Raw genomic sequence first — 45,847 nt, forward strand, 5'->3', positions numbered from 1 at the left:
ACCCTGTGCAAGAGCCGGCAGAAATGGACCGCCGCAACGGCGTGAGAGATACAGTTGCTAGTGATATAGCTTTCCCCCGATGCAATCGGCCCCGGGGACAATGGCCGGTTGCAGCTTCATCAGTGGGGAACTGACATGAGACTGACAATGCGAAGTGAGCTGGCGATGCGAACGTTAATGTTCTGCGCGGTCCAGCCTGAAAAAATTGTACGTAAACACGAAATTGCCAAAGCCTGCGGGGCCTCTGAAAACCACCTTGCACAGGTGATCCATGTCCTGGGTCAGCTGGGCTTTTTGCATACGATCCGTGGGCGCGCCGGGGGGCTTATGCTGGGGCGTCCCATGGAAGAGATTACGCTGGGTCAGGTGTTTCGTGCCCTTGAAGGCAATGTGCCCTTCACGGAATGCGCGGAGAACGGCGGGGGCGACTGCCCGCTGAAAGAGGTCTGCCGTTTGCAATGTGCGGTGAATAAAGCTCTGGGCGCGTTCTATGCGACTCTGGACGAGATCACCCTCGCAGATCTTGTGGCTGACAACCACGGGCTTGCCAGCCTGCTGCGGCTTGCGGCCTGAGACATCATTCGCCTGATCCGCAGGCCTGCTGACCTGCCTTCAGGCGGCCTGCGGCAATAATGACAGGCAGAAGGGAAATTCGGGGCCGGGCAACTGACAAATAGCTGTCAGGTACAGGACGCGGGGGGCTTCCTGTTACCGGCTTCTCGTCTTAATCCTTAAGGCAAGAAACGTCCCACCGCCGGAAGCGGTGCTGTCTGGAGAAAGAAAATGCTTAACAATATTGGTCTTCCCGGCCTTCTGCTGATCGCCGTTGTGGTTCTGGTTCTGTTTGGCCGTGGCAAGGTTTCCTCGCTGATGGGCGAAGTTGGCAAGGGCATCACCGCCTTCAAAAAAGGCGTGAAAGAAGAGACCGACACCATCCAGTCGGCGGCTGCTGACAACGCACGTGACGTGACCCCGCCGGTTGCTGAAAAAGACAAAATCTGAACGGACTGACCGGGAGGAGCACAGATGCTCGATATCGGCTGGTCCGAGTTACTCGTCATCGGCGTTGTCGCGCTGGTGGTTGTCGGGCCGAAAGATCTGCCCGTGATGTTCAAACAGCTTGGCCGCTTTACCGCCCGTGCCCGCCAGATGGCGCGTGAGTTTCAGCGCGCCATGGAAAGCGCGGCCGATGAGACCGGCGTCAAAGACGTGGCGAAGGATCTCAAAGAAGCGACCAGCGGCATGGATCGTCTGAAAGACGCTGCCGATAAGTTCGAAAAATGGGATCCGCGCAAGGCGATGACCAATCCCGGCAAAGCGGCCATGGGCGCGGTGATGGGCGCAGGGCTTTCGGGCTCCGCTGCGACGGCCTCTGCGACTGCGGCTCCCGCTTCGCCCGAGGCGGCGGCGACCACGGCCTCTGCTGCGCCCGCGGCTGCGGCTGCGCCTGTTTCTGGTGAGACGAAGTCCGACACATGAGCACTGATGACATCGACGACAGCGCGGCGCCGCTGATTGAACATCTGAGCGAGCTGCGCAACCGGCTGATCTGGTCTGTGGTGGCTTTCCTTGTCGGGATGATGATCTGTTTCACGGTGTGGAACCCGATCTTCAACTTCCTGACGCAGCCCATCTGTAATGCGCTCGCCGAGCGCGGGCAGAACTGTGGCCTCTTCCTCATCAAGGTGCAGGAAGGCTTCTTTGTGGCCGTGCGCATCGCGGTGCTGGGCGGCTTTGCGCTGTCTTTCCCCTTCATCGCCTTTCAGCTCTGGCGCTTTGTGGCCCCGGGGCTTTACCGGCAGGAGAAGGGCGCTCTGCTGCCGTTCCTGATCTCCTCTCCGATCATGTTCTTCCTGGGTGCGGCCTTTGCCTATTACATCGTGCTGCCGATCGCGTTCTCTTTCTTCCTGTCGTTCCAGCAGGGCGGATTTGAGCCGGGCACGGTGGACAGCGCAAGAAACGAGCTGGCCTCGATCGGCTTCCAGGGCTCGGTTGAGGAATATCTCTCGCTGACGATGAAATTCGTTGCGGCTTTCGGGATCTGCTTCCAGCTGCCGGTTCTGCTGACGCTGCTGGGTAAGGCGGGGATTGTTTCTTCTGCCGGTCTGGCTTCGGTGCGCAAATATGCCATCGTTGTCATTCTGATGGTGGCCGCTCTGGTGACGCCGCCGGATATGATGAGCCAGCTGATCCTGTTTGCGGCGATTTATCCTTTGTACGAGGTCTCGATTTTCCTGATCCGCCGGATCGAGAAAAAGCGTGAAGCAAAGCTGCGGGCCGAAGGTCTGTGGGTGGATGATGAAGACGACGAGAGCGAAGGGCCTGAGAACAAGTGACGACTGATCCGCTGATCCGCATCGCCGAGGCGCTGGAGCGCCTCGCCCCCGCCGCATCTGCCGCCCCCGATTTCGGGGCGGCAGATGCCTTTATCTGGCACAGCCATCCGGACCGGCTGGAGCCGGTTCCCCATGTCGCGCGGGTTGATATTGATCTGCTGGTCGGAGTGAACCGATCCCGCGACACTCTGCTGGAAAACACCCGCCGGTTTGCCAAAGGCTTCGGCGCCAATAACGCGTTGCTGTGGGGCGCGCGGGGTATGGGAAAATCGAGCCTTGTCAAAGCTGTGCATGCCAAAGTTCGTGCAGAAGGTGAAGCTTTGAAGCTGGTGGAAATCAGCCGCGAAGACCTGGCCACCATCGGCCGTCTGCTGAACTTCCTGCGCGCTGCTAAAGAGCATCTCTTTATCCTCTTTTGCGATGATCTTTCGTTCAGTCACGACGATCAGCACTACAAAGCCCTTAAAGCCGTGCTCGATGGCGGGATTGAGGGGCGGCCTGAGAATGTGGTGTTCTATGCCACCTCGAACCGCCGGCACCTGATGCCGCGGGATATGATTGAGAATGAACGGGCCTCGGCCATCAACCCAGGTGAGGCGGTTGAGGAGAAGGTCTCGCTCTCGGATCGCTTCGGGCTGTGGCTGGGGTTCCACCCCTGCGATCAGGACGATTATCTGGCGATGATCCGGGGCTATTGCGACAGCTACGGGCTTTCCGTCTCAGAAGAGCGGCTGCGCGCAGAGGCGATCGAATGGCAGGCCACCCGCGGGTCGCGCTCGGGTCGGGTTGCCTGGCAGTTCTTTTGCGATCTGGCCGGGCGCGAAGGGGTTAAAGTCGCCTGATCCGGCAGATTTACCTGAACAGATGAAAGGCCGGCCCGCGTTTGCGGCGCCGGCCTTTTTCATTTCGGGGCGGGTGTAAAGTACCTCTTAAGGAACCTCTCCGGCAGGGCTGAGGTTGACAGGCTGTGACCCATCGGTGGTGCCGGGCAGACCCGGGCTGCTTTACAGAGTGAGCGGAGAGTTACGCATGAATAATGTTATTTATATCATCGGCCTGGTTGTCGTGGTTCTGGCCATTTTGTCTTTTGTCGGCCTGCGCTGAGCCGCGCTGACGTCAAAGACCGCGTGCCGCCTCCAGCACTTCGGCGGCGTGGTCTTTGACCTTCACCTTACGCCAGACCTTCGCGATCTGACCCCGCGCGTCGATCAGAAAAGTCGACCGCTCGATCCCCATATAGGTTTTGCCGTAGTTCTGCTTTTCCACCCAGACGCCATAGGCCTCGCAGGTTGCGCCATCTTCGTCGGAAAGAAGCGCGACCTTAAGTCCGTGTCTGGCGCAGAAATTTTCGTGTTTTTTCACGCTGTCACGGGAGATCCCGAAGACCCTGCCCCCGGCTTCGGCGAATTCTGCAGCCAGCGCGCTGAAATCCAGCGCCTCAGTGGTGCAGCCCGGCGTGTTGTCCTTGGGATAGAAATAGAGCACGACTTTCGCCGGGCGCTGGTCTGAGAGTGTCACCATATCGCCGCCGTCGCGCGGCAGGGTGAAGTCGGGGGCAATCCGGCCGGTCTCGATCATCTGAGGGCTCCGTTTCCTGGCGGTTGTGGGTGACATTCTTTTGTCTTTTACCCCGGTCTGTGGAAAGTTAAACCCTGCGGCAGAGAGAGATTTTTCGGATCAGATGCAGGACGCACGCGCCCCAGACCAGCCAGAGCCCGCGCCCCGGGGGGGCGGATTCAGAAAACGGCTCGGTCGGGCCGTGTTTCGCGTCGGGCTGGCCCTTGCGCTGGTCCTGGGTCTGCTGAGTGGTGCAGCCTGGCTGCTGTCGGGGCGGCCGGTTGAAATTCCGCTCTGGGCGGTTACGGAGCTTCAGTCGAGGGTCAATACGGCGCTCAGCGGGCAGGCGCGGGTTTCGCTTGGCGGGGTTTCTTTGCGCATTGGGTCAGACCGCAGGCCGGAACTGCGGATCGAAGATCTGCGCATCGCCCCCGCAGAGGGGACCGGGCGCGCGGTGCTGCCGGATGTCTCTGTTCGCTTTGAGCCGGGATCGCTTCTGACCGGCCGGATCCGTCCCGCATCAATCCGGATCAGCGGGGCGCGGCTGGCCTTGCGGCGTCTGCCCGATGGCAGCTTTGATCTCGATGTCGGCGGAGGCGGTGTCAGCCCGCCGCAGAATTTTGCCGAGCTTCTGGACCGGATCGCTGACACATTCTCCCTGCCCATCGCCGAGGCTTTGAGCCGGGCTGAGGCGGATGCCGTGACCATTACCCTCGACGATCGCCGTGCAGGGCGCATCTATACCGTGGGCGACGGGCGCATCGCGCTGAGCCGTCGGGGAGAGCGCGTGGCCCTGGACGTTGGTATGGGGCTGGTGGGCGGTGGCGAGCGTCAGGCCCGCGCGCAGTTGACCTTCATCATGCAGGGCACGGGCGACGCCGAGATTTCCGTCCAGGTCGAAGACATGGCCGCCGCCGATCTGGCCGCTCAGGCGCCGGCGCTGGCGCCGCTGCGGGCGCTTGAGGCGCCGATTTCGGGCGAGATGCAGGCCGGTCTTGGCGCGGATGGTCGGGTGACTTTCCTGAGCGGCGCGCTTTCGCTGGGTGAGGGCGTTCTGAAACCCGTTGAGGGGGTTCAGCCCCTGCGTCTGGGCGGCGCTGAGTTTGAATTTGCACTTGATCCCGCCGCCTCGCGCCTGCGGATTTCGGCGCTTCGGGTGGACAGTCCGGCGCTGCGTATGAAGGCGGCGGGGCATGTCGATCTGCTCGACCTGAAAGACGGCATTCCGCAGGATTTCGTCACGCAGCTGGCGCTGTCGGATCTGGTCATCAACCCTCATGGCGTTTTTGAGCAGAATGTTCAGTTCTCGGAAGGGGCCGCGGATGTGCGGCTGCGGCTGGACCCTTTTTCGGTCGAGGTGGGGCAGTTCTCGCTTGTGGAAGAGGGACGCCACCTCTCGCTCGGGGGCAATGTGCGCGCCACGGAGGCCGGTTGGGAAGTCGCGGTGGATGTCACCCAGGACCGCATCCGCCATGATCAGCTGATCGCGCTCTGGCCGGTGCAGGTGGCCACTAAGACCCGGGACTGGCTGGTGGCAAATGTGCAGCAGGGGATGCTTTTTGATGCCCGCGCCGGGCTGCGGCTGCGGCCCGGACAGGAGCCCTGGTTCTCGCTGGGCTATGAATTCAGCGATGCGGATGTGCGATTCATGCCGACGCTTCCGCCGATCCGTCAGGGCCGCGGCTATGCGGTGATCGAGGGCGCGTCTTATATCACCGTGGTTGAAGATGGTCTGATAACCCCGCCAACCGGCGGGGAAATCCGCGTCAGCCGCTCGATGTTCAAGGTTGCGGATTTCCGTCAGCGTCCCGTCCGGGCCGAGATCCGGCTCAACACGGAAAGCAGCCTCACTGCGGCTCTCTCGCTGCTCGATCAGCCCCCCTTCGGCTTCCTCAGTCGCGCCAATATGCCGACCGATCTGGGTGAGGGGCGGGCTGAGGTCACCAGCACCATCCATGTGCCGCTGATGCGCCGGCCTGCGCGTGAGGACATTGAGTTTGATGTGCGCGGCACGCTGCGGGATCTGCGCTCGGACCGGTTGGTGAAGGGGCGGGTGCTCACCGCCGACAGTCTGAACCTCGTGGCCGTTCCGGGGCAGGTTCAGGTCAGCGGCGATCTGCGCCTTGGCGCTGCCCGGGCCAATGCCACATGGACGCTGCCCCTGGGTCAGCCCGGCGCGGGCAGCAGCGTCCGGGGTCGCGCGCGACTTGATGCAGATCTGGGCCGCGAGTTCCTGGCGGGTTTGGGGGAGGGGGTTCTCAGCGGCGCGGGGTCAGCAGATTTCGAAGTGACCCTGAAGCCGGGCCAGCCGCCTGCGCTGAAAGTCACCTCAGATCTGAGCGGCGCGGTGCTGCGCATCCCGCAGCTCAGCTGGAGCAAAGCGGCTTCCGCGCGCGGCAGGCTCGACCTTTCCGGGGAGCTCAGCCAGCCGATGCGTTTTGAGCGGCTGCATCTTTCAGCGCCGGGGCTGAGTGCCACGGGGAGCCTGCGGCTGGCCGAGGGCGGCACGCTCGATCGTCTGGCGTTGAGTGATCTGAAAGTCGGCGAATGGCTCGATGCCAGCGCAGAGCTGACAGGTCAGGGTCGCGGAGCGCCGCCGCAGATTCGCGTGACGGGGGGCAGTTTTGATCTGCGCCGTCTGCCTGAGCGGATGCAGGGCGGCGCGGGGGCTTCGGCAGGCGGGGCGCGGACACCGATCACCCTGGCGCTGGATGACGCGCGGGTTGCGGGGAATATACGGCTTTCGCAGGTTCGGGGTCGCATCTCAGTGGGAGCGGGGGGCGTTGATGGTAACCTGACGGGCCGGCTTGGGGGGCAGGTTCCCATCGGTCTGACGCTTGCGGCCGGTGCGGGGGGTACGTCGGTGCGTCTGCAGGCCGATGACGGCGGCGCTGCGCTGCGGGCGGCGGGGCTTTTTGACAAGGCGTATGGGGGCGAGCTGGATGTGGTTGTCGTCCCCGACGGGGCGCGGGGCCATTATCGCGGCCAGCTCAGCATGAAGGTGTTTGTCGTGCGCAATCTGCCGGCGCTGGCAGAGATGCTCAATGCCGTCAGCATCGTCGGACTGATCGACCAGCTTGCCACCAGTGGCATCGCCTTCGGAGAGGCCTCGGGCGGGTTTCGCATGACCCCTGAGGGGATCGAATTGAATGAGATGAGCGCGGTGGGCGCCTCCTTCGGGGTCTCGCTTGAGGGGGTTTATTATACCACCCAGGACCGCCTTAATCTGCGCGGGGTGATCTCGCCCTTTTACATGGTCAATGCTATTGGCTCTGTTCTGACGCGGCCGGGCGAAGGGCTGGTCGGCTTCACCTATCGGGTGGAAGGCCCGGCCCGTGCGCCGCAGGTCTCGGTCAATCCGCTGACGGCGCTGGTGCCGGGATTTCTGCGCGACATGCTGCGCCGCCCGGCGGCAAAGCTGCCGGGGTAGGACCGGGCGGCGGGCTTTGGGATGTAAAGATGAAACTTGACGATTTTGACTATCACCTGCCGGAAGACCTGATTGCGACCCGGCCCGCAAAGCCGCGCACCGCGGCGAAATTCCTTATCTGTGAAGGCGATGGGATGCGCGATCTGCATGTCTCGGACCTGCCTTCGGTTTTGCGTCCCGGTGACCGGCTGGTGCTGAACAACACCAAGGTCATTCCCGCCCGGCTCACGGGGCGGCGTCTGCGCGAGAGCGCTCAGGGACTGGTCGAGGCGAAGATCGAGATCACCCTGATGGAGCCGCAGCCCGACGGGGCCTGGCGCGCCATGGCCAAGCCGCTGCGCAAGCTGAAAGAGGGTGAGGTGATCCGCTTTGGCGAGCGCCTTTCGGCGAGCGTGCTGCAGAAATCGGACGAAGACGTCGTGTTGTCCTTTGACGCCGAAGGCGACGCGCTTGAGGCGGCTCTGGCCGAGGTGGGCACCATGCCGCTGCCGCCCTATATCGCCGCCAAACGCGCGCCGGATGCTCAGGACAATGACGACTACCAGACCGTCTTTGCCCGCGTCTCCGGCGCGGTGGCCGCGCCCACGGCAAGCCTGCATTTTACCCCGGAACTGATGGAAGAGCTGCGCGCCATGGGCGTGGGCTTTACCGAAGTCACCCTGCATGTCGGCGCGGGCACCTTCCTTCCGGTGAAGGTTGAGAACATCGAGACCCATAAAATGCACGCCGAATGGGGGCAGGTCACTGACAAAGCCGCGGCCGAAATCAATGCCACAAAGGCGGCGGGCGGGCGCATCATCGCGGTCGGCACCACCGCGCTGCGTCTGATCGAAAGCGCTGCCACCGATGAGGGGCTGCAGCCCTGGACCGGCGAGACGGATATTTTCATCCGCCCGGGCTTCAGATTCCGCGTGGCCGACGGGTTGATGACCAATTTCCACCTGCCCAAAAGCACGCTTCTGATGCTGGTCTCGGCGCTGATGACGAAAGAGCGCATAGACCGGATCTATGCGCATGCCGTAGAGCAGCGCTATCGATTCTTCTCTTACGGAGACAGCTCGCTTCTGCTTCCGGGCTGAAGCCTGCGCTCGGAAAGGCCGGGGGGCCATGCGTGCTGTTCTGGCGGTCATCTGGCCGCTTCTCCTCTCTGTGGGCTTTTTGCTTCTGGGCAATGGCATACAGGGGGGGCTTCTGGGTGTGCGTGGTGAGCTGGAGCATTTCTCCACCACCAGCATGGCGCTGGTCATGGCGGCCTATTTCGCCGGAATGCTGCTTGGTGCACAGCTTGCGCCCGGATTGATTGCCCGGGCGGGCAATGTTCGGGTGATCTCAGCCATGGGGTTTTTGCTGGTCATTGCCCTTCTGGGATACGGCCTGCTACCGCAGGTCTGGTTCTGGATCTTCTGCCGCGTCCTGACCGGGATCGCCATGGCGGGGATCTATGTGGCGACTGACAGCTGGCTGAACAAAATCTCCGGCGATGAGACACGCGGGCAGGTGCTCTCGCTATACATGGTGATGCAGATGCTGGGCATCATCGGGGCGCAGGCGCTGCTGAATGCGGCCGATCCCTCAGGCATGGTGCTCTTCATGCTGGCGGGGGTGCTGGTTGCGCTTGGTCTGATGCCCTTCCTGCTCAGCGGTGTGCAGGCACCGCCCTATCAGGCCGCCCGGCGTATGGGGCTGCGAGAGCTTTACAGCCTGTCGCCGCTTGGCTGCGCGGGTATGGTGCTGAGCGGCGGGGTGTACTCAGCCATGATGGGCATGGCCTCTGTCTGGGGCACGGAGACGGGGCTGAGCCTGCAGCAGATCTCAATCTTTATCGGAGCGATGTATCTGGGGGGATTGATCTTTCAATACCCGCTCGGCTGGCTCTCGGACCGGATGGAGCGGCGCCGGCTGGTGGTGGGGCTATCGCTTGCGGGCGGTGTCCTGATGCTGCTGACCGCGCTTCTTCCCATGAGTTTTGCGCTGCAAAGCGTCATGGCTCTGGCGCTTGGCGGGATTGTGAACCCGGTCTACGGGCTGCTGATCGCCCATACCAACGACGGGCTTGAGCCGGAGCGGATGCCCGGCGCCTCTTCGGCGCTGTTGTTTCTCAACGGATCAGGCGCTGTCTGCGGGCCGCTGATCACGGGGCAGATGATGGCGTGGTTCGGTCCGCCGGGATTCTTTCTCTTTATCTCCGCCCTCCTGCTGGCGCTTGCGCTTTATGGCATCTGGCGCAGCCTTGCGCGTCCGGGGGCAAAGCGCGTCTGACGGTTGCGGCAGGCCCGCTTAGCTGCCACCATGGGGGCCTTGTAACAAGGAGCCTGCGCATGACCCCCACCGAAGTGCTGGATTACTGGCTGGAAGAACTTGGCCCTGAGGGCTGGTATCTCGGCACGGCTGAGGTCGATGAGGATATCCGCACGCGCTTTGGCGATCTGTGGGAAGCGGCGGCAGAAGGCGGCATTGAGCATTGGATCTCCGGCCCCGCAGCGACCCTGGCCTATCTGGTCGTGACCGATCAGTTCCCGCGCAATCTCTGGCGTGGTGAAGGCAAGGCCTTCTCTACCGATGCCATGGCGCTGAATGCCGCGCGAATCGCGCTGGAAAAGGGTTGGGATCTGGACGCGCCGGAACCTGCGCGACAGTTCTTCTATCTGCCCTTCATGCATTCAGAGGATCTGGAAGATCAGCTTTTGTGCATTGATTTAATGGCTGAACGAATGCCGGAAACCGGCGCCTCAAACCACCTTCATGCCCGTGCGCATACCGAAGTTATTCGTCGTTATGGCCGTTTTCCTTACCGCAACGAGGCTCTGGGCCGTGAGACCACGGCTGAGGAAGCTGCCTTCCTGGCCAATGGTGGCTATATGTCGGTCGTGAAGGAACTTCAGCAGGACTGAGGACTTTACAGGTGGCGGAAAATTAGTTTAACGCTAAACTAGTTCTCAGAGGGGGCGGTACATGGCAGCTCAGAATTTTGATATGATCGTCGTCGGGGCGGGCCCCGGCGGTTATGTGGCTGCCATCCGCGGCGCCCAGCTTGGCCTGAATGTGGCGATTGTTGAGCGCGAACACCTGGGCGGGATCTGCCTGAACTGGGGCTGTATCCCGACCAAGGCGCTGCTGCGCTCGGCCGAAGTTTTTCACCTGATGCACCGTGCCAAAGAATTCGGGCTGAAGGCAGACAACATCGGCTACGATCTTGATGCCGTGGTCGCGCGCTCACGCGGGGTGGCAAAGCAGCTCTCGGGCGGCATCGGCCATCTGATGAAGAAAAACAAAGTGACCGTTTTCATGGGCGCGGCGAAGCTGACCGGCAAAGGCAGCCTGAGCGTCACAGGCGCGAAGGGCGAAGAGACCCTTTCTGCGCCGCATATCGTTCTGGCGACCGGCGCGCGGGCGCGGGAACTTCCGGGCCTTGAGGCCGATGGCGACCGGGTATGGACCTATAAACACGCTCTGCAGCCCGGGCGCATGCCCAAAGATCTGCTGGTCATCGGCTCGGGCGCGATCGGCATTGAATTTGCGAGCTTCTACAATACGCTGGGCGCAAAGACGACCGTGGTGGAAGTCATGGACCGTATTCTGCCGGTCGAAGATGCTGAGATTGCGGCCTTTGCGAAAAAATCCTTCGTGAAGCAGGGGATGACCATCCTCGAAAAAGCCACGGTTAAAAAACTTGACCGCGATGCGAGCGGCGTCACCGCGCATATTGAAATGAACGGCAAGGTCGAGACGCGCCGCTTTGACACCGTGATCTCGGCTGTCGGCATTGTGGGCAACGTCGAGGGACTTGGCCTCGAAGAGCAGGGCGTTGAGGTGGATCGCACCCATGTGGTGACTGATGAATTCTGCCGCACCAAAGTCCCGGGTCTCTATGCGATCGGCGACATCGCCGGTGCGCCCTGGCTTGCCCATAAGGCCAGCCATGAGGGTGTGATGGTGGCAGAGCTGATCGCCGGTCAAAAGCCCCATCCGATCAAGCCGAACAGCATCGCAGGCTGCACCTACTGCCACCCGCAGGTGGCCTCTGTCGGGCTGACCGAAGAAAAGGCGAAAGCAGCGGGCTATGAGTTGAAAGTGGGACGTTTCCCCTTCATCGGCAATGGCAAAGCCATCGCGCTTGGCGAGGCGGAAGGCATGGTGAAAACCATTTTCGACGCCAAAACCGGCGAGCTTCTGGGCGCGCATATGGTGGGTGCTGAGGTGACCGAGATGATTCAGGGCTATGTCGTTGGCCGCAGCCTGGAGACTACGGAAGCCGAGCTGATGGAGACGGTCTTCCCGCATCCGACGCTATCAGAAATGATGCATGAATCCGTGCTCGACGCCTATGGGCGCGCGCTGCATATCTGATCGGAAAGGGGCCTTCGGGCCCCTTTTTCAGGGGGAGAGGACTTCGCCGCCCAAGGCGCGCAGCTCTGCGGCGCTCTCGCGGGTCCGATCCGCCTCAAGCTGACAGGCCCCGGTCGTGCCGAAACGCGAGAGCGCGGGGCCGATGTAGTTTTGAAAATAGGCTTCAGTCGACAGTCCCATCAGTTTTGCAACCTCCTGGGCGCTGCCGGCAATCAGTGCCGCATCTCCGGGCAAAAGCCCCGCGATCTCGCAGTTGGTGGCGATGAGATTGGCCAGGGCCAGACGCTGAAGCCCCTCTTCCGTGGCGAGCGGGCGCAGGCATTCCACGGGCGGAGTGCGGATGTCGGTCAGGCTTTGGGCCAGGGCCGGAACGCTCAGGCTGCTGAGCGCGAGCGCCGTGAGAAGCAGGGGGCGGATCATCAGGAAGCTCCGTTTTGTGCAGGACCAGACCTGACACCACCGGGCGGGCAGGGCAAGGGCGCAATCGGCCTTCATCATCCCCGGGGTACCGCTCAGACGCTGCGTTGCAGCAAAACGGGTCTTGCCATTTATATCCGATCTGCCAATGTGCCGCGCAATATTGTTGCCCTCGGAGGATGGTATGGATCGGCAATCGCGGCCCTGGCGCTCAGTTCTTTATATTCCCGGCTCGAAAGAGCGCGCGCTGGAAAAGGCGACCGGGCTTGCAGCGGACGCCATCATCTTCGATCTGGAAGACGCTGTTGCGGTTGAGGAAAAGCCCCGCGCCCGCCAGCTTCTGGCACAGACGCTGAAGACCCGTGATTACGGCGGTCGTGCACGCATCGTGCGGATCAACGGTCTCGACACGGACTGGGGCCGTGACGATGTGCTGGCCTTTGCCGGGATTGAGATCGAGGCCATTCTGATCCCCAAGGTCAATTCTGCCGCCGATCTGGATGCAGTTGCGGCACTGATCCCGGGCGTCGATCTCTGGGCCATGATGGAGACGCCGCTTGGCATGCTGAACGCGGCTGAAATCGCGGCGCATCCGCGTCTGACCGGCATGGTCATGGGCACCAATGATCTGGCGAAAGATCTGGGCAGCCGTTTCCGCGCGGATCGTCTGCCGATGATGGCGGGGCTGGGTCTTTGTGTGCTGGCAGGCCGTGCCCATGGGGTGACGCTGATTGATGGGGTGTATAACGCCTTCAAAGACGCCGAAGGGCTGCTCTTTGAATGCGAACAGGGTCGTGACATGGGGTTTGACGGCAAGACGCTGATCCATCCCGATCAGCTGGCCATCGCCAATACCGCCTTCGCCCCCTCAGAGGCGGAGATCGCGCTGGCCGCCCGTCAGATTGAGGCTTTTGACGCGGCGCTGGCGGCGGGCCAGGGCGTGGCAGTCGTCGATGGTAAAATCGTGGAAAATCTGCATATCGTCACGGCAAAAGCCACGCTGGCCAAAGCCGCTGCCATTGCGGCGCTTGCCGGCGGTGAGGGGCTCTGACGATCAGAGCCCGGGCAGAGTAAGGGTGAGCGGATGACAATTCTGATCCTCGGCGTGATCTTATGGGCAGCGGTCTTTCTGGCCGGGCCAAAGTTTCCGGGCGGCAAGGGGGCAAAGCACGGCCTTGCTGCACTGGCGGTGGTGCTGATGGTGATTGGCTATCGTCAGGCAGAGGGCAGTTTCTACTGGGGCCGCTCGCCGATGCTCACCGGGATCAATAACCTCCTGGTGCTCATCGCGGTTTATCTGGGCGCGGCGCATGGCATGAAAACCGCCGCCGCGCGCGCTCTGCCGCATCCGCTGCTGGTCTCCGTGCTGCTCTGGGCGGTGGCGCATCTGCTGGTGAACGGCGATACGCCCTCCTTTGTGCTCTTTGGCGGTCTTGGCGCTTGGGCGCTGGTGCAGATGGCCCTCTCGCCGCGCGCCCCGGTGGCTGCGGCCAAGCCCGCTAAATTTGAGGCCTTTGCCCTGATCGGTGCGGTTCTGGTCTTCGGCCTCATCGCGATAATCCACAAAGCCCTTGGCTATCCTGTGTTTGGCTGAGGCCCTGAAGGAGTTTCCTATGAAAGTTTATCGTCTGCTGACGGAAGATGACACCTCGGCGTTTTGCCATAAGGTCTCGCTGGCCCTCTCGAAGGGCTGGGAGCTACATGGCTCGCCGGCCTATGCCTTTGATGCTGCACGCGGTGTGATGCGCTGCGCCCAGGCCGTGGTGAAGGACAGCGATCAGGACTACAGCCCCGACATGAAGCTCAGCGAGGCCTGATCTTTCGGGACGGGGCGGCTGTCGCCCCGTCTTTCCTGCCGTGATGCGAGGGGGGGGCATCACCGCAGGGAAGATCCCCGAAAGATCTGAGGGAGGCGAAGATGAAGACCAGCGCGGGCCGTTTTTTTGAAGATTACAAGCTGGGTGAGGTGATCACCCATGCCGTGCCGCGCACGGTCTCGGGCGGAGAGCGCGCGCTTTATCACGCGCTTTATCCGGCGCGGCATGCGCTTTACTCCTCAGATGAATTCGCCCGTGCCAGCGGCCTTCCGCAAAGCCCGCTTGAGGATATGGCGGCCTTTCACATCGTTTTTGGCAAGACTGTGCCCGATATCTCGCTCAATGCGGTCGCCAATCTGGGCTATGCCGAAGGTCGCTGGCTGAAGCCGGTCTATCCGGGGGATACCCTGCGCTCGGAATCCACGGTCATCGGGCTGAAAGAGAATTCCAACGGCACTTCCGGTGTGGTCTGGGTGCGCAGCCGTGGCTTTAATCAGCGTGGCGAGACGGTGCTTGATTATGTCCGCTGGGTTATGGTGCACAAAGGGGATCCGGCCGCCGCCGCCCCGGAGGCTGTGGTTCCGGACCTCAAGCCCTTCGTTGCCGCACAGGACCTGGTTGTGCCTGAGGGTCTCGATTTTTCGCGCTATGATTTTGCCCTTGCCGGAGAGCGGCACCGCGCCGCGGATTACGCCATTGGTGAAAAAATCGACCATGTGGATGGCGTCACGATCGAGGAAGCCGAGCACATGCTGGCGACCCGGCTGTGGCAGAACACGGCCAAGGTGCACTTTGACGCAACAAACCGCAGCGACGGCCGCCGCCTGATCTATGGCGGCCATGTGATTTCACTGGCGCGCGCGCTCTCGTTCAATGGTCTGGCGAATGCTCAAATGATGGTCGCTTTGAACGCGGGAAGCCACGCGAACCCCTGTTTTGCGGGGGATACCATCCGCGCATGGAGTGAAGTGATTGACAAAGCCGAAACTTCCGCCCCAGGTGTCGCCGCGGTGCGACTGCGCCTTGTCGCTGTAAAACAGGAAACGCAACCCCTGGTTTTGCGTGGCGATGATAAAAAATATTTGCCGGGAGTGCTGCTCGACCTCGATTATTGGGCGCTGATGCCCGCGTGAGGTTTTGTTTTTAAAGCGCCTGAAGAACAGGCGGCTGTCTATAGCTCTGCGCGAAAATGTCGCGGTTTTGTGACGCTGTTGTTGCAATTTCGCATCATTTCCGCAACGGCGATGTGACGCCGCCTTGTGGCTGGCGGGCGGAAGTGGTGAGAGCAGGGGGTAATAACACTCCTGCAATTGAGGGTAACGATGCGCAATCTCATCGCCGCTTCCGCACTGGCACTGGCTGCTGCTGCTCCGTCCATCGCTTCGGCTGAAGGCCTTTCGTATTCGGCTGGCGCAACCGTCGCTTCGAAATACGTCTCCTCGGGCTCCGCTTACACCAAAGGCGCTGCTTTCCAGCCCTGGATCGAAGCTGAATACAACGGCGCCTACCTTGGCGTCTGGGGTTCGAACCTCTCGGCTGACCTGAACGAAGGCAACACCTGGGAAACCGACGTGTTCGTCGGCTACCGTAACTCGTTCGCCGGCGTTTCCTACGACGTGTCGTACACCAAATTCTTCTTCAACAAAGACTCGTCGATCAACTCGGACGAAGTTGCTCTGGCTGTCTCCTACGACTTCAACGAGCAGTTCTCGCTCGGCGCAAAAGTCATGGTTGATCCGTCGGACTACCGCAACACCGGCAACGGCCGCCTGATCGCTGGCTATAACTACAATGACAAACTGTCGTTCGAAGCTGTTGCAGGCAAGAAATCGCTGAACGCTGGCGCGGCTTACGAGTACTACTCGGTTGGCGCTTCCTACGCGATCAACGACGAATACGCTGTCTCGCTGACCCAGATCAAAAAATCGGGCGTCAACGCACAGCGCACCGTTCTGGCTCTGGACTACGGTTTCTCGTTCAAGTGATTTACCGGGCTGAGGCCCTGTAATTCCTGAGAAAAACACAGGGAAGCCGCGATCGTCAGATCGCGGCTTCTTTGATTCTGTCACCTCCAGGCAAATGTTGTCACAGCTGTGATCACAAAACGATTTTTTTGCGCTATCACCGGCTCCTGCGGTGAATTGCTGCATCTGCGGTGGTGACACCCGCGCGAAAATGGGTATTGAGAAGGGCAAAGTCAGCGTCAATCCGACGCAAGCCGAAAAGGGAACCGAGCGATGGCTGAGCCAAAACGGGTGGAACGCCCCCTTTCCCCATTCATGATCGGGCCGTATTACCGCCCTCAGATGACCTCGATGTCGTCCATCATGATCCGTATCACGGGCCTTGCACTGGTCGGGGCCTTCGTGCTGATCGCGGCGCTGCTGCTGGGCGCTGCAATCTCCAAAGACGCCTTCGACTGCGTCAACTGGTTTGCGACCTCCTGGCTCGGCTGGGCGATCTGGATCGGCTCGGCCTGGGCGGTGTGGTATCACCTGCTCGGCGGCGTGCGTCACTTCATCTATGACGCCGGCAAAGGCCTCGACATCCCGACCGCCGAGAAAATGGGCTGGGCGATGTTCATCGGCGCCACCGTGCTGACCGTGATCACCATCATCGTCGCCGTCGCATAAGGAGCCGGAGCATGCGTTATCTGACCCCCCGCAAACGCGCCGAAGGTCTGGGCTCGGCCCGCCGCGGCACCGAGCATCACATCGCCATGACCGTCTCGGGCTGGGCGCTGCTGTTCATCGTCCCGGTCTTTGTCTTCGCATTTGCGCGCATCCTGGGCCACGGCTTTGAGCATTTCTCGGCCTTCTTTGCGAACCCCTTCATTGCGATCCTGACCGGCCTCTTCCTCTTCGTCGGCATGCGCCACTTCGCCAAAGGCGCGCAGTCGGCCATCGAGGATTACACCCACGGTTTCACCCGTGATGCTCTGGTCATGCTCGCCAATGCGGTTGCCTATCTGGTGATCGCTGCAGGGTTCTACGCCCTGATCAAACTCGCGCTCTGAGGTAGTTACTATGGCAGCTTACGCATACGAAACGCACGACTACGATGTCGTGGTGGTCGGCGCCGGTGGCGCGGGCCTGCGTGCCACCCTGGGCATGGCTGAACAGGGTCTGCGCACCGCCTGCATCACCAAAGTTTTCCCGACCCGTTCGCATACTGTGGCAGCCCAGGGCGGCATCGCCGCCTCGCTGTCGAACATGGGTCCGGACAACTGGCAGTGGCACCTTTACGACACCGTGAAGGGCTCGGACTGGCTGGGCGATACCGATGCGATGGAATATCTCGCACGCGAAGCCCCCAAAGCGGTTTATGAGCTTGAGCACTACGGCGTGCCCTTCTCGCGCACCGAAGAGGGCAAGATCTACCAGCGTCCCTTCGGCGGTCACACGACTGAGTTCGGCGAAGGCCCGCCGGTTCAGCGCACCTGCGCGGCTGCGGACCGCACCGGTCACGCCATTCTGCACACCCTTTACGGGCAGTCGCTGAAGCAGAAGGCTGAGTTCTATATCGAATATTTCGCGCTTGATCTGATCATCACCGACGGTGCCTGCACCGGCGTGGTGGCCTGGAAGCTCGACGACGGCACCATCCACGTCTTTAACGCAAAGACGGTTGTGCTGGCGACCGGTGGCTATGGCCGCGCTTACTTCTCGGCAACTTCGGCCCATACCTGCACCGGTGACGGTGGTGGCATGGTCGCCCGTGCGGGCCTGCCGCTCCAGGACATGGAATTTGTGCAGTTCCACCCGACCGGCATCTACGGCTCGGGCTGCCTCATCACTGAGGGGGCACGCGGCGAAGGCGGCTATCTCACCAACTCCAACGGTGAGCGCTTCATGGAGCGTTATGCGCCGACCTATAAAGACCTCGCTTCGCGCGATGTGGTTTCGCGCTGCATGACGATTGAGATCCGTGAAGGCCGCGGCGTCGGCAAAAACGGCGATCACATCCACCTGCACCTCAACCACCTGCCGCCGGAAACCCTGCATGAGCGTCTGCCGGGCATCTCGGAATCGGCAAAGATCTTTGCGGGCGTGGACGTCAACAAAGAGCCGATCCCGGTGCTGCCGACCGTGCACTACAACATGGGTGGCATTCCGACCAACTATTGGGGCGAAGTGCTCAACCCGCAGACGGGCAACCCCGATGCGGTCTTCCCGGGCCTGATGGCTGTGGGTGAGGCGGGCTGCGCCTCGGTGCATGGTGCGAACCGTCTCGGCTCGAACTCGCTGATTGACCTTGTGGTCTTTGGCCGTGCAGCTGCAATCCGCGCGGGTCAGACCATCGATAAGAACTCGGCGATTCCTTCGACCAACAAGGTTGAAGTCGACCGCGCTCTGTCGCGTTTTGACGCTTACCGCCACGCGAAAGGCAATGTGCCGACCGCAGAGCTGCGCCTTGAGATGCAAAAGACCATGCAGGCTGATGCTGCCGTCTTCCGCACCGACAAGACGCTCGCCGAAGGCTGCGTGAAGATGGATGCCATTGCGCGCAAGATGGACGACCTGAAGGTCACCGACCGCTCGCTGGTCTGGAACTCGGATCTGATGGAAACGCTGGAACTGGCGAACCTGATGCCGAACGCGCTGGCAACCATCGTTGCCGCAGAGGCCCGCAAGGAATCGCGCGGCGCCCATGCGCATGAGGACTATCCGGATCGTGACGATGTCAACTGGCGCAAGCACTCGCTGGCCTGGGTGGATGGTGCGAAAGTGACCCTGGGCGACCGCCCGGTTCACCTCGACCCGCTGACCAGACAGGAAGACGGCGGCATTGATCTGAAAAAGATCGCCCCGAAAGCACGGGTCTACTGAGGCAGAGCGCCGGCCCTTCCGGGCCGGCTCCTTCACAGCGCGGGGAGCGGGATGAGCGGGCTTCTTACCAGATGGACAGGGCGGACTTCCGCTGCGGTGCCTCAGGCACCGGCAGCCGCGCCTTGCCCGCCGGTCAGAGCGCACAGCTATGCCCGCAGCGGCCGCAGGCTGCGGCCGATGATGTCCTTCCGCGACGTCGTGGTCGGCCCGCCTCTGGCGCGGGAAGCACCAGGCGTTGCCTGGCCGCAGTTTGACCGCCAGCATGCCGCGCGCCATCTGCGCCGCGGGGTGCCGGTCTGCCGCGCGCCTGAGGCTGCCACTGTGGTCGGAGAGATTGGAGAGGCGGTCTTTATCGGCGCCTATGACAATCACTTCGGCCATTTTGCAGCCGAAAGCGCGCCGCGCCTGTTGCAGTCGCTGAGCGAAAAGGGCGGCCTGCCGTTCCTTTTCACCTCGGCGCAGCCTGTGGACCGCAAAGCTGTGGCCCCGGCCTTTCAGGCGGTCACTGACTGGTTTGGCCTTGCGCCAAAGCAGATGCGCTTTGTTCATCAGCCGCACCGCGTGGCGACCCTCTGGATGGCCGGGCAGGGTGAGGATGTGAACGGGCCGGTGGTCAGTGAAGCTTACCTCGACCTTCTCGATGCCCATGCCGCCTCGCGCGGGGTTGCGGCCTCTCGGGTGTCGGGCGTGGTCTATGTCGGCCGGCATAAGCTGGCGCCGCGTCTGGGCGGGCATGCGGGCGAGAGCTATCTTGCCGGCTGTCTGGCGCAGATCGGGGTGAAGGTCCTGGCACCGGAAACCCTGCCTCTGCGCGATCAGCTTCTCGCCTATGCGGGCGCAGAGCGTCTGATCTTTGCGGAAGGCTCTGCGGTGCATGGCCGTCAGCTGATCGGACGGGCGGCCCAGGCGATAGATGTGCTGGTACGCCGCCGTTACTGGCGGATGGCCGAAAGCCAGCTTTCGCCGCGCTGCGATGCGCTTGGCTATATTCCGGTCAGCGCTCAGGTGCTGCAGTTCCTTGGCCAGGACGCAAAGCCCTATGTCCACAGCGGCATGGCGCTTTATGACCTGGAGGTGCTCTTTGACTACTTCGCCCAGATCGGCCTCGATCTGGCGCAGGTCTGGCAGCAGAGCGCTTATGAGGCGGCCCGCGACCGCAGCGTGCTGGACTGGATCGCGGGTCTTTATGAGCCGGATCTGCCGCCCTTTGCCCGCGCCTGGAACGGCATTGGCCATTTTGAACGGGTGCTGACCGAAGCCGGTCTCCCCCATCTGATCCCCGAGGCTCGCCAGATCCTCGACAAAGCTGCGTGGAAAGGGGTTTATCCGTGACCGGATCTGCTCCCATGGCCATGAGGGTGGCCCGCGCAAACTTCAAATCCGTGCCGGAGCCGTCGCTCCCGTGCCGTTGTTCATCTCTGCGAAACTGAAGGAACCCCTGCATGGTCCAGTTCACGCTTCCCAAAAACTCGAAGATCCGCACGGGCAAAACCTGGCCCAAGCCGGAAGGCGCAAAGAACCTCCGCAAGTTCCAGATCTACCGCTGGAGCTCGGAAGACGGGCAGAACCCTTCGGTTGATACCTATTTCATCGATCTCGATGACTGCGGCCCGATGGTGCTTGATGCGCTGATCTACATCAAAAACAACATCGATCCGACGCTGTCGTTCCGCCGTTCCTGCCGCGAAGGCATCTGTGGCTCCTGCGCGATGAACATCGACGGGATCAACACCCTCGCCTGCATCTACGGCTTGGATGAAGTGAAGGGCGATGTCCGCATCTATCCGCTGCCGCATATGCCGGTGGTGCGCGACCTGATCCCGGATCTGACGCATTTCTATGCCCAGCATGCCTCGATCATGCCCTGGCTGGAAACCGCGACCAACACCCCGGCCAAAGAGTGGCGTCAGTCGATCGAAGACCGCAAGAAGCTCGACGGTCTTTATGAATGCGTGATGTGTGCCTCCTGCTCGACCTCCTGCCCGAGCTACTGGTGGAACTCGGACAAATACCTCGGCCCGGCAGCGCTGCTGCACGCCTACCGCTGGATCATCGACTCGCGCGATGAAGCCACCGGCCAGCGCCTGGATGAGCTGGAAGATCCCTTCAAGCTCTATCGCTGCCACACCATCATGAACTGCGCCAAGACCTGCCCGAAGGGTCTGAACCCGGCAGAGGCCATTGCGCAGATCAAAAAGATGATGGTTGAGCGCGCGGCCTGATCGCGCTGAACCTGTGCCCGTCAGCCCCGGCCCGGAGATCTCCCGGCCGGGGTTTTTCTTTGCGGGTGCAACCACAAATCCTGTCGATTTTTCTCGGTCCGTTCTTATATCGACTGAGTTGATACTGATCCGGAGTAAGGCGCGATGGAAATCAGACCCGAGAACCGCAGAGAAAGTGATCAGATTTCCGCGCTGATTACTGCGGCTTTTGAGACCGCGCCGCATAGCGACGGCACGGAGGCCGCGATCGTTCAGCGTCTGCGTGAAGCGGGCGGCCTGAGCCTCTCTCTGGTGGCGCATGACGGGGCAGAGATCCTTGGGCATATCGCGTTTTCGCCGGTCACCATCACGGCTGAGCCTGGTGGCTGGTATGGTCTGGCACCGCTTTCCGTGCGGCCGGATATGCAGGGGCAGGGCGTGGGATCGGCGCTCCTGCGCGAGGGGCTTTCGCTGCTGCGCAGTCGCGGGGCGGCGGGGGTCGTGGTCCTGGGCGATCCGGGATACTATGGGCGCTTTGGCTTTGCATCTCATGAGGGCCTCACCTTCACCGGCCCGCCGCCTGAGTATTTTCAGGCGCTGAGCTTTGGGGACAGCGTGCCTTCGGGAGAGGTGGCCTACCATCCGGCCTTCTTGGGTTGAAGCGCGGGGGGGGGGCGATGCCTGCGTCTGGTGCATAGCTCCCCTGCAAGGACAGCTCTCGCAATGCTGCAGTGCAGCGACTATATGCAGTGCAGCACAGACACAGACGTCCAAAGACGCTAACGGAGCCCGCTATGACCCTCTCGCTGACCCATCCTCTCACCGGACTGACCGCTGCGAGCGCGGCAGCAGTGGAGGCAGCCCATGACTCGATGGCTTACTGGCAGGCGCCGAAACTGCAAAAACCGCGTCGTGAGGCCAGCCGCGCCCCCGCGCAGACCGAAGCGCTCGATCAGATGTTCGCCTACTTCGGCTGAAACTGACGCTCTGATCCTGACGGCCCTGCGGCATTCCGCAGGGCTTTCGCATGCGCGAAGCGGCCTCTTGAAAGCGGCAGGGCACATCCCCATCTGTCAGAGATGATGGAAGTACATTGGGGAGCACCCCTGCGATTCACCGTCACCACCGAGGGTGACACTATATCCGTAACCACGATCGAAAGCGCGCGCTGGCTGCTTGAACGCAAATGGCCGGTCGCAGATGAAAGCCGGATGACGGCTTTACGGCGCATCGATCAGGCGATGGAGTGCCTTGCACCCGTTGCCGCCGCGCGGGAGGCTTTTGTCTCTGCGGCACAGACCGCCGGTTATCATCCGGCATAAGAAAAGCCGCGGGAAGATCCCCCGCGGCTTTGTTATTTTTAAAAGGGTCGGTGATCAGATCACGCCCAGAGCGCGCATCGCTTCGGCCACTTTGACGAAGCCTGCGATATTGGCGCCCGACACATAGTCGCCCGGCACGCCGTATTCATCGGCGGTCGCATAGCAGGTGTCGTGGATGTTTTTCATGATCGTCGCCAGGCGGCCTTCGGTCTGTTCAAAGGTCCAGCTGTCGCGCGAGGCGTTCTGCTGCATCTCCAGCGCCGAGGTGGCCACGCCGCCTGCGTTGGCAGCTTTGCCCGGTGCAAACATGACACCGGCTTCCTGGAAGACGCGGACCGCATCCGGGGTCGAGGGCATGTTTGCGCCTTCACCCACAGCGATCACGCCGTTTTTCACCAGAGCTTTCGCATCACGGCCGGTCAGTTCGTTCTGCGTGGCCGAAGGCATGGCGACGTCGCAGGCGACATCCCAGATCGAGCCGTCACCGGCTTTGACAAAGTAAACGCCTTTGCCTTCGCCTTTGATGCGCAGGTAGTCCGAAATGCGGGCGCGGCGGACGAGTTTGAGCTCTTTGATCAGCTCAAGATCGATGCCGTTTTCATCGACGATATAGCCCGAGCTGTCGGACATCGCGATGACTTTGCCGCCGAAGGAGTGAACCTTCTCAACCGTGAAGATCGCAACGTTGCCCGAGCCGGACACGACCACTTTCTTGCCGTCGAAGGAGGTGCCTTTGGTGCCCAGCATCGACTGCACGAAATAGGTGTTGCCGTAGCCGGTTGCTTCCGTGCGGGCGCGCGAGCCACCGTAGAACAGCGCCTTGCCGGTCAGCACGCCTGCCTCAAAGCGGTTGTTCAGGCGCTTATACTGGCCGAACATATAGCCGATCTCGCGACCGCCCACGCCGATGTCGCCTGCCGGAACGTCGGTGTATTCACCGATGTGGCGGTGCAGCTCGGTCATGAAGCTCTGGCAGAAGCGCATGATTTCGCGGTCCGACTTGCCCTTGGGGTCAAAGTCCGAGCCGCCTTTGCCGCCGCCGATCGGCATGCCGGTCAGTGCGTTTTTGAAGGTCTGCTCAAAGCCGAGGAACTTGATGATCCCGACGTTGACCGAAGGGTGGAAGCGGATGCCGCCTTTATAGGGGCCAAGTGCCGAGTTGAACTGCACGCGGAAGGCGCGGTTGATCTGCACATTGCCCGCATCATCGATCCACGGAACGCGGAAGATGATCTGACGCTCGGGCTCGCAGATGCGCTCGATGAGGGCATCATCGAAGAAATCCGGGCGTTTTGCGACCACGCGGCCAAGGCTTTCGAGCACTTCGCGGACGGCCTGGTGGAACTCCGGCTCGCCCGCGTTACGTCGGATGACATCCGCGAGGATGAGTTCGAGTTTCTCGTCGAGTTGCGGCATTCCGGGGCTCCTTGAGTCACTTTCGCCTGTTGCTTAGGCGGACCTGAGGGGCGCTAATCCCTTTTTTGAGCAATGTGAAGATGACGCTTTGCCCATCGCATATAAATTTTGCCGCATGGCCGCTTTGCGCATCATTATTGCGTAAAACTTGTGCAGAACGTGGGTGACGCGACGTTCGGCGCGTGATTTCAGCCTGGTGATACGCTGTGGCAGCGCTGCCGGATCACCGGTGCGACGATGCGGAGCGCCGCAGACCTTGTCCGGGCCGCGTGAGATGCCTAAACGGAAGCACGGATAATGACGCGAAGGCTGATCCAGAGATGACAGAACCAGTGACCGAACGGGCCCGCTCGAAACGTGTCGGGGCGCTGCGGGTGCTCGGACCCTATCTTGCACCCTACCGCCTGACCGCTCTGGGGGCAGGGCTTGCGCTGGTGGTCACCGCCTCCGTTTCGCTGGCGCTGCCGCTTGCGGTGCGTTTTGTCGTGGATGCCTTTGGCGACGGCGCTGAAATTCTGGATCGCTACTTCCTGATCGCTGTGGCGCTGGCGGGTCTGCTCGCGCTTGGGACCGGGGCGCGGTTTTATCTGGTCACCCGTCTGGGGGAACGCGTTGTGGCAGACATCCGCCGCGCGCTCTTTGACCGGGTTCTGGGGCTCTCCCCCTCCTTCTACGAGCGGATGATGACGGGAGAGGTGATCAGCCGCCTCACCACCGACACCACGCTGATCCTTTCCGTGATCGGCTCTTCGGTCTCGGTGGCGCTGCGCAATGTGCTGACGCTGATCGGCGGGCTGGTGCTTCTGGCACTGACCTCTCTCAAGCTGACCGGTCTGGTTCTTCTTCTGGTGCCGCTGGTTGTGGTGCCGATCATCTTCCTGGGCCGCCGTCTGCGCGGCCTGTCGCGCGAAGCGCAGGACTGGATCGCGCGTTCGTCGGGCAATGCCTCTGAGGCGCTGCTGGCCGTTCAGACCGTTCAGGCCTTCAGCCATGAAGCCGAGAGCCGCAAGGGCTTTGCCGCGCTGACCGAGCGGGCATTTGACGTCACCATGCGTCGGATCCGGGCGCGGGCTTTCATGACGATGATCGTGATTTTCCTGATCTTCTCAGGCATCGTCGGCATTCTGTGGATCGGGGCCAATGACGTGCGCAGCGGCGTCATGACTGCCGGTGAACTGGTGCAGTTCGTCATCTGTGCGGTTCTGGTGGCGGGCTCCGTCGGCGCACTTTCTGAGATCTGGGGCGAGTTGCAGCGCGCGGCAGGCGCTTCTGAGCGGCTGAGCGAGCTTTTGTCCTCGGAAGACAGCGTGAGCGATCCTGAAAACCCGGTTGCCCTGCCGGCGGATCCGAAAGGCGAAATCCGCTTTGAAGGCGTTGGCTTCCGCTATCCCTCGCGCCCCGATCAGGCGGCGCTGGAGGATGTGTCGCTGACCGTGATGCCCGGCGAGACCGTGGCGCTGGTCGGCCCCTCGGGGGCGGGCAAGACCACGATTTTGCAGTTGTTGCTGCGGTTTTATGACCCGCAGGAGGGCGCGATCCGCCTCGACGGGATTGATCTGCGTGACATGACCCGCGCTGAATATCGCCGCGCCCTGGCGCTGGTGCCGCAGGATCCGGTGATCTTTGGCACGACCATCGCCGAAAATATCCTCTTTGGCCGCCCCGATGCCAGCCGGGCAGAGGTTGAGGCTGCGGCCCGCTCTGCGGCGGCGCATGACTTCATCATGGCGCTGCCGAAGGGCTATGACACCGAAGTGGGCGAGCGCGGCATGATGCTCTCGGGCGGTCAGAAACAGCGCATTGCCATCGCGCGGGCGATCCTGCGCGATGCGCCGGTGCTGCTGCTCGATGAGGCCACTTCGGCGCTGGATGCGGAATCGGAGCGGCTGGTTCAGGACGCGGTTGAGCGGTTGTCGCAAAACCGGACCACTCTGGTCGTGGCCCACCGCCTGGCCACCGTGCGCAAAGCCGACCGGATCGTCGTTATGGATCAGGGCCGTATCGTGGCCACCGGCACCCATGATGAACTGGTGGCGGAAGGCGGGCTTTATGCGCGCCTCGCAAAGCTGCAGTTTTCCTGAGCGATCTTTCGCAGGGACGCGATACCCCCCGCCGGGAGCAGTTGCTTTTGGCGGGCGGGGACGCAAAACTCCGCGCATCCTCCGGGATGATCCGGTTTTGTAAGGGAGTGTGCCAATGGGTCTCTGGTCTTTCGTAAAAGACGCAGGAAAGTCGCTTTTCGGTGGCGCGGCTGAAGCCGACGAAGCCCCGAAAGTCGAGAAGCTGAACGAAGAGGTCAAAAACCTCGGCCTCGACGCCAGCGGTGTGGAATTTGCCGTCGAAGGCGACAAAGTCATCGTGAAGGGCAATGCGGTCAGCCAGGAAGTGAAAGAAAAGCTGATCCTGGCCGTCGGCAACGTGGCAGGCGTCGCTTCTGTCGAAGCGGAAGATGTGGACGGTGATCTGGCAGAGGAGCCGGTCTTTCACACCGTGGTCAAGGGCGACACCCTTTCGGCCATTGCAAAAAAGACCCTCGGCAATGCAAACCGCTACAACGAAATCTTCGAGGCGAACCGCCCGATGCTGAGCCATCCGGATAAGATCTATCCCGGCCAGGTCCTGCGCATTCCGCAGAAGTAAACTCAACGGACCGCGCGGGGCAAAATGCCGCGCGGTCTTCTCCGGCTCCCGCTGCGTCAAGTCTTGCGCGATGCCGCCTTTCCGCCCAGGCTCACCCATGAGCGGTCGGGGAGCCGCGCGGGACTGAGATCGGGGGGAACTATGGCAGGACTGGCCACGCTTGCGGACCGTGACGCGATTGAAGCTGAGATGCCATGGAGCGCGCGCGACGTGCCCGCGACAATCTATGGCTTCCTTTCCGATATTGCGCGGCGTGTTCCCGACAGTCCGGCTCTGACCTTTCAGCTGACGGCCGCAAGTGCTGCGGATCGCTCTCAGACGGTGACCTGGGGTGAGATGCTGGGGTGGGTGACGCGGGCCGCCAATCTGTTCCGCAGCCTTGGTGTGGGGGAAAAGGATGTGGTGGCCTATGTGCTGCCCAACAGCCTTGAGACCGCCGTGACGCTGATCGCAGGTTCCGTTGCGGGGATCGTGAACCCGATCAACCCCCTGCTTGAGCCTGAGCAGATTGCCGCGATCCTGCGCGAAAGCGGGGCGAAGGTTGTCGTCACCCTCAAGGCTTTTCCGAAGACCGATGTGCCGCAGAAAGTGGCTAAAGCCATCGCGCTCGCCCCCGGCGTGCAGACAGTGCTTGAGGTTGACCTCAACGGCTATCTGGGCTTTCCGAAGAACGTGATCGTGCCGCTGATCCGGCCGAAGAACCCGGTGGCGCATCGCGCCAAGGTGCTGGATTTTCGCGCCGCCTGCTCCGCGCAGCCTGCCGGTCATCTGACCTTTGCAGACAGCGCGGGCGACCGTGTGGCGGCTTATTTCCATACCGGCGGCACCACCGGCATGCCCAAAGTCGCGCAGCACAAATACTCCGGCATGATCTACAACGGCTGGCTGGGCGGACATCTGCTTTTCACGCCGAAAGACGTTCTGATGTGCCCGCTGCCGCTCTTTCACGTCTTTGCCGCCTATCCGATTTTGATGAGTGCCATAGCCTCGGGGGCACATGTGATTTTCCCGACCCCTGCGGGCTATCGCGGGGAAGGCGTCTTCGACAATTTCTGGAAGCTTGTTGAGCGCTATAAGGTGACCTTCATGATCACCGTCCCCACCGCGATTGCAGCGCTGATGCAGCGCCCGGTGGATGCGGATGTCTCGACCCTGCGGATGGCAATCTCGGGTTCGGCCCCCCTGCCGGTGGAGCTTTACAACCGCTTCAAGGCCGCAACCGGGGTCGAGATTGCCGAAGGGTACGGGCTGACCGAATGCACCTGTCTGGTCTCGGTCAATCCGATTGAGGGGGCAAAGAAGGTCGGCTCTGTCGGCATAGCTTTCCCCTATACGGAAGTGAAAATCCTGCAGAAAACCCCTGAGGGTTTTCGCGAATGCGAGCGTGATGAGGTGGGCGAGATCTGCGTCTCAAACCCCGGCGTCTTTGAAGGCTCGACCTATACGGAGATCGACAAGAACCGCGATCTCTTTGCCGAAGGCCGCTTTCTGCGCACGGGCGATCTGGGGCGGATGGATGAGGATGGCTATCTCTGGATCACCGGGCGGGCCAAGGATCTGATCATCCGCGGTGGCCATAACATCGACCCCGCGGTCATCGAAGATGCGCTTTTGAAGCATGAAAGCGTGGCCTTTGCCGGGGCCATCGGTCAGCCGGACCCGCATGCGGGCGAATTGCCCTGCGTTTATGTTGAGCTTGTCGCCGGGGCTGAGACCACGGTCGAAGATCTTGCGGCTTTTGCGGCCTCAGCCATTACCGAGCGGGCGGCGGTCCCGAAGTTCATCGGGATCCTGCCGGATCTGCCGAAGACCGCCGTGGGCAAGATTTTCAAACCGGATCTGCGCCGCCTTGCGATCACCCGCGTTTACGATGCGGCCCTCGCGGCTGCGGGTCTCACGGCCCGCGTCACCTCGGTGATCGAGGATAGAAAGCGCGGCCTGGTCGCCCAGGTTGAGGCCGATCCCGCCACCAGCGACGGGGCCGTCCGCCGCGTCCTTGGGGATTACACCATCGCTTATGACCTGAACCGGCCCGGGGCCTGAGCCGGTCCCCTTAGGGCAGGGATCAGTCTTTGCCCTGAGAAGGATCAAGCGGCGGATCGCGCCACCAGGTCGTGTGGTGGTGCTCAAACATCGGATGAACCTGTGCGCCGAAGATCTGCGGCGCACTGTGACGGCTCAGATCGCGCCAGAAGGGCTGGATGATCACGAAGCTTTCGCGCAGCCGCTTCTGCAGTTCCGCCATGACCGGCCTGCGGGCCACATCGTCGCGGATCGCCAGCGCGTCATCGAGCAGGCGGTCAAATTTGGGATCTGCAAAGCCGGTCTCATTCCAGGCTGAACTGCTGCGATAGGCGAGCGCGAGCGACTGGATCCCGAGAGGGCGCATGTTCCATTCAGTCACCGACCAGGGATGCGCGCGCCATCCTTCCCAAAAGGTTTCAAGCGGCAGCCGTTTGCGTCTGACCCTGATCCCGGCATCCAGGCACTGCACCGCGATGGCATCAGCGCTCAGCGCCTGCCAGTCATCATCAAGCGAGATCAGCTCAAACTCGTGATCCGCCATCCCCGCTTCGCGCAGAAGCTGCAGGGCGCGCTCGCGGTCCGGCTCCGGCAAAGGAGGCTGGGGGGCGTAATCGGGATGGGCGGGCCAGACGTGATCATTTGCAGCGACCGCGCCGCGCCCGGCCAGGCCAAGCTCCAGCACCACACGGTTGTCGGTAACCAGGGTCAGCGCCTCACGCACGCGAATGTCGCTGTAGACCGGATCGCGCAGGTTAAACCGCGCGGTCAGTGTCGCCGCACTGGCCATGACCGATGGATTCCACCCCAGCGCAGTAAGTTGCGGCGCAAGATCTGCGGCCGTGTCATCGGTCAGATCGATCAGACCTGCGGCAGCGGCCTCGCCGATCCGCCCCGGTGCAGCGCCGGTGTCGATATATTCAATCGTCTCCAGAAAGGCGCCCTGACCGCGCCCCCACCAATGGGCATCCTGGCGGCGCAACACCGCGCGTTTTCCCGCCTCGTAGCTTTCCGGCAGATAGGGCCCGGTGCCGACAGGGGCGCTGAGCATGGTCTCTTCGCTGAACCCCGGATGCACGATGGCGGCCGGATAATCCGCCAGCCCCGCCAGAAGCGTGGCATCCGGTCGCAGCAGATGCAGCTCCAGCGACAGGGGATCGCGCACCCGGATCGCAGTCTCCGCCGCGCGTCCGGTTTCGGGATCGATTAATGCCGCAAGCCGGGCAGCCATGGAATTGCCGGGCACATGGCTGTCACACCAGCGCCGCAGGTTGAAGGCGACATCTTCCGCGGTCAGTGCCTCGCCATTCGACCAGCGCACGCCCGGACGCAGCCAGAGCGCGATCCGCCGCGTGTCTTCCGAGACCTCCCAGCGCTCAAGAAGCTTCGGGTGAAACTGCCCGTCGGTGTCATATTCCAGCAGATATTCCAGCCAGCCCCGGGTGAAATTCGTCATCTGAGACCGCGTGGCGAGCATCGGGTCGCGCAGCGCCGACAGCGTCATCTGCACCCGGATCCGCCCGCCGCTCAGAGGCATCGCCGCCTGCGCCTGACCTGCGTCCAGCATCAGGCCCAGGCCGGCCAGACCGCTGAGATGCAGGAAGTCCCGGCGGCTGGCGGGTGGGAAAGGGGGCGCAACCGGGGGGCGGGCAGGGCGGCGGGTCATCGGCGGGCTCCGGCAGGAAGGATGCCGTCAGTCTAGCCCTTTGCCGCCCTGAGAGGAAGCTCAGGGCAGGGAAATCACCGGCCAGTGACCCAGACGGTTGCGCATCCAGGTCCGCTGGCGCTTGGCATATTGCCGCGTCGCGGTGCAGGCCGCGTCGCGCGCCTCCTGGAGCGAGATCTCTCCGCGCAGATGCGCCACCAGTTCCGGAGCGCCGATGGCCCGCGCCCAGGGGCGCTCAGGCGCCCAGTGGTCCAGCGCCGCGCGCGCCTCCTCAAGCGCCCCGTCACGAATCATCTGATCAAAGCGCTGATCGATGCGGGCCCCGAGCCACTCTGCCTCCGGCATCAGCACCAGCGTCTGCGCCTGCTCCGGCGGCAGGACCGCGGGCCCGGTCTCCGCCTGCCAGGCCGCCAGTCCGCGCCCGGTGGTGCGCAGCACCTCCCAGGCCCGCTGCACCCGGGCGGGGTTGCGCTGATCTATCCGCGCAGCCGTCGCCGCATCCAGATCGCGCAGCATCCCCTCGTGACCTTCCGTCGCACGCCGCAGATCCGCCTCAGCGCGGATCTCAGCGGGCACCGGCGGGATCTCTGCAAGACCCGCCGTCAGTGCGGTAAAGTTCAGACCCGTCCCGCCCACAATGACCGGACGCGGATCCTGCTTCAGATAGGCCGCGACCTCACGCAGCCAGTGCCCTGTGGAATAGGCCTCATTCCGGCCGATATGGCCGTAAAGGTGATGCGGCGCGCGGCTTTCGTCCCCGACACAGGGCCGCGCCGAAAGCGCCCGCCAGCTGTCATAGACCTGCAAAGCATCGGCATTCACAATGGCACGGCCCTGGGCTTCGGCCAGCCGCAGCGCCAGCCCCGATTTGCCGCTCGCCGTCGGGCCCGCGATCAGAACCGGCTTTTCCGGCGAAACATCGCGCAGGAACCGCGCGAAAGGGTCAGGAAGATCGTTGAACATTACGCCGTTTTCGACCATTTTGCGCGCCAGTCAACCAGGCAGGCTGCGGAAGCGACCGCAGCCGCCTGTCACAGCGAACAGTTTTAAGACGGAGAGCCAGGGCATGAGCACCATCACCGGGGCGGATGAAGCACGCGGCGGTGTGACCTACAAGCGGGTCATGCTGAAGATTTCAGGCGAAGCCCTGATGGGGGACCAGGGCTTCGGCCTGCATCCGCCGACCGTTCAGCGCATCGCCGAAGAGGTGAAGGCCTGCCACGATCTCGGCGTTGAGATCTGCATGGTCATCGGCGGCGGCAATATCTTCCGTGGCCTTGCCGGCTCCGCCCAGGGCATGGAGCGCACCACGGCCGATTACATGGGCATGCTTGCCACGGTGATGAATGCGCTCGCCATGCAATCCGCCCTCGAAGGCCTCGGCGTCTTCACCCGCGTGATCTCGGCCATCCCGATGGATCAGGTCTGCGAACCCTATATCCGCCGCCGCGCCGTGCGCCACCTTGAGAAAAAGCGCGTCTGCATCTTCGCAGCCGGCACCGGTAACCCCTATTTCACCACCGATACCGCAGCCACACTGCGCGCGAATGAAATGGGCTGTGAGGCCGTCTTCAAAGGCACCAAGGTGGACGGCGTCTACGACAAAGATCCGAAGAAATTCGCCGATGCCGTGCGCTATGAAACCGTCTCCTATGATGAAGCGCTCGAGAAAAACCTCGGCGTCATGGATGCAACGGCCATCGCGCTTTCGCGCGACAACAAACTGCCGATCATCGTCTTCTCGCTCGATGAGCCGGGCGGTTTCCGCGGCATCCTCGCGGGTAAAGGCACCTACACCACCGTAAAAGGCTGATCTGTCTTTGGCTTTTTAAAAAATACTCCGGGGGCCCGGGGGCAGCGCCCCCGGCCTTTCCAACTCCGTTCCCTTTGACTTTCCTAAAGCCAGGGGGCTAGAACGAAGCAACTGAACGTCGCCGCAGCACGGCTGTGGCCAAAAGAGGGAAATCCCCATGTCCGACGATCTCGACATTGATCTCGATGACCTCGAACGCCGCATGGAAGGCGCCATGGCCGCGCTGCGGACCGAATTCGGCTCGCTGCGCACCGGCCGTGCCTCCGCCAATATCCTTGAGCCCGTCCAGGTCGATGCCTATGGCCAGATGACCCCTGTCAACCAGCTTGGCACCGTCAACGTGCCCGAGCCGCGGATGGTGACCATCAACATCTGGGACAAGGCTATGGTCGGTAAGGTGGAAAAGGCGATCCGCGAGTCGGGCCTTGGCATCAACCCGCAGACCAATGGCACCATCATCATGCTGCCGATCCCGGAGCTGAACGAACAGCGCCGCAAAGAGCTGACCAAAGTTGCTGCCCAATATGCCGAAGGCGCCCGGGTCTCGATCCGCAACGTCCGCCGCGACGGCATGGACCAGGTCAAAAAAGCCAAAGCCGCCGGCATGCCGGAAGACGATCAGAAGATGTATTCTGATGAGATCCAGGCACTGACCGACCGGATGATCTCTGCCGTTGACAAGGCTCTTGAAGCCAAACAACAGGAAATCATGCAGATTTAAGGCCCGCTCGCGAGGAGAGGCCCGGATGCCGTCTGACAAAACCACGCGGCCACAGCATGTGGCCATCATCATGGATGGCAATGGCCGATGGGCCACCGGACGCGGCTGGCCGCGTCTGGTGGGGCACCGCCGCGGGGTGGAAAGGGTGCGCGATATCGTGCAGGCCGCTCCCGACCTCGGCGTGCAATGGCTGACGCTCTATGCCTTCTCCACCGAGAACTGGAAGCGCTCGACCGAAGAAGTTCTCGGGCTGATGAGCCTCTTTTCGCATTACATCCAGCGCGAGGCGGTCAAACTCGCCCGCGAGGGGGTGCGGATGCGCTTTATCGGGGATCGCTCGGGGCTTTCAAACCATCTTCAGGGTCTGATGCGCGACATTGAGGCGCAGACGGCCGGGAACAGCCGGCTGAACCTGACCGTCGCCATCAACTACGGCGGCCGTGATGAGGTTCTGCGCGCATTGCGCCGGCTGGCCGAGCGCGGAGACGAGATCTCGGAAGAGAGCTTCTGTCAGGCGCTCGATACCCATGACATTCCCGATCCCGATCTGGTGATCCGCACCAGCGGCGAGACGCGGGTGAGCAACTTCCTGCTCTGGCAGGCGGCCTATGCCGAATATGAATTCACGCCCACCCTCTGGCCGGATTTTACCGCCGAAGAGCTGGGTCGCATCCTGGACCGGTTCGGCGAGCGCGACCGGCGTTTTGGCGGAGCTCTGGCCTGATGTCCTCTGGTAACTGGGGCGATCTGCGCGCCCGTGTGCTCTCTGCGATCGTGATGGTCGCAGTCGGGGCGGTTGCGATTGCCCTTGGCGGTCCGGTCTGGTCGGCTCTGGTGGTCGTGGTCACGGCGCTGATGATCTGGGAGCTGGCCCGCATCACCGCACCAGAGGATTCCGCCGGGAAGCACCTCGGCGCCGCGCTGCTGGCGGTCCTGTCGCTTGGCGGCCTGCTCAACCAGGGCGGGCAGGTGATGCTTCTTGCGCTGTTCATCGTGCCGCTGGGTTTTGCCTTCACGCCGCGCCGGATGAAATGGGTGGCCGTTCCCTATGCCCTGGCCATTATGACGGCGGGGGCGGGGCTTGTCTCGCTGCGCACCATGGGCGTCACGCCGCTTTTGTGGCTGCTGGCGGTCATCATTGTCTCGGATGTGGCCGGCTACTTTGCAGGCCGCGCCTTTGGCGGTCCGAAATTCTGGCCGGCGATCAGCCCGAAGAAAACCTGGTCGGGCACCGTGGCAGGCTGGATCGGCGCGGCCCTGGTCGGCGCAGGTTTTCACCTCGTCGCAGGTGCGCCGGCGGCTCTGATCTGGCTCTCGCCGCTGGTGGCTTTTGCCGGACAGCTTGGCGATATCCTTGAAAGTTGGCTGAAGCGCCGGGCAGGGATCAAAGACAGCTCCAACCTGATCCCCGGTCATGGCGGCTTTCTGGACCGCTTCGATGCGCTGCTGCTGGCCGCCATGCTGGTCTTTGTGGCGCAGCATATCCTTTATCTCTCGGTCGTGGGGGGCTTCTGACCATGCGCTCAGTCGCAATTTTCGGCGCGACCGGCTCGATCGGGGTCAATACGCTCGATCTGATTGGCCGCGCGCCGCAGGACTATGAAGTTGCCGTGCTGACCGGCGGGCGCAATACGGCGCTTCTCGCTGAACAGGCCAGGCGCCACCGGGCAAAGCTTGCGGTGACGGCGGACGAAAGCCGTTACACGGAGCTGAAAGAACTTCTGTCGGGCAGCGGCACCGAAGTGGCTGCGGGCGCAGAGGCGATCCGCGAGGCGGCTGAGCGTCCCAGCGACTGGACAATGAGCGCGATTGTCGGCGCGGCAGGGCTGGTCCCCTCGCTGGCGACGGTGGAGCGCGGTGGTGCGCTGGCGCTTGCCAATAAGGAAAGCCTCGTCTGCGCAGGCCCGCTTCTGATGAAAACCGCAGAGGCCGCAGGGGCGGAAATTCTGCCTGTCGATTCCGAGCATTCCGCTATTTTTCAATGCCTTGGCGGGCATACTTCAGAAACCGTTGAGAGTGTGACGATCACGGCTTCGGGGGGCGCTTTTCGTGACTGGCCTCTCGAGAAGCTTGCGGCGGCCAGCGTGTCTGAGGCCTCAACCCATCCGAACTTTGCCATGGGGCAGCGCATTACCATCGACAGCGCGACCATGTTTAACAAAGCCATGGAAGTGATTGAGGCTAAAGAGTTCTTTGGCTTTGAAGCAGATCAGATCAATGTGGTGATCCAGCGTGAGCAGATCATCCACGCTCTGGTCACCTTTCACGACGGGGCGATGATGGCGCATCTTGGTGCGCCGGATATGCGCCATGCCATCGGCTATGCGCTGCACTGGCCTGAGCGGCGCTTTGTTCCGGTTGAGCGTGTGGATCTTATCAAACTCGGGCAGCTGACCTTTGCCGCGCCTGACCCCGCCCGTTATCCGGCGCTTGCGCTCGCGGATGAGGTGATGAGATCGGGCGGCCTTTCTGGTGCGGTCTTTAATGCCGCAAAAGAGATCGCCCTCGACCACTTTATTGCCGGAAAGATCGGCTTCACCGATATGGCGCGGGTGGTTGCGGCGACTTTGTCAGCCTGCTCGCGCGAAAGTGGCTATGGAACTGCGGCAGACAGCCTTGAGAAGGTGCTGCAGATGGACCACTTTGCCCGCGTCACTGCGACGGAGCTGATAGCCCGTCACCAGATCTGAGGACGGTCTATGGAATTTTTCGCCCAGTTTCCCGATTTCGGCGGCGGATTGCGCACGCTGGTGGCTTTCGTCGGAGCGCTTTCGGTCATCGTCGCGATCCATGAATATGGCCACTATATCGTCGGTCGCTGGTGCGGGATTAAAGCGGATGTTTTCTCGCTGGGTTTTGGTCCGGTGGTGTTTTCGCGCGTCGACCGTCACGGCACCCGCTGGCAGATTGCCGCGCTTCCGCTGGGTGGCTTTGTTAAGTTCAAAGGCGATGCGGATGCCGCATCGGGCCGTGACGAAGAGGTCATGGCCGCGCTCAGCCCTGAGGCGGCGCGTGACACCATGCATGGCGCGCCGCTCTGGGCCCGGGCGGCCACGGTGGCTGCCGGTCCGGTTTTTAACTTCGTCTTTTCGATCCTGATCTTTGCGGGCATCGCGATTTCGATCGGGATTGCCACCGATGAGGCGCGGATCGGCCAGGTCAAACCGATGCCGGGGGCAGAGCGGCTGCAGGAGGGCGATCTGATCACCGCGCTGAACGGCGCAGCGGTGAAGGATCTGCGCGACTTTGCGACCATTGCGACCGAGCTTCCGGCCGCCCCCTTTGCGGACTACACCCTTGAGCGGGCAGGTCGGGTGATGCAGGTAGAGGGGCCGTTCCCCTTTCCGCCGCTTGCCGATCAGGTCAATCCTGATTCCCCCGCCCAGGACGCGGGGCTGATTGCAGGGGATGTGATCCTTTCGGTCGACGGCACGCCGATTTCCTCTTTCACCGAACTGCGGGAGGCTGTGGCACTTGCGGGCGGGTCGGAGGTGGCGCTGCAGATCTGGCGCGCGGGCGCGCTCCTTGATGTGTCGCTGACGCCGAAGCGGATGGACGTGCCGCGGGCTGAGGGCGGGTTTGAGACCCGCTGGCTGATCGGTGTGACCGGGGGGCTGGCCTTTGTGCCTGAGACCCGCAATGCCGGTCCGGTTGAGGCGCTGCAGATCGGCGTCTCTCAGGTCGGCTCAATCATCAAAACCTCGCTCTCGGGCATGTGGCATATGGTGACCGGCGCGATTTCAAGCTGCAATCTGCGCGGCCCCCTGGGCATTGCGCAAAGCTCTGGAAATGCGGCGGCGCAGGGGTCTTTCACCTTCATCTGGTTCATTGGCATGCTGTCGACGGCGGTGGGGCTGATGAACCTCTTCCCGGTGCCGGTGCTGGATGGCGGCCATCTGGTCTTTCACGCCTGGGAAGCGGTGACCGGCAAGCCGCCGTCAGACCGGGCCTTGCGGGGGCTGATGACGGCGGGGCTGACCATTTTGCTGAGCCTGATGGTCTTTGCGCTTACCAATGATCTTTTCTGCCCGTGACGCCCATAAGTGGCCACAATCCACTGTCATGATGACAACGCCCGCAGACCCTCTGCGGGCGTTGGTCTTCTCTGTGAGGGTGACATGACCGGCTTTGCGCTGAAAAACCGCCGCCACCGCAATCGTCTGCAGCTGTTTCTGGATGTGAATCTGGACCGCATTCTGGTGCCGGGCCTGCTGTTTTTGTGCCTCAGCCTGGCGGTTGTGCTGCTGGAAGGCTCCCGCCCCTTCTGAGCCTTGCCCCCTGGGGGCTGTGGTCGCCTGGCCATAGCTGCGCAGGATCTGTGGTTTTTCCTTTAAGCATTTTGACAAGTTGCACGGGCTCGGTTAGTCAGTCTGAAAACAGGCGACCGGGAGAGTGACGGATGAGCGGCCTTTTCAGCAAACGGGCAACCGGTAAATCTGCAATGCGCCTTCGGTCCTGTCTTCTCGCCAGTGTTATGGCGGCGGGCAGCGTTGCTGCGATCGTTCCGGTGGTCGCCTATGCCCAGGCCTACAGCTTTTCCAATGTGACGATTGAGGGCAACCAGCGTGTGGATGCCCGCACGATCCTTGGTCATGCCAAAATCAACCGCGGTCGCAGCCTCAGCGCGGCTGAGATGAACGACGTCTACCAGCGCCTGATGAACGCCGGTCTTTTCGAGAGTGTGAACCTGCAGCCGCGCGGCAATACGCTGGTCATCTCGGTCAAAGAGCTTCCGGCGATTTCGGTTGTCAACTTTGAGGGCAATAAGCGGCTGAAGTCCGAAGATCTCCTCAAGGGCATTTCGTCGAAACCGCGCCGCTTCTATTCGCCCGCCACCGCCGAGGCCGATGCCGCCGCGATCGCTGAAGCCTATTTCAGCACCGCCCGTATTGCCGCCCGTGTTGAGCCGAAGGTCATTCCGCGCGGCAATAACGCCGTCGATCTGGTGTTTGAGATCGCCGAAGGCCGCGTGTCGGAAGTCGAGCGTCTGAGCTTCGTCGGCAACCGCAATTTCACGGACCGCCGTCTGCGTCAGGTGCTGCAGACCAAACAGGCGGGTCTCCTGCGCGCCATCATCTCGCGCGACACCTATAACGCGGACCGGATTGAGATCGACAAGCAGCTGCTGCGCGATTTCTACCACTCGCGTGGCTATATCGACATGCAGGTCCAGGATGCGACCGCCGAAATGGCGCGTGAGCAGGACGGCTTCTTCGTTACCTTCACGGTGCGCGAAGGTCTGCAGTATCGCTTCGGCACGACCCGTGTGATCTCGGAAATCGAAGGTCTTGATACCAGCGAGTTTTCCTCGCTGCTGCGTCTGAAGCCGGGCGCGGTCTATTCGCCTTCGGACGTGGAAAGCGCGATTGCGCGGATGGAATCGCTGGCAGGGCGCAAGGGGATCAACTTCCTGCGCGTTGAGCCGCGGATCAACCGCGATGAGCGCAACCGCGTGCTGAACGTCGATTTCGCTCTGACCCGCGGCGAGCGTATCTTCGTTGAGCGCATCGACATTGAAGGCAATACCACCACCTCTGATGAGGTGATCCGCCGCCAGTTCCGCACCGTCGAGGGCGACCCGCTGAACGCACGCGAAGTCCGCGAAGCGGCTGAGCGGATCCGTGCGCTTGGCTACTTTGAAACGGCCAATGTCGAAGCCTCTGAAGGGTCGACCCCGGAAAGCGTGATCGTCAAAGCAACCGTGGAAGAGAAGCCGACCGGTTCGCTGTCCTTCGGTGCCAGCTATGGCAAAGCGGATGGTGTCGGCCTGACCGTGGGTCTGTCGGAATCGAACTTCCTGGGCCGGGGTCAATATGTGGCCGTGGACCTGAACCTCGGTGCCAAGAACGCGACCTCCTCCTTCACCTTCTCGGACCCTTCGGTTCTGGACCGCGATCTGAAGTTCACCTTCGCCGGTCTTTATGAGCAGACGGAGGCGAATTACTCGACCTGGGACAGCCGCACGGTGCAGCTTGCCAGCTCGCTTGAATTCCCGCTGGCGGAAAACACCCGTCTGGCGACCCGGATCACGGTGGGTAAATCCGGCATCCGCAATGTGGCCGGCGATCCGGCGACCGGCCTTCCGGCAACCGGGATTCTGGCCGAGGAAGCCGAAGGCGGCAGCAAAATCTATGCCGGCCCCGGCTATACCCTCAGCTTCGACAACCGTCGGGACGGTCTGCAGGGGCGCACGGCCTATGTCTTCCGTCTGAGCCAGGATTTCTTCGGGCTGAGCAGCGATCTGAAGTATCTCAAGACCGAGATCTTCGCAGGTTCTGAGACGAAGTTCTTCAACGGCGATCTGCGCCTGCGCGCAGAGCTGGAAGCCGGTGCGGTTCATGCCCGTGGCGGCACTGATCTGCGCGTGCTTGAGCGCTTCTTCATGGGCGACAAAATGCGCGGCTTCGAGCCCTTCGGCATGGGCCCGCGCGATGTCAGCAACGGTCGCAGCGACCCGCTGGGCGGCAACTATTACGCCGTGGCGCGACTGGAAGCGGATTTCCCGCTGGGTCTGCCGGAAGAATATAAGATGCGCGGCGCGGCCTTCTTCGACGTGGGCTCTGTCTGGGGTCTCGACAACACCACTTCGGGCGGTGTGACGGTGGACGACAGCCGCAAGCTGCGCTCTTCGGTCGGTGTTTCGCTGCTCTGGGATACGCCGATGGGGCCGCTGCGCTTCAACCTCGCCAAAGCGCTGAAACAGGCTGAGGGCGATAAAGAGCAGCGCTTCGACATCTCGATTTCGACGAAGTTCTGATGCTTCGGCCTTTGCGCCAGGCCCTCTGCGGGCTTGCTTTCACCGCGGCCCTCTCGGGCGGCGGTGTTTTCGCTGAAGAAAGCGGCGCCGTGCAGTTCGGCACCCTGAATGAGGCGCGGCTCTTTGCCGGAAGCCGCCTCGGGCAGGCGATGATTCAGCGCTTTGAAACCGCGCAGCTGGCGCTTGCGGCAGAAAACCGGGAGATCGAGGCCAGGCTGACCGCGCGTGAGCAGGATCTCACGCGGCAGCGTAAGGTGCTGAGCACGGAGGAATTTCGCCGTCTCTCGGATCAGTTCAATGCTGAGGTTGAGAGCTATCGTCGCACCCAGGCCGACAAAGAGCGCGCACTTTATCTGGAGCACGATGCCGACCGCCGCCGCTTCAGCGTGATGAGCAATGATGTGCTGACGCGGCTGATGCGCGACCGCGGGCTTTATGCCATCATTGCCGAAGATGCGATCATCCTGGCCTTTCGCGGTATCGACATCACCGAGGCCATGATCGCGCGGATGGACGCTGAGATTGACGAAGAGGCGATCGAAGCCGAAGCTGAGGCACCGCCACAGACCGGGGGTCCCGCTCCGTCCCGGCCCTGAGGCCCTTCTGGACAGGCCGGGCCTGACTTGTTATCCAGGCCAGAGAGGCGCGGTCCGCTGCGCCGCCATGAGGATTTCTGATGACTGACACGCCGCGCCTTGAAGCCGATCTGGATCTCATTACCCGGATCATCCCGCATCGTTACCCCTTCCTGCTGGTGGACAAAGTCCGCGACGTGGTTGCGGGCGAAAGCTGCGTGGGCATCAAGAATGTCACCTATAACGAGCCGCATTTCACCGGGCACTTCCCCGGCATGCCGGTGATGCCGGGTGTTCTGATCGTCGAAGCCATGGCGCAGACCGCCGGTGTGCTGGTCGGCCTGACCATGGATCTGGTCGACAAAAACGCCCGCGTCTTCTTTATGGGCGTCGACAGCACGAAGTTCCGCCGCAAAGTGGTTCCGGGCGATGTGCTTGAACTGCACGTGAAGGCGCTGCGCGGCGGTGGCCGGGTGTGGAAATTCGAAGGTGTGGCGAAAGTCGACGGCGAAGTCGCCTGCGAAAGCACCTTCACCGCCATGTTCGACGTCCCGAAAGGCTGAGCCATGTCGATTGACCCCTCGGCAGTGATCCACCCCTCTGCCGTCATCGAAGAGGGGGCAGTGATCGGCCCGCAGTGCCGCATCGGCGCTTATGCCATTGTCGGCCCGGATGCCACCCTGCATGCAGGTGTTGAGCTGCGCCCGCATGCCGTGGTTTCGGGCTGGACCGAAGTCGGAGAGGGGACCATTATCTGGCCCTTCGCCTCCGTCGGCGGTGAGCCGCAGGATCTGAAATACCGTGGTGAGCGCACCCGTCTGGTGGTCGGCAAACGCTGCCGCATCCGCGAGGGGGCGACGCTCTCGACCGGGACTGAGGGCGGCGGCGGGCTGACGCAGATCGGCGATGACGTTCTGATGATGACCGGCGCTCATGTCGGGCACGACTCCATCGTCGGCAGCCGTGTGGTCATGGCCAATCAGGTCGCTGTCGCGGGGCACTGCCACATCGGGGATGACGTCATCATCGGCGGCCTGTCGGGCATTCACCAGTTTGTCCGCGTCGGACGCGGGGCGATCATCGGTGCCGTCACGATGGTGACGAATGATGTCATGCCCTTTGGTCTTGTTCAGGGGCCGCGCGGGCAGCTTGACGGGCTGAACCTCGTCGGGCTGAAGCGGCGTGGTCTCGATCGGGCCGGTATCCATGCGCTGCGGGCCGCCTATGAGGCCATGGGCCAGGGCGAAGGAACCTTCATGGAGCGGGTCCAGCGGATCGCCGATGGCGATATGACCGCAGAGGTCCGCGAAGTGGTGGACTTCATCCTCGGCGCCTCTGACCGCTCTTTCCTGACGCCCCATTAAGATTTTCCGGGGCCAGGACGGCCCCGGTCTTCACCTCTGCCCGCCTCTGGTGCCGGGCCTGAGCCGCGCCCTGAGCCGGGCCCTGACCATAGGGAACCGCCATGTCCGGCCGTTTTGCCATTATCGCCGGGACCGGAGCGCTTCCGGTTGCTCTCAAAGCCGCGCGCCCTGACGCTCTGGTCTTTGCGCCTGCCGGGGTAACCCCGGATCTTCCGGCTGAGAGCTTTCATTTCGAACGCCTGGTCCCTTTTCTCAACAGTCTGACCGATCAGGGGATCACCCGGGTTGCCCTGGCAGGGGCGATGCAGCGGCCCCGGCTTGATCCGGCACTCTTTGATCCGCTGACGGCGCAGATGGTGCCGCGTCTGGTGGCCGCCATGCAGGCCGGTGATGACGCGACTTTGCGCGAAATTGTCGCCATTTTCTCTGAATTCGGCATTGAGGTGGCGGGTGTCGATGCTCTTGCACCGGACTTGCTGCCGCAGGCGGGGGTTCTGACGCAGACCCGGCCGAGCGCAGCGGATGAAAAAGATGCAGAGCGTGCTGCCGCCATCGTGGCCGCACTTGGTCAGGTCGATGTCGGGCAGGGCGCGGTGGTTGCCCAAGGGCTGTGCCTGGCAGCGGAGAGCCTGCCCGGCACGGATGCCATGCTCGACTTCGTTGCCCGCACGGGGGGCACGCTGCGCCCGGATCCGGCCGGGCCCAGGGGGCTCCTTTATAAAGCGGCCAAACCGGGACAAAGCCGTGATGTCGATCTGCCCGCGCTTGGGGTGACCACGGTGCAGAACGCCCATGCGGCGGGTCTGGGCGGCATCGTCTGGGCCGCAGGCGATGTGCTGCTGCTGGAGCGTGAGGCCATGGTCGCAGAAGCCGACCGGCTGGGCCTTTTTCTTTGGGCGCGCGCGACGTGAGGCCCTTTCTGATCGCAGGCGAGGCCTCAGGGGATAAGCTCGGGGCTGCGCTGATGGCGGGGCTGACCGCGCGGCTGGGGCCGCTGCCCTATAAGGGGGTTGGCGGTCCTCTGATGGAGGCAGAGGGCATGGTGAGCCTCTTTCCCATGGAAGAGCTTTCCATCATGGGGATCGCTGAGGTTCTGCCAAAGTATTTCCATCTCAAGCGCCGCATAGCCGAGACGGCGCAGGCGGTGCTCGACAGCGGTGCTGATCTCCTGATCACCATCGACAGCCCGGATTTCTGCCTTCGGGTGGCAAAACTGGTCCGTGCCGCGCGGCCGGAGTTTCGCACGGTACATTATGTGGCCCCCTCGGTCTGGGCCTGGCGTCCGGGACGGGCGAAAAAGATGGCGCCGCTGGTGGACCATGTTCTGGCGCTTTTACCCTTTGAGCCGGTGCTGATGGAAGCGGCGGGAATGAGCTGCGATTTCGTCGGTCATCCGGTGGTGGCTGAGCGGCGCGCCGATGCGGATGACGTTGCGGCTCTGCGCGCGAAATATGGTCTCGCCGCCCCCTGGCTTCTGGCGCTGCCCGGCTCGCGGCGCGGCGAGGTCACGCGGCTGGCGCCGGTCATAGGCGAAACCCTGTCGCGGCTCGATCGACCGGTGCAGGTGGTGCTGCCCACGGTGCGCGGGGTGGAGGATCTGGTGCGCGATCTCAGCCGGAACTGGCCGATTGAGCCGCTGATCCTCACGGATGGGGCAGAGAAGCGTGCGGCCTTCGCCGGGGCGGCTGCGGCCATCGCGGCCTCGGGCACGGTGTCGCTGGAGCTGGCGGCAAATGCCGTGCCGATGGTCATTGCCTATGATATGTCGATGATCAGCCGCATGATGCTGAAAACCATGCTGAAAATCGACACCGTGACCCTGGTGAACCTTGTTTCAGAAACCAGAGTGATCCCGGAATTTCTGGGCGCCGACTGTCGGGCTGAAAAGATTGCTCCGGCGCTGAACGCGCTGCTCAGCGACGGGGCACAGCGTCAGGCGCAGCTTGACGCCATGCGCCTGACCATGGAGCGCCTGGGCCAGGGGGGGCTGCCGCCCGGAGAGCGGGCGGCAGAGTCGGTGATCGGCTATTATCAGCGACCGCGCCAGATCCAGCCGCCGCCCAGCACCCGGGTGCTGTCGGGCGCGTAAAAGACGCAGGCCTGGCCCGCGCTGACCCCGTCTTCCGGGGCGATCAGTTCCACTTCAGCCTCGGTCTCCGAGATCGGGCGGATGATCGCCTCGCGCGGCGGGCGGGTCGAGCGCACTTTGACCATGATGTGCCATTCCGGGCGGCTCATCAGCGGGGCATCGCCCAGCCAGTTCACTTCCTTCACCGGCACGATGCGGGTCGAGAGCGCCTCTTTCGGGCCGACGACCACATGGCGGCTTTCGGGATCAAGACGCACCACATAAAGCGGATCGCTGAGGCCGCCGATCCCAAGGCCGCGACGCTGGCCGATGGTATAGTGAATGACACCGCGGTGCTGGCCGAGGACCTTACCCGCCATATCGACGATATCGCCGGGATCGGACGCCCCCGGGCGCAGCTTTTCGATCACCGAGGCATAATCACCGTTCGGCACGAAGCAGATGTCCTGGCTGTCGGGCTTATCGGCCACCGGCAGGCCGTATTTCGCGGCAAGCGCGCGGGTCTCGGCTTTCGACTTCAGATGGCCCAGCGGGAAACGCAGATAGGCCAGCTGCTCCGGCGTGGTCGAGAACAGGAAGTAGCTCTGATCGCGGTTGGCATCGGCGGCCATATGCAGTTCCGGCCCGTGCTCACCCACCATGCGCTGGATGTAGTGACCGGTCGCCATGCAGTCGGCGTCAAGCTCTTTGGCGGTGTTGAGCAGGTCGCGGAACTTCACCCGCTCATTGCAGCGGATGCAGGGCACCGGGGTCGCGCCGCCAAGATAGCTTTCGGCGAATTCTTCCATCACCGCTTCGCGGAAGGTGTTCTCATAGTCGAGCACATAATGCGGAAAGCCCATCTGCTCGGCCACGCGGCGCGCATCATGGATATCCCGACCCGCACAGCAGGCCCCTTTTTTCGCAAGCGCCGCACCATGGTCGTAAAGCTGCAGGGTGACGCCCACCACGTCATAACCCTCTTCCTTAAGCACCGCCGCGACGACAGAGCTATCGACCCCGCCCGACATGGCCACCACGACGCGGGTGTCAGCGGGCGCCTTGGGCAGACCCAGCGAGTTCAGAGGCAGATCGAGGTCGCGTGGCATGGTTCTCTCCGAAAGATGTGCAGGGATATAGGAAAATCCTCAGCATTCTCCAACCCCCCGCTTCAGAGGTCTTTAAGGCTGAACCGCGACATTTCGGTCATCTGTGGGAGAGTGACCATGTTTTTGAAAAAGGTTGAAGGGATGCGGCAGGTAACCCTGGCGGATGGCACGGTGCTCAGCCGTGGCGATCTGCCCCCTGCTGACACCCGCCGCTGGGTGGCCAGCCGCAAGGCTCTGGTGGTGCGTGCGGTCGATCACGGGCTGATCACCCGGGAGGAGGCGCTGTCGCGCTACTCTTTATCCGAAGAAGAGTTTGATCTCTGGAGTGAGGCCGTTCACGCCCATGGCGAAGCGGCTCTGAAAGTCACAGCGCTGCAAAAATACAGGCAACTTTAGGTTGTAAATTTTAAAAGCTCAGGCAGAGTAAGACAGGATTAACGCTTTACGTTCAAGGTTAATCCCATTGTTTTACCAGTGTGGAGCGCGCGATGCGTATATTATTGGTTGAAGACGACGCGGCCACGGCGCGCAGCATTGAGCTTATGCTGACCCATGCCAATCTGAATGTCTATTGCACCAATCTCGGAGAGGAAGGGATCGATCTTGCCCGCCTTTATGATTACGATCTGATCCTGCTGGATCTGAATCTCCCGGATATGCACGGCCACGAAGTTCTCAGGCAACTTCGGCTGTCGCGGGTGGAAACGCCTATTCTCATCCTCTCGGGCGTGGATGATACAGATAATAAAATCAAAGGCTTCGGTTTTGGTGCAGATGATTATCTGACCAAGCCGTTCCACCGGGAAGAATTGGTGGCGCGTATCCACGCTATTATCCGGCGCTCCAAAGGTCATGCGCAATCCGTAATCCGGACCGGGCGGATCTGCGTCAATCTTGACGCTAAAACCGTTGATGTCGAGGGGCGGACCGTGCATCTGACCGGAAAAGAATATCAGATGTTTGAGCTGCTCTCTTTACGAAAAGGCACAACCCTGACCAAAGAGATGTTCCTGAAACATATTCAGATCCGGAAAAACCGTTTAAAATCAATGGTCGCCCGTTTCAATTTCAACGAAATTTCAAAATTCCGGCTTCGTTCCCGTTCTGTCTCCACGCGCTTTCTGTGCCTCTGAGGCCCGGGCCTTTTGCATCGCCGCGCCTGCGTAGAGATGAACCATTGCGGATTGAGCGTGGCCCGTAATAGCTTTGACGTGCTCAGCGGTCATTCCCGGAATTGCCGCAATTTCGCTGGCCGCAGTATAGCGCAAGCCGTGAATGTCATAATCACGAGCGCCAATTTCTTCGCGCACCGTCATGAAATCTTTCCATGCCAAATTATAGCTGACACGCAGGCCGTTATTTTGTGCGACGATATAAACTCGAATTCCTCGAAGAACCGCTTGACCTTGGTCAGTGACGGCCGCCCGACAGGGCGCGTTA

The 45,847-nt window shown here is 62.3% G+C and carries 46 protein-coding genes and 2 pseudogenes; 41 read left to right on the plus strand and 7 right to left on the minus strand.

Features of this window, described 5'->3' with window-relative positions; translation table 11 throughout:
* Nucleotides 1-135: 135 nt before the first annotated feature.
* From EP867_RS13585 to EP867_RS13605, 5 genes are all read left to right on the plus strand, one after another.
* The gene (locus tag EP867_RS13585) at nucleotides 136-573 is read left to right on the plus strand and encodes an RrF2 family transcriptional regulator (RefSeq protein ID WP_128490031.1); all 438 of its coding nucleotides are present in this window, start codon (nucleotides 136-138) and stop codon (nucleotides 571-573) included.
* Between the two features lie 210 nt (nucleotides 574-783).
* Entirely contained in the window at nucleotides 784-1,002 is a 219-nt protein-coding gene (gene tatA, locus EP867_RS13590) for a twin-arginine translocase TatA/TatE family subunit (protein WP_128490032.1), read from the plus strand.
* A gap of 24 nt (nucleotides 1,003-1,026) precedes the next feature.
* Nucleotides 1,027-1,479, plus strand: coding sequence for a Sec-independent protein translocase protein TatB (gene tatB, locus EP867_RS13595; RefSeq protein WP_128490033.1), 453 nt, complete (start codon nucleotides 1,027-1,029; stop codon nucleotides 1,477-1,479).
* Nucleotides 1,476-2,336: a twin-arginine translocase subunit TatC gene (gene tatC, locus EP867_RS13600; protein ID WP_128490034.1), complete on the plus strand. Its 861-nt coding sequence runs from the start codon at nucleotides 1,476-1,478 to the stop codon at nucleotides 2,334-2,336. The genes tatB and tatC overlap by 4 nt, the downstream gene beginning before the upstream one ends.
* Nucleotides 2,333-3,178 carry an ATP-binding protein gene (locus EP867_RS13605; RefSeq protein WP_128490035.1) on the plus strand — a complete coding sequence of 282 codons (846 nt, stop codon included), beginning with the start codon at nucleotides 2,333-2,335 and terminating at the stop codon, nucleotides 3,176-3,178. Before tatC ends, EP867_RS13605 begins: the two co-directional genes overlap by 4 nt.
* A 274-nt stretch (nucleotides 3,179-3,452) precedes the next feature.
* Here EP867_RS13605 and bcp read toward each other — a convergent pair whose 3' ends face one another.
* Nucleotides 3,453-3,914: a thioredoxin-dependent thiol peroxidase gene (gene bcp / locus EP867_RS13610; protein WP_128490036.1), complete on the minus strand. Its 462-nt coding sequence runs from the start codon at nucleotides 3,912-3,914 to the stop codon at nucleotides 3,453-3,455.
* Nucleotides 3,915-4,095: 181 nt separating this feature from the next.
* Here bcp and EP867_RS13615 point away from each other — a divergent pair, with 181 nt between their 5' ends.
* The 5 genes from EP867_RS13615 to lpdA all read left to right on the plus strand — a co-directional run bounded on the left by EP867_RS13615 (nucleotide 4,096) and on the right by lpdA (nucleotide 11,670).
* Nucleotides 4,096-7,323, plus strand: a complete 3,228-nt coding sequence (locus EP867_RS13615; RefSeq protein WP_164888872.1) for a DUF3971 domain-containing protein — start codon at nucleotides 4,096-4,098, stop codon at nucleotides 7,321-7,323.
* 29 nt (nucleotides 7,324-7,352) lie between these two features.
* Nucleotides 7,353-8,402: a tRNA preQ1(34) S-adenosylmethionine ribosyltransferase-isomerase QueA gene (gene queA / locus EP867_RS13620; RefSeq protein WP_128490038.1), complete on the plus strand. Its 1,050-nt coding sequence runs from the start codon at nucleotides 7,353-7,355 to the stop codon at nucleotides 8,400-8,402.
* Nucleotides 8,403-8,430: 28 nt separating this feature from the next.
* Complete coding sequence (locus EP867_RS13625; protein WP_128490039.1) at nucleotides 8,431-9,582, plus strand: MFS transporter; 1,152 nt, start codon at nucleotides 8,431-8,433, stop codon at nucleotides 9,580-9,582.
* 59 nt (nucleotides 9,583-9,641) lie between these two features.
* Nucleotides 9,642-10,214, plus strand: a complete 573-nt coding sequence (locus tag EP867_RS13630) for a DUF924 family protein (protein ID WP_128490040.1) — start codon at nucleotides 9,642-9,644, stop codon at nucleotides 10,212-10,214.
* A 61-nt stretch (nucleotides 10,215-10,275) separates the two neighbouring features.
* Complete coding sequence (gene lpdA / locus EP867_RS13635; protein ID WP_128490041.1) at nucleotides 10,276-11,670, plus strand: dihydrolipoyl dehydrogenase; 1,395 nt, start codon at nucleotides 10,276-10,278, stop codon at nucleotides 11,668-11,670.
* A gap of 27 nt (nucleotides 11,671-11,697) precedes the next feature.
* On the opposite strand, the gene EP867_RS13640 is transcribed toward lpdA, so the two are convergent.
* Nucleotides 11,698-12,090 carry a hypothetical protein gene (locus tag EP867_RS13640; RefSeq protein WP_128490042.1) on the minus strand — a complete coding sequence of 131 codons (393 nt, stop codon included), beginning with the start codon at nucleotides 12,088-12,090 and terminating at the stop codon, nucleotides 11,698-11,700.
* A gap of 181 nt (nucleotides 12,091-12,271) precedes the next feature.
* On the opposite strand from EP867_RS13640, the gene EP867_RS13645 reads away from it, so the two are divergent.
* The 13 genes from EP867_RS13645 to EP867_RS13705 all read left to right on the plus strand — a co-directional run bounded on the left by EP867_RS13645 (nucleotide 12,272) and on the right by EP867_RS13705 (nucleotide 22,256).
* Complete coding sequence (locus EP867_RS13645) at nucleotides 12,272-13,138, plus strand: HpcH/HpaI aldolase/citrate lyase family protein (protein ID WP_128490043.1); 867 nt, start codon at nucleotides 12,272-12,274, stop codon at nucleotides 13,136-13,138.
* Nucleotides 13,139-13,171: 33 nt separating this feature from the next.
* Nucleotides 13,172-13,681 carry an NnrU family protein gene (locus EP867_RS13650; protein ID WP_128490044.1) on the plus strand — a complete coding sequence of 170 codons (510 nt, stop codon included), beginning with the start codon at nucleotides 13,172-13,174 and terminating at the stop codon, nucleotides 13,679-13,681.
* Nucleotides 13,682-13,700: 19 nt separating this feature from the next.
* Nucleotides 13,701-13,904 (plus strand): DUF1737 domain-containing protein, encoded by a 204-nt coding sequence (locus tag EP867_RS13655; protein ID WP_128490045.1) that lies wholly within the window; start codon nucleotides 13,701-13,703, stop codon nucleotides 13,902-13,904.
* 101 nt (nucleotides 13,905-14,005) lie between these two features.
* Entirely contained in the window at nucleotides 14,006-15,037 is a 1,032-nt protein-coding gene (locus EP867_RS13660) for a MaoC family dehydratase (RefSeq protein ID WP_128490046.1), read from the plus strand.
* A 189-nt stretch (nucleotides 15,038-15,226) separates the two neighbouring features.
* Nucleotides 15,227-15,889, plus strand: coding sequence for a TorF family putative porin (locus tag EP867_RS13665; RefSeq protein ID WP_128490047.1), 663 nt, complete (start codon nucleotides 15,227-15,229; stop codon nucleotides 15,887-15,889).
* 252 nt (nucleotides 15,890-16,141) lie between these two features.
* A complete protein-coding gene (gene sdhC / locus EP867_RS13670; protein ID WP_128490048.1) occupies nucleotides 16,142-16,537 on the plus strand; it encodes a succinate dehydrogenase, cytochrome b556 subunit in 396 nt (131 codons plus the stop codon).
* An 11-nt stretch (nucleotides 16,538-16,548) separates the two neighbouring features.
* A complete protein-coding gene (gene sdhD, locus EP867_RS13675; protein WP_128490049.1) occupies nucleotides 16,549-16,920 on the plus strand; it encodes a succinate dehydrogenase, hydrophobic membrane anchor protein in 372 nt (123 codons plus the stop codon).
* 10 nt (nucleotides 16,921-16,930) lie between these two features.
* Nucleotides 16,931-18,733: a succinate dehydrogenase flavoprotein subunit gene (gene sdhA / locus EP867_RS13680; protein WP_128490050.1), complete on the plus strand. Its 1,803-nt coding sequence runs from the start codon at nucleotides 16,931-16,933 to the stop codon at nucleotides 18,731-18,733.
* Nucleotides 18,734-18,913: 180 nt separating this feature from the next.
* Nucleotides 18,914-20,065: a glycosyltransferase 61 family protein gene (locus EP867_RS13685; protein ID WP_194085564.1), complete on the plus strand. Its 1,152-nt coding sequence runs from the start codon at nucleotides 18,914-18,916 to the stop codon at nucleotides 20,063-20,065.
* Nucleotides 20,066-20,175: 110 nt separating this feature from the next.
* A complete protein-coding gene (locus tag EP867_RS13690; protein ID WP_124964652.1) occupies nucleotides 20,176-20,955 on the plus strand; it encodes a succinate dehydrogenase iron-sulfur subunit in 780 nt (259 codons plus the stop codon).
* Nucleotides 20,956-21,099: 144 nt separating this feature from the next.
* Complete coding sequence (locus tag EP867_RS13695) at nucleotides 21,100-21,594, plus strand: GNAT family N-acetyltransferase (protein WP_128490052.1); 495 nt, start codon at nucleotides 21,100-21,102, stop codon at nucleotides 21,592-21,594.
* A gap of 134 nt (nucleotides 21,595-21,728) precedes the next feature.
* Nucleotides 21,729-21,911 (plus strand): hypothetical protein, encoded by a 183-nt coding sequence (locus EP867_RS13700; protein ID WP_128490053.1) that lies wholly within the window; start codon nucleotides 21,729-21,731, stop codon nucleotides 21,909-21,911.
* Nucleotides 21,912-22,016: 105 nt separating this feature from the next.
* Entirely contained in the window at nucleotides 22,017-22,256 is a 240-nt protein-coding gene (locus EP867_RS13705) for a DUF982 domain-containing protein (RefSeq protein WP_241656912.1), read from the plus strand.
* 54 nt (nucleotides 22,257-22,310) lie between these two features.
* Here the strand turns inward: EP867_RS13705 and gdhA are convergent, their stop codons facing one another.
* The gene (gene gdhA, locus EP867_RS13710; protein ID WP_128490055.1) at nucleotides 22,311-23,672 is read right to left on the minus strand and encodes an NADP-specific glutamate dehydrogenase; all 1,362 of its coding nucleotides are present in this window, start codon (nucleotides 23,670-23,672) and stop codon (nucleotides 22,311-22,313) included.
* A 320-nt stretch (nucleotides 23,673-23,992) separates the two neighbouring features.
* On the opposite strand from gdhA, the gene EP867_RS13715 reads away from it, so the two are divergent.
* The 3 genes from EP867_RS13715 to EP867_RS13725 all read left to right on the plus strand — a co-directional run bounded on the left by EP867_RS13715 (nucleotide 23,993) and on the right by EP867_RS13725 (nucleotide 28,355).
* The gene (locus EP867_RS13715; protein WP_128490056.1) at nucleotides 23,993-25,753 is read left to right on the plus strand and encodes an ABC transporter transmembrane domain-containing protein; all 1,761 of its coding nucleotides are present in this window, start codon (nucleotides 23,993-23,995) and stop codon (nucleotides 25,751-25,753) included.
* Between the two features lie 115 nt (nucleotides 25,754-25,868).
* A complete protein-coding gene (gene lysM / locus EP867_RS13720) occupies nucleotides 25,869-26,312 on the plus strand; it encodes a peptidoglycan-binding protein LysM (RefSeq protein WP_128490057.1) in 444 nt (147 codons plus the stop codon).
* Between the two features lie 141 nt (nucleotides 26,313-26,453).
* A complete protein-coding gene (locus tag EP867_RS13725) occupies nucleotides 26,454-28,355 on the plus strand; it encodes an acyl-CoA synthetase (RefSeq protein ID WP_128490058.1) in 1,902 nt (633 codons plus the stop codon).
* Nucleotides 28,356-28,377: 22 nt separating this feature from the next.
* Here the strand turns inward: EP867_RS13725 and EP867_RS13730 are convergent, their stop codons facing one another.
* Together EP867_RS13730 and miaA are read right to left on the minus strand one after the other, a co-directional pair.
* On the minus strand, nucleotides 28,378-30,000 hold the full coding sequence (locus tag EP867_RS13730) for an ABC transporter substrate-binding protein (protein WP_128490059.1): 1,623 nt from the start codon (nucleotides 29,998-30,000) through the stop codon (nucleotides 28,378-28,380).
* Between the two features lie 60 nt (nucleotides 30,001-30,060).
* Nucleotides 30,061-30,963 (minus strand): tRNA (adenosine(37)-N6)-dimethylallyltransferase MiaA, encoded by a 903-nt coding sequence (miaA, locus tag EP867_RS13735; RefSeq protein WP_164888873.1) that lies wholly within the window; start codon nucleotides 30,961-30,963, stop codon nucleotides 30,061-30,063.
* A gap of 103 nt (nucleotides 30,964-31,066) precedes the next feature.
* On the opposite strand from miaA, the gene pyrH reads away from it, so the two are divergent.
* The 13 genes from pyrH (at nucleotide 31,067) to lpxB (ending at nucleotide 43,319) form a co-directional block, all read left to right on the plus strand.
* Nucleotides 31,067-31,813, plus strand: coding sequence for a UMP kinase (pyrH, locus tag EP867_RS13740; protein WP_128490061.1), 747 nt, complete (start codon nucleotides 31,067-31,069; stop codon nucleotides 31,811-31,813).
* A gap of 157 nt (nucleotides 31,814-31,970) precedes the next feature.
* Nucleotides 31,971-32,534 (plus strand): ribosome recycling factor, encoded by a 564-nt coding sequence (gene frr, locus EP867_RS13745; protein WP_128490062.1) that lies wholly within the window; start codon nucleotides 31,971-31,973, stop codon nucleotides 32,532-32,534.
* 25 nt (nucleotides 32,535-32,559) lie between these two features.
* The gene (gene uppS, locus EP867_RS13750) at nucleotides 32,560-33,258 is read left to right on the plus strand and encodes a polyprenyl diphosphate synthase (protein WP_128490063.1); all 699 of its coding nucleotides are present in this window, start codon (nucleotides 32,560-32,562) and stop codon (nucleotides 33,256-33,258) included.
* Nucleotides 33,258-34,049, plus strand: a complete 792-nt coding sequence (locus tag EP867_RS13755) for a phosphatidate cytidylyltransferase (protein WP_128490064.1) — start codon at nucleotides 33,258-33,260, stop codon at nucleotides 34,047-34,049. The genes uppS and EP867_RS13755 overlap by 1 nt, the downstream gene beginning before the upstream one ends.
* Before the next feature lie 2 nt (nucleotides 34,050-34,051).
* Nucleotides 34,052-35,224 (plus strand): 1-deoxy-D-xylulose-5-phosphate reductoisomerase, encoded by a 1,173-nt coding sequence (gene dxr, locus EP867_RS13760; protein ID WP_128490065.1) that lies wholly within the window; start codon nucleotides 34,052-34,054, stop codon nucleotides 35,222-35,224.
* 9 nt (nucleotides 35,225-35,233) lie between these two features.
* Nucleotides 35,234-36,568 carry an RIP metalloprotease RseP gene (gene rseP, locus EP867_RS13765; RefSeq protein WP_128490066.1) on the plus strand — a complete coding sequence of 445 codons (1,335 nt, stop codon included), beginning with the start codon at nucleotides 35,234-35,236 and terminating at the stop codon, nucleotides 36,566-36,568.
* An 84-nt stretch (nucleotides 36,569-36,652) separates the two neighbouring features.
* The gene (locus EP867_RS19845) at nucleotides 36,653-36,802 is read left to right on the plus strand and encodes a hypothetical protein (RefSeq protein ID WP_164888874.1); all 150 of its coding nucleotides are present in this window, start codon (nucleotides 36,653-36,655) and stop codon (nucleotides 36,800-36,802) included.
* Between the two features lie 131 nt (nucleotides 36,803-36,933).
* Nucleotides 36,934-39,291 carry an outer membrane protein assembly factor BamA gene (gene bamA, locus EP867_RS13770; protein WP_241656913.1) on the plus strand — a complete coding sequence of 786 codons (2,358 nt, stop codon included), beginning with the start codon at nucleotides 36,934-36,936 and terminating at the stop codon, nucleotides 39,289-39,291.
* Nucleotides 39,291-39,887: an OmpH family outer membrane protein gene (locus EP867_RS13775; protein ID WP_128490067.1), complete on the plus strand. Its 597-nt coding sequence runs from the start codon at nucleotides 39,291-39,293 to the stop codon at nucleotides 39,885-39,887. The genes bamA and EP867_RS13775 overlap by 1 nt, the downstream gene beginning before the upstream one ends.
* 80 nt (nucleotides 39,888-39,967) lie before the next feature.
* Complete coding sequence (gene fabZ / locus EP867_RS13780) at nucleotides 39,968-40,429, plus strand: 3-hydroxyacyl-ACP dehydratase FabZ (protein WP_128490068.1); 462 nt, start codon at nucleotides 39,968-39,970, stop codon at nucleotides 40,427-40,429.
* Between the two features lie 3 nt (nucleotides 40,430-40,432).
* Nucleotides 40,433-41,230, plus strand: a complete 798-nt coding sequence (gene lpxA / locus EP867_RS13785) for an acyl-ACP--UDP-N-acetylglucosamine O-acyltransferase (RefSeq protein WP_128490069.1) — start codon at nucleotides 40,433-40,435, stop codon at nucleotides 41,228-41,230.
* A 101-nt stretch (nucleotides 41,231-41,331) separates the two neighbouring features.
* Nucleotides 41,332-42,141 (plus strand): LpxI family protein, encoded by an 810-nt coding sequence (locus tag EP867_RS13790; RefSeq protein WP_128490070.1) that lies wholly within the window; start codon nucleotides 41,332-41,334, stop codon nucleotides 42,139-42,141.
* A complete protein-coding gene (gene lpxB / locus EP867_RS13795; RefSeq protein ID WP_128490071.1) occupies nucleotides 42,138-43,319 on the plus strand; it encodes a lipid-A-disaccharide synthase in 1,182 nt (393 codons plus the stop codon). Before EP867_RS13790 ends, lpxB begins: the two co-directional genes overlap by 4 nt.
* Here the strand turns inward: lpxB and mnmA are convergent.
* Nucleotides 43,262-44,407, minus strand: coding sequence for a tRNA 2-thiouridine(34) synthase MnmA (gene mnmA, locus EP867_RS13800; RefSeq protein WP_128490072.1), 1,146 nt, complete (start codon nucleotides 44,405-44,407; stop codon nucleotides 43,262-43,264). The two genes, lpxB and mnmA, sit on opposite strands and share 58 nt — an antisense overlap.
* 117 nt (nucleotides 44,408-44,524) lie before the next feature.
* On the opposite strand from mnmA, the gene sciP reads away from it, so the two are divergent.
* Together sciP and EP867_RS13810 are read left to right on the plus strand one after the other, a co-directional pair.
* Nucleotides 44,525-44,803 (plus strand): CtrA inhibitor SciP, encoded by a 279-nt coding sequence (gene sciP, locus EP867_RS13805; protein WP_128490073.1) that lies wholly within the window; start codon nucleotides 44,525-44,527, stop codon nucleotides 44,801-44,803.
* Nucleotides 44,804-44,895: 92 nt separating this feature from the next.
* Nucleotides 44,896-45,429: pseudogene (locus EP867_RS13810) on the plus strand (response regulator); the annotation flags it as partial.
* 57 nt (nucleotides 45,430-45,486) lie between these two features.
* On the opposite strand, the pseudogene EP867_RS19850 reads toward EP867_RS13810, so the two are convergent.
* Nucleotides 45,487-45,847, minus strand: a pseudogene (locus EP867_RS19850) (tyrosine-type recombinase/integrase); the annotation flags it as partial.

The organism is Falsigemmobacter intermedius, from assembly GCF_004054105.1.
In the GTDB taxonomy this organism is placed as follows: domain Bacteria; phylum Pseudomonadota; class Alphaproteobacteria; order Rhodobacterales; family Rhodobacteraceae; genus Wagnerdoeblera; species Wagnerdoeblera intermedia.

Coding starts and splice junctions, on each gene's coding strand:
- EP867_RS13585 (WP_128490031.1), top strand. CDS start 136: ATGAGACTGACAATGCGAAGTGAGCTGGCGATGCGAACGTTAATGTTC.
- tatA (WP_128490032.1), top strand. CDS start 784: ATGCTTAACAATATTGGTCTTCCCGGCCTTCTGCTGATCGCCGTTGTG.
- tatB (WP_128490033.1), top strand. CDS start 1,027: ATGCTCGATATCGGCTGGTCCGAGTTACTCGTCATCGGCGTTGTCGCG.
- tatC (WP_128490034.1), top strand. CDS start 1,476: ATGAGCACTGATGACATCGACGACAGCGCGGCGCCGCTGATTGAACAT.
- bcp (WP_128490036.1), bottom strand. CDS start 3,914: ATGATCGAGACCGGCCGGATTGCCCCCGACTTCACCCTGCCGCGCGAC.
- queA (WP_128490038.1), top strand. CDS start 7,353: ATGAAACTTGACGATTTTGACTATCACCTGCCGGAAGACCTGATTGCG.
- EP867_RS13625 (WP_128490039.1), top strand. CDS start 8,431: ATGCGTGCTGTTCTGGCGGTCATCTGGCCGCTTCTCCTCTCTGTGGGC.
- EP867_RS13630 (WP_128490040.1), top strand. CDS start 9,642: ATGACCCCCACCGAAGTGCTGGATTACTGGCTGGAAGAACTTGGCCCT.
- lpdA (WP_128490041.1), top strand. CDS start 10,276: ATGGCAGCTCAGAATTTTGATATGATCGTCGTCGGGGCGGGCCCCGGC.
- EP867_RS13640 (WP_128490042.1), bottom strand. CDS start 12,090: ATGATCCGCCCCCTGCTTCTCACGGCGCTCGCGCTCAGCAGCCTGAGC.
- EP867_RS13645 (WP_128490043.1), top strand. CDS start 12,272: ATGGATCGGCAATCGCGGCCCTGGCGCTCAGTTCTTTATATTCCCGGC.
- EP867_RS13650 (WP_128490044.1), top strand. CDS start 13,172: ATGACAATTCTGATCCTCGGCGTGATCTTATGGGCAGCGGTCTTTCTG.
- EP867_RS13655 (WP_128490045.1), top strand. CDS start 13,701: ATGAAAGTTTATCGTCTGCTGACGGAAGATGACACCTCGGCGTTTTGC.
- EP867_RS13660 (WP_128490046.1), top strand. CDS start 14,006: ATGAAGACCAGCGCGGGCCGTTTTTTTGAAGATTACAAGCTGGGTGAG.
- EP867_RS13665 (WP_128490047.1), top strand. CDS start 15,227: ATGCGCAATCTCATCGCCGCTTCCGCACTGGCACTGGCTGCTGCTGCT.
- sdhC (WP_128490048.1), top strand. CDS start 16,142: ATGGCTGAGCCAAAACGGGTGGAACGCCCCCTTTCCCCATTCATGATC.
- sdhD (WP_128490049.1), top strand. CDS start 16,549: ATGCGTTATCTGACCCCCCGCAAACGCGCCGAAGGTCTGGGCTCGGCC.
- sdhA (WP_128490050.1), top strand. CDS start 16,931: ATGGCAGCTTACGCATACGAAACGCACGACTACGATGTCGTGGTGGTC.
- EP867_RS13685 (WP_194085564.1), top strand. CDS start 18,914: ATGTCCTTCCGCGACGTCGTGGTCGGCCCGCCTCTGGCGCGGGAAGCA.
- EP867_RS13690 (WP_124964652.1), top strand. CDS start 20,176: ATGGTCCAGTTCACGCTTCCCAAAAACTCGAAGATCCGCACGGGCAAA.
- EP867_RS13695 (WP_128490052.1), top strand. CDS start 21,100: ATGGAAATCAGACCCGAGAACCGCAGAGAAAGTGATCAGATTTCCGCG.
- EP867_RS13700 (WP_128490053.1), top strand. CDS start 21,729: ATGACCCTCTCGCTGACCCATCCTCTCACCGGACTGACCGCTGCGAGC.
- EP867_RS13705 (WP_241656912.1), top strand. CDS start 22,017: ATGGAAGTACATTGGGGAGCACCCCTGCGATTCACCGTCACCACCGAG.
- gdhA (WP_128490055.1), bottom strand. CDS start 23,672: ATGCCGCAACTCGACGAGAAACTCGAACTCATCCTCGCGGATGTCATC.
- EP867_RS13715 (WP_128490056.1), top strand. CDS start 23,993: ATGACAGAACCAGTGACCGAACGGGCCCGCTCGAAACGTGTCGGGGCG.
- lysM (WP_128490057.1), top strand. CDS start 25,869: ATGGGTCTCTGGTCTTTCGTAAAAGACGCAGGAAAGTCGCTTTTCGGT.
- EP867_RS13725 (WP_128490058.1), top strand. CDS start 26,454: ATGGCAGGACTGGCCACGCTTGCGGACCGTGACGCGATTGAAGCTGAG.
- EP867_RS13730 (WP_128490059.1), bottom strand. CDS start 30,000: ATGACCCGCCGCCCTGCCCGCCCCCCGGTTGCGCCCCCTTTCCCACCC.
- miaA (WP_164888873.1), bottom strand. CDS start 30,963: ATGTTCAACGATCTTCCTGACCCTTTCGCGCGGTTCCTGCGCGATGTT.
- pyrH (WP_128490061.1), top strand. CDS start 31,067: ATGAGCACCATCACCGGGGCGGATGAAGCACGCGGCGGTGTGACCTAC.
- frr (WP_128490062.1), top strand. CDS start 31,971: ATGTCCGACGATCTCGACATTGATCTCGATGACCTCGAACGCCGCATG.
- uppS (WP_128490063.1), top strand. CDS start 32,560: ATGCCGTCTGACAAAACCACGCGGCCACAGCATGTGGCCATCATCATG.
- EP867_RS13755 (WP_128490064.1), top strand. CDS start 33,258: ATGTCCTCTGGTAACTGGGGCGATCTGCGCGCCCGTGTGCTCTCTGCG.
- dxr (WP_128490065.1), top strand. CDS start 34,052: ATGCGCTCAGTCGCAATTTTCGGCGCGACCGGCTCGATCGGGGTCAAT.
- rseP (WP_128490066.1), top strand. CDS start 35,234: ATGGAATTTTTCGCCCAGTTTCCCGATTTCGGCGGCGGATTGCGCACG.
- EP867_RS19845 (WP_164888874.1), top strand. CDS start 36,653: ATGACCGGCTTTGCGCTGAAAAACCGCCGCCACCGCAATCGTCTGCAG.
- bamA (WP_241656913.1), top strand. CDS start 36,934: ATGAGCGGCCTTTTCAGCAAACGGGCAACCGGTAAATCTGCAATGCGC.
- EP867_RS13775 (WP_128490067.1), top strand. CDS start 39,291: ATGCTTCGGCCTTTGCGCCAGGCCCTCTGCGGGCTTGCTTTCACCGCG.
- fabZ (WP_128490068.1), top strand. CDS start 39,968: ATGACTGACACGCCGCGCCTTGAAGCCGATCTGGATCTCATTACCCGG.
- lpxA (WP_128490069.1), top strand. CDS start 40,433: ATGTCGATTGACCCCTCGGCAGTGATCCACCCCTCTGCCGTCATCGAA.
- EP867_RS13790 (WP_128490070.1), top strand. CDS start 41,332: ATGTCCGGCCGTTTTGCCATTATCGCCGGGACCGGAGCGCTTCCGGTT.
- mnmA (WP_128490072.1), bottom strand. CDS start 44,407: ATGCCACGCGACCTCGATCTGCCTCTGAACTCGCTGGGTCTGCCCAAG.
- sciP (WP_128490073.1), top strand. CDS start 44,525: ATGTTTTTGAAAAAGGTTGAAGGGATGCGGCAGGTAACCCTGGCGGAT.